General features: G+C 70.9%; 51 protein-coding genes (1 of these 51 running past the window's edge). 20 read left to right on the top strand and 31 right to left on the bottom strand.

The window, feature by feature from the left end:
• A protein-coding gene (locus tag ACIBEI_RS27955) for an FUSC family protein (RefSeq protein WP_398892998.1) crosses the window boundary here: on the top strand, positions 1-906 show its end. 1,092 nt of this gene lie to the left of the window's left edge; the window shows 906 of its 1,998 coding nt (coding positions 1,093-1,998); its start codon lies beyond the left edge, outside the window; the stop codon is at positions 904-906.
• Between the two features lie 178 nt (positions 907-1,084).
• Here the strand turns inward: ACIBEI_RS27955 and ACIBEI_RS27960 are convergent, their stop codons facing one another.
• Entirely contained in the window at positions 1,085-2,035 is a 951-nt protein-coding gene (locus tag ACIBEI_RS27960) for an endonuclease/exonuclease/phosphatase family protein (protein WP_398892999.1), read from the bottom strand.
• A gap of 150 nt (positions 2,036-2,185) precedes the next feature.
• On the opposite strand from ACIBEI_RS27960, the gene ACIBEI_RS27965 reads away from it, so the two are divergent.
• From ACIBEI_RS27965 to ACIBEI_RS27980, 4 genes are all read left to right on the top strand, one after another.
• Positions 2,186-3,640, top strand: coding sequence for an amidohydrolase (locus ACIBEI_RS27965; RefSeq protein WP_398893000.1), 1,455 nt, complete (start codon positions 2,186-2,188; stop codon positions 3,638-3,640).
• Between the two features lie 119 nt (positions 3,641-3,759).
• Positions 3,760-5,037 carry a cytochrome P450 gene (locus ACIBEI_RS27970; protein WP_398893001.1) on the top strand — a complete coding sequence of 426 codons (1,278 nt, stop codon included), beginning with the start codon at positions 3,760-3,762 and terminating at the stop codon, positions 5,035-5,037.
• Between the two features lie 94 nt (positions 5,038-5,131).
• On the top strand, positions 5,132-5,845 hold the full coding sequence (locus tag ACIBEI_RS27975; RefSeq protein WP_398893002.1) for a DUF899 domain-containing protein: 714 nt from the start codon (positions 5,132-5,134) through the stop codon (positions 5,843-5,845).
• A 238-nt stretch (positions 5,846-6,083) separates the two neighbouring features.
• Positions 6,084-6,254: a hypothetical protein gene (locus ACIBEI_RS27980; RefSeq protein ID WP_186001198.1), complete on the top strand. Its 171-nt coding sequence runs from the start codon at positions 6,084-6,086 to the stop codon at positions 6,252-6,254.
• A 97-nt stretch (positions 6,255-6,351) separates the two neighbouring features.
• Here the strand turns inward: ACIBEI_RS27980 and ACIBEI_RS27985 are convergent, their stop codons facing one another.
• The 3 genes from ACIBEI_RS27985 to ACIBEI_RS27995 form a co-directional block, all read right to left on the bottom strand.
• Positions 6,352-8,214, bottom strand: coding sequence for an ABC transporter ATP-binding protein (locus ACIBEI_RS27985; RefSeq protein ID WP_398893068.1), 1,863 nt, complete (start codon positions 8,212-8,214; stop codon positions 6,352-6,354).
• 499 nt (positions 8,215-8,713) lie between these two features.
• Positions 8,714-9,169, bottom strand: coding sequence for a hypothetical protein (locus tag ACIBEI_RS27990; RefSeq protein ID WP_398893003.1), 456 nt, complete (start codon positions 9,167-9,169; stop codon positions 8,714-8,716).
• A 90-nt stretch (positions 9,170-9,259) separates the two neighbouring features.
• Positions 9,260-9,928 carry an ATP-binding protein gene (locus ACIBEI_RS27995; RefSeq protein WP_398893004.1) on the bottom strand — a complete coding sequence of 223 codons (669 nt, stop codon included), beginning with the start codon at positions 9,926-9,928 and terminating at the stop codon, positions 9,260-9,262.
• A gap of 178 nt (positions 9,929-10,106) precedes the next feature.
• On the opposite strand from ACIBEI_RS27995, the gene ACIBEI_RS28000 reads away from it, so the two are divergent.
• Positions 10,107-10,967 carry a helix-turn-helix domain-containing protein gene (locus ACIBEI_RS28000; RefSeq protein WP_383936193.1) on the top strand — a complete coding sequence of 287 codons (861 nt, stop codon included), beginning with the start codon at positions 10,107-10,109 and terminating at the stop codon, positions 10,965-10,967.
• Positions 10,968-11,231, top strand: coding sequence for a DUF397 domain-containing protein (locus tag ACIBEI_RS28005; protein WP_055616070.1), 264 nt, complete (start codon positions 10,968-10,970; stop codon positions 11,229-11,231).
• A 108-nt stretch (positions 11,232-11,339) separates the two neighbouring features.
• Here the strand turns inward: ACIBEI_RS28005 and ACIBEI_RS28010 are convergent, their stop codons facing one another.
• The 4 genes from ACIBEI_RS28010 to ACIBEI_RS28025 all read right to left on the bottom strand — a co-directional run bounded on the left by ACIBEI_RS28010 (position 11,340) and on the right by ACIBEI_RS28025 (position 17,190).
• Positions 11,340-12,056 carry a tyrosine-protein phosphatase gene (locus ACIBEI_RS28010; RefSeq protein ID WP_398893005.1) on the bottom strand — a complete coding sequence of 239 codons (717 nt, stop codon included), beginning with the start codon at positions 12,054-12,056 and terminating at the stop codon, positions 11,340-11,342.
• 194 nt (positions 12,057-12,250) lie between these two features.
• The gene (locus ACIBEI_RS28015; protein ID WP_398893006.1) at positions 12,251-13,186 is read right to left on the bottom strand and encodes a hypothetical protein; all 936 of its coding nucleotides are present in this window, start codon (positions 13,184-13,186) and stop codon (positions 12,251-12,253) included.
• Positions 13,183-15,513, bottom strand: a complete 2,331-nt coding sequence (locus ACIBEI_RS28020; RefSeq protein WP_398893007.1) for a PEP/pyruvate-binding domain-containing protein — start codon at positions 15,511-15,513, stop codon at positions 13,183-13,185. Before ACIBEI_RS28020 ends, ACIBEI_RS28015 begins: the two co-directional genes overlap by 4 nt.
• A 267-nt stretch (positions 15,514-15,780) precedes the next feature.
• Positions 15,781-17,190, bottom strand: coding sequence for a PLP-dependent aminotransferase family protein (locus ACIBEI_RS28025; RefSeq protein ID WP_398893008.1), 1,410 nt, complete (start codon positions 17,188-17,190; stop codon positions 15,781-15,783).
• Between the two features lie 41 nt (positions 17,191-17,231).
• Between ACIBEI_RS28025 and ACIBEI_RS28030 the strand changes: the two genes are divergently transcribed.
• Positions 17,232-17,771, top strand: a complete 540-nt coding sequence (locus ACIBEI_RS28030) for a carboxymuconolactone decarboxylase family protein (protein WP_398893009.1) — start codon at positions 17,232-17,234, stop codon at positions 17,769-17,771.
• A gap of 41 nt (positions 17,772-17,812) precedes the next feature.
• Here ACIBEI_RS28030 and ACIBEI_RS28035 read toward each other — a convergent pair whose 3' ends face one another.
• The 5 genes from ACIBEI_RS28035 to ACIBEI_RS28055 form a co-directional block, all read right to left on the bottom strand.
• Complete coding sequence (locus ACIBEI_RS28035) at positions 17,813-19,300, bottom strand: glutamate synthase subunit beta (RefSeq protein ID WP_398893010.1); 1,488 nt, start codon at positions 19,298-19,300, stop codon at positions 17,813-17,815.
• A 243-nt stretch (positions 19,301-19,543) separates the two neighbouring features.
• Positions 19,544-20,023, bottom strand: a complete 480-nt coding sequence (locus tag ACIBEI_RS28040) for a DUF1772 domain-containing protein (RefSeq protein WP_398893011.1) — start codon at positions 20,021-20,023, stop codon at positions 19,544-19,546.
• Between the two features lie 420 nt (positions 20,024-20,443).
• Complete coding sequence (locus ACIBEI_RS28045; RefSeq protein ID WP_398893012.1) at positions 20,444-21,145, bottom strand: DUF2293 domain-containing protein; 702 nt, start codon at positions 21,143-21,145, stop codon at positions 20,444-20,446.
• 38 nt (positions 21,146-21,183) lie between these two features.
• Positions 21,184-21,579: a PPOX class F420-dependent oxidoreductase gene (locus tag ACIBEI_RS28050; RefSeq protein WP_398893013.1), complete on the bottom strand. Its 396-nt coding sequence runs from the start codon at positions 21,577-21,579 to the stop codon at positions 21,184-21,186.
• A 78-nt stretch (positions 21,580-21,657) separates the two neighbouring features.
• Complete coding sequence (locus ACIBEI_RS28055) at positions 21,658-22,299, bottom strand: uridine kinase (protein WP_398893014.1); 642 nt, start codon at positions 22,297-22,299, stop codon at positions 21,658-21,660.
• 359 nt (positions 22,300-22,658) lie between these two features.
• On the opposite strand from ACIBEI_RS28055, the gene ACIBEI_RS28060 reads away from it, so the two are divergent.
• Positions 22,659-23,087, top strand: coding sequence for a CBS domain-containing protein (locus ACIBEI_RS28060; RefSeq protein WP_269654330.1), 429 nt, complete (start codon positions 22,659-22,661; stop codon positions 23,085-23,087).
• A 67-nt stretch (positions 23,088-23,154) separates the two neighbouring features.
• Here ACIBEI_RS28060 and ACIBEI_RS28065 read toward each other — a convergent pair whose 3' ends face one another.
• Entirely contained in the window at positions 23,155-24,282 is a 1,128-nt protein-coding gene (locus ACIBEI_RS28065) for a magnesium and cobalt transport protein CorA (RefSeq protein ID WP_398893015.1), read from the bottom strand.
• Between the two features lie 246 nt (positions 24,283-24,528).
• On the opposite strand from ACIBEI_RS28065, the gene ACIBEI_RS28070 reads away from it, so the two are divergent.
• On the top strand, positions 24,529-25,323 hold the full coding sequence (locus ACIBEI_RS28070) for a methyltransferase domain-containing protein (RefSeq protein WP_398893016.1): 795 nt from the start codon (positions 24,529-24,531) through the stop codon (positions 25,321-25,323).
• Positions 25,324-25,514: 191 nt separating this feature from the next.
• Here ACIBEI_RS28070 and ACIBEI_RS28075 read toward each other — a convergent pair whose 3' ends face one another.
• Both ACIBEI_RS28075 and ACIBEI_RS28080 read right to left on the bottom strand, forming a co-directional pair.
• The gene (locus ACIBEI_RS28075; RefSeq protein ID WP_398893017.1) at positions 25,515-26,459 is read right to left on the bottom strand and encodes a carbohydrate kinase family protein; all 945 of its coding nucleotides are present in this window, start codon (positions 26,457-26,459) and stop codon (positions 25,515-25,517) included.
• Entirely contained in the window at positions 26,456-27,361 is a 906-nt protein-coding gene (locus tag ACIBEI_RS28080; protein ID WP_398893018.1) for a pseudouridine-5'-phosphate glycosidase, read from the bottom strand. Before ACIBEI_RS28080 ends, ACIBEI_RS28075 begins: the two co-directional genes overlap by 4 nt.
• Positions 27,362-27,460: 99 nt before the next feature.
• Between ACIBEI_RS28080 and ACIBEI_RS28085 the strand changes: the two genes are divergently transcribed.
• Positions 27,461-27,889 (top strand): VOC family protein, encoded by a 429-nt coding sequence (locus ACIBEI_RS28085; protein ID WP_398893019.1) that lies wholly within the window; start codon positions 27,461-27,463, stop codon positions 27,887-27,889.
• 57 nt (positions 27,890-27,946) lie between these two features.
• On the opposite strand, the gene fdhA is transcribed toward ACIBEI_RS28085, so the two are convergent.
• The 4 genes from fdhA to ACIBEI_RS28105 all read right to left on the bottom strand — a co-directional run bounded on the left by fdhA (position 27,947) and on the right by ACIBEI_RS28105 (position 32,349).
• Positions 27,947-29,173, bottom strand: a complete 1,227-nt coding sequence (gene fdhA / locus ACIBEI_RS28090) for a formaldehyde dehydrogenase, glutathione-independent (RefSeq protein WP_398893020.1) — start codon at positions 29,171-29,173, stop codon at positions 27,947-27,949.
• 116 nt (positions 29,174-29,289) lie between these two features.
• A complete protein-coding gene (locus ACIBEI_RS28095) occupies positions 29,290-30,597 on the bottom strand; it encodes an MFS transporter (RefSeq protein ID WP_398893021.1) in 1,308 nt (435 codons plus the stop codon).
• A 207-nt stretch (positions 30,598-30,804) separates the two neighbouring features.
• A complete protein-coding gene (locus tag ACIBEI_RS28100; RefSeq protein WP_398893022.1) occupies positions 30,805-31,359 on the bottom strand; it encodes a methylated-DNA--[protein]-cysteine S-methyltransferase in 555 nt (184 codons plus the stop codon).
• Between the two features lie 114 nt (positions 31,360-31,473).
• Entirely contained in the window at positions 31,474-32,349 is an 876-nt protein-coding gene (locus ACIBEI_RS28105; RefSeq protein ID WP_398893023.1) for a glycerophosphodiester phosphodiesterase, read from the bottom strand.
• Between the two features lie 277 nt (positions 32,350-32,626).
• Between ACIBEI_RS28105 and ACIBEI_RS28110 the strand changes: the two genes are divergently transcribed.
• The 7 genes from ACIBEI_RS28110 (at position 32,627) to ACIBEI_RS28140 (ending at position 41,371) form a co-directional block, all read left to right on the top strand.
• On the top strand, positions 32,627-33,490 hold the full coding sequence (locus tag ACIBEI_RS28110; RefSeq protein ID WP_398893024.1) for an MHYT domain-containing protein: 864 nt from the start codon (positions 32,627-32,629) through the stop codon (positions 33,488-33,490).
• A gap of 40 nt (positions 33,491-33,530) precedes the next feature.
• Positions 33,531-35,669 carry an excinuclease ABC subunit UvrB gene (gene uvrB, locus ACIBEI_RS28115; RefSeq protein ID WP_398893025.1) on the top strand — a complete coding sequence of 713 codons (2,139 nt, stop codon included), beginning with the start codon at positions 33,531-33,533 and terminating at the stop codon, positions 35,667-35,669.
• Positions 35,670-35,809: 140 nt separating this feature from the next.
• Positions 35,810-36,388: a TerD family protein gene (locus ACIBEI_RS28120; RefSeq protein WP_055615261.1), complete on the top strand. Its 579-nt coding sequence runs from the start codon at positions 35,810-35,812 to the stop codon at positions 36,386-36,388.
• Positions 36,389-36,433: 45 nt separating this feature from the next.
• Positions 36,434-38,476 (top strand): TerD family protein, encoded by a 2,043-nt coding sequence (locus ACIBEI_RS28125; protein WP_398893026.1) that lies wholly within the window; start codon positions 36,434-36,436, stop codon positions 38,474-38,476.
• A 287-nt stretch (positions 38,477-38,763) separates the two neighbouring features.
• Entirely contained in the window at positions 38,764-39,765 is a 1,002-nt protein-coding gene (locus tag ACIBEI_RS28130; RefSeq protein ID WP_398893027.1) for a TerC/Alx family metal homeostasis membrane protein, read from the top strand.
• 131 nt (positions 39,766-39,896) lie between these two features.
• Entirely contained in the window at positions 39,897-40,199 is a 303-nt protein-coding gene (locus ACIBEI_RS28135) for a hypothetical protein (RefSeq protein ID WP_398893028.1), read from the top strand.
• Positions 40,200-40,270: 71 nt separating this feature from the next.
• The gene (locus tag ACIBEI_RS28140) at positions 40,271-41,371 is read left to right on the top strand and encodes a calcium:proton antiporter (protein ID WP_398893029.1); all 1,101 of its coding nucleotides are present in this window, start codon (positions 40,271-40,273) and stop codon (positions 41,369-41,371) included.
• 213 nt (positions 41,372-41,584) lie between these two features.
• Here the strand turns inward: ACIBEI_RS28140 and ACIBEI_RS28145 are convergent, their stop codons facing one another.
• On the bottom strand, positions 41,585-42,856 hold the full coding sequence (locus tag ACIBEI_RS28145; RefSeq protein WP_398893030.1) for an MFS transporter: 1,272 nt from the start codon (positions 42,854-42,856) through the stop codon (positions 41,585-41,587).
• 92 nt (positions 42,857-42,948) lie between these two features.
• Positions 42,949-43,995 (bottom strand): S66 peptidase family protein, encoded by a 1,047-nt coding sequence (locus tag ACIBEI_RS28150; RefSeq protein ID WP_398893031.1) that lies wholly within the window; start codon positions 43,993-43,995, stop codon positions 42,949-42,951.
• A gap of 103 nt (positions 43,996-44,098) precedes the next feature.
• Between ACIBEI_RS28150 and aroQ the strand changes: the two genes are divergently transcribed.
• Positions 44,099-44,572 (top strand): type II 3-dehydroquinate dehydratase, encoded by a 474-nt coding sequence (gene aroQ, locus ACIBEI_RS28155; RefSeq protein ID WP_398893032.1) that lies wholly within the window; start codon positions 44,099-44,101, stop codon positions 44,570-44,572.
• A gap of 165 nt (positions 44,573-44,737) precedes the next feature.
• Here the strand turns inward: aroQ and ACIBEI_RS28160 are convergent, their stop codons facing one another.
• From ACIBEI_RS28160 to ACIBEI_RS28180, 5 genes are all read right to left on the bottom strand, one after another.
• Positions 44,738-45,508: an amino acid ABC transporter ATP-binding protein gene (locus ACIBEI_RS28160; protein ID WP_398893033.1), complete on the bottom strand. Its 771-nt coding sequence runs from the start codon at positions 45,506-45,508 to the stop codon at positions 44,738-44,740.
• The gene (locus ACIBEI_RS28165; RefSeq protein ID WP_398893034.1) at positions 45,505-46,419 is read right to left on the bottom strand and encodes an amino acid ABC transporter permease; all 915 of its coding nucleotides are present in this window, start codon (positions 46,417-46,419) and stop codon (positions 45,505-45,507) included. The genes ACIBEI_RS28160 and ACIBEI_RS28165 overlap by 4 nt, the downstream gene beginning before the upstream one ends.
• Positions 46,416-47,300, bottom strand: a complete 885-nt coding sequence (locus ACIBEI_RS28170) for an ABC transporter substrate-binding protein (protein ID WP_398893035.1) — start codon at positions 47,298-47,300, stop codon at positions 46,416-46,418. The genes ACIBEI_RS28165 and ACIBEI_RS28170 overlap by 4 nt, the downstream gene beginning before the upstream one ends.
• Positions 47,301-47,715: 415 nt before the next feature.
• Positions 47,716-48,372, bottom strand: coding sequence for an MBL fold metallo-hydrolase (locus ACIBEI_RS28175; protein WP_398893036.1), 657 nt, complete (start codon positions 48,370-48,372; stop codon positions 47,716-47,718).
• Positions 48,373-48,382: 10 nt separating this feature from the next.
• Positions 48,383-49,105, bottom strand: coding sequence for a maleylpyruvate isomerase family mycothiol-dependent enzyme (locus tag ACIBEI_RS28180; protein ID WP_398893037.1), 723 nt, complete (start codon positions 49,103-49,105; stop codon positions 48,383-48,385).
• Between the two features lie 247 nt (positions 49,106-49,352).
• Here ACIBEI_RS28180 and uvrA point away from each other — a divergent pair, with 247 nt between their 5' ends.
• Complete coding sequence (gene uvrA, locus ACIBEI_RS28185; protein ID WP_398893038.1) at positions 49,353-52,439, top strand: excinuclease ABC subunit UvrA; 3,087 nt, start codon at positions 49,353-49,355, stop codon at positions 52,437-52,439.
• 179 nt (positions 52,440-52,618) lie between these two features.
• Here uvrA and ACIBEI_RS28190 read toward each other — a convergent pair whose 3' ends face one another.
• The 4 genes from ACIBEI_RS28190 to ACIBEI_RS28205 form a co-directional block, all read right to left on the bottom strand.
• Positions 52,619-53,530 carry a carbohydrate kinase gene (locus tag ACIBEI_RS28190; RefSeq protein WP_398893039.1) on the bottom strand — a complete coding sequence of 304 codons (912 nt, stop codon included), beginning with the start codon at positions 53,528-53,530 and terminating at the stop codon, positions 52,619-52,621.
• Positions 53,527-54,561 carry a LacI family DNA-binding transcriptional regulator gene (locus tag ACIBEI_RS28195; RefSeq protein WP_398893040.1) on the bottom strand — a complete coding sequence of 345 codons (1,035 nt, stop codon included), beginning with the start codon at positions 54,559-54,561 and terminating at the stop codon, positions 53,527-53,529. The genes ACIBEI_RS28190 and ACIBEI_RS28195 overlap by 4 nt, the downstream gene beginning before the upstream one ends.
• Positions 54,562-54,689: 128 nt before the next feature.
• Positions 54,690-55,637, bottom strand: a complete 948-nt coding sequence (locus ACIBEI_RS28200; RefSeq protein WP_398893041.1) for a hypothetical protein — start codon at positions 55,635-55,637, stop codon at positions 54,690-54,692.
• A gap of 242 nt (positions 55,638-55,879) precedes the next feature.
• Positions 55,880-56,230 (bottom strand): response regulator transcription factor, encoded by a 351-nt coding sequence (locus ACIBEI_RS28205; protein WP_398893042.1) that lies wholly within the window; start codon positions 56,228-56,230, stop codon positions 55,880-55,882.
• Positions 56,231-56,301: the final 71 nt, after the last annotated feature.

The raw sequence follows: 56,301 nt of genomic DNA on the forward strand, positions 1-56,301 counted from the left end.
CGCGGCGCCCGCCAGACCGCGCACAAGGGCCTGCGTCTACGTCCCCTCCGCACCAAGGCCCTGCTCCGCATGGTCACCGGCCCGGGCGGCCGGGAGTACGGCTTCCGCGTCGCCCTCTGCTACGGAGCCAGCGCGGCCGTCGCGCAGGCCCTGCACCACGTGCACTGGTACTGGCTGCCGGCCACCGCCGTCTTCCTCGTGAAGCCGGACCTCGGGCCGCTCGTCTCGCGCGTGCTCAACCGGGCGGCCGGCACCGTCCTGGGCGCCCTCGTCTTCGCGGGGTTCGCGGCCGTGCTGCCCCGACCGGAGGGACTCGTGGCGCTCGTGGCGATCAGCGGGGCCCTGATACCCGTCGCCACCAGGCACTTCGCCGCGCAGACCGCAGTCGTCACCGTCCTCGTACTCGCCCTCGTCATGGTCGGCGGGGAGCCGGAAGCCTCCTGGAGCCGTATCGGCGAGACGCTGCTGGCCTGCGCGATCGTCCTGATCGTCGGGCATCTGCCGGCTCCGGGACAGCGCGGCGGGAACGTGAGGGCGCGGTTGGACGCGGCCACCGATGCCGCCCACGCGTATCTCACCCACGTACTGAGCGGCGCCGACGACCGGGCCGCCCGCTGGGCGCTGCGCCGCGAGGCCTACCGGAAGCTGGCCGAGGCCCGGGCCGCGATCGACCGTGCCGCCGCCGAACTGCCCACCCTGGCCCGGCACACGGAGGGCACCGACGAGGTCGCCGCCACCCTCGAACGCCTCGTCGACACCACCACCGCCTGTGCCGTGCACCTCGACGACACGGGCCGGCTCACCCCGCGGCACACCGAGCGTCTCGCCACCCTCCTCGACGAACTCGTGGAGCAGCGCGAGCGCGCCGGCCTCGCGGACCCTCCGGCCAACCTCATCAGCGCCTGAGCGGCGAACCCGCCAGGGCTCCCCTCGGCGCCTGACCGACGAGCCCGCCAAGGCCCACCCCAGCGCCAGCCCGATCAGCCCGATCAGCCCGCCAAGGCTCACCTCAGCGCCCGACCGACCAGCCCGCCAGGCTCACCTCAGAGCCCGACCGACGAGCGGGCTTCGCAGAGGGCTCCCGTCAAGGCTCGACCCGTACCCACACCGGCGCATGGTCCGATCCCGCCGCGTCCCGCCGTGCCCCCGGATTCCCGTCGACCGACGGCAGCGGGGTCTCCCGGACTGGCGTCCCCGTCCCCGCCCCGGTCACATGGTCGAGCAGCAGTCGGCTGACCAGTATGTGGTCGATGAGTTCAGGGCGGCCGGAGTGGACGCGGGAGAAGCGCTGTTCCTCCGGGATGAGGGGCGCGATGTTCCAGAGCCGGGCCGCGTCGCCCTTGTCGGGCCGTTCGAAGCCCGGCGTGCCGATCTCCGAACCCGGCGGGCCCTGGAGGATCTGGGTCGTGGCGGCCGCGACCTCGTCGTTGAGATCGCCGAGCACGGCCACGCTCCGCTCCTTGCCCTTGCCGTCGAGGAGGCCGTCGGCGACGGCACGCAGCGTCGTGGCCTCGGCGGCCCGCCGGTACAGGGCGTACGCGCCGTAGCGGGCCCGCTCGCCCTCGTTGCGCGGCTGGAACCGGCCGCCCGGGAACGTCAGCAGCTTCGACTTGAGATGGCAGACCGCCACGGTCAGCGTCGTCCCTTGGGTGGTGATTTCCGTGGCCAGGAAGCCGCGGCCCGTCCTGGACACCGGTTCGCCGTCGTCGTCACCCTGAACCGGTCGCAGCGGTGCGGGGAAGGCGTTCGTGTCGATGATCGTCCGCGGTTCCGGGCGGCTGAGGAAGCCGACCCTGATGCCGCGGCTGTCCGGATGCTCCGAGAGCGCGATGTGCCAGTCGCGGTCCAGCATCCCCGCCAGGTCCGCCAGCGCCTCCGGATCGCCGACCTCCTGCACGCCGAGCAGCGTGGGGTCGAGTTCCGTGACGACCGAGGCCAGAGCGGTGAGCTTCGCCTTGTACGCGGCCTCGGTGCGCGGTCCGAACGCGCCGCCGGGCCGGTACAGGTTCTCCAGGTTCCAGGTGCCGAGGAGCATGCCGGGCTCCTTCCCGGACGCGCCGTCCAAGGGGCGCCGCCCGTCGAATGGTGAGGCCAGCGTGCGCGGGAAACCGCCGGGGCGACAGGGCCCCGACGGGATGCGCGGTTCACGTCACCCGACGGCACGATCCCGTCGTACCGTGGCGTGATGACCTCGCCCGAGCCCACGCCCGACGCGACGACCAACAGCTCTGCCGGCGATCGGGCCCGGCCGCCCGGTACGAAGACCACGGCCGATGTCCCGACCGGTCTCCCGGCTGATCTCATCATCACCCGCTGCACCGCCCTCGTGCACGACGATCACGAGCAGATCGGCTTCGTCGAGGACGCCACCATCGTCGTACGGGGTGGTCGCATCGAGAGCGTCAGCACCGGGCCGATCGACGTCGACGTCCCGGCCGCGGAGCACACCGTGCGTATCGACGCCGGTGGCCAGATCGCCATGCCCGGTCTCGTCAACTGCCATACGCACGCCCCGATGGTCACCCTGCGCGGTATCGCGGAGGACCTGCCCATCGAGGAGTGGTTCAACGACTTCGTCTGGCCCATCGAGTCCAACCTCCAGGAGAAGGACGTGGAGTTGGGCGCGCGGCTCGCCTGCGCCGAGATGATCCGGGGCGGTGTCACCTGCTTCGCGGACCACTACTTCTCGATGGACACGGTCGCCGCCGTGACCGCCGAGAGCGGGATGCGCGCCAACCTCGGACAGGCCTTCTTCTCCTCCCAGGGCGCCGAGGGGCGCGAGCGGTCGCTGGACTTCGCCCTCCGCTACCGCGACACCGCCGACGGCCGCATCACCACGTCACTCGCTCCGCACGCCCCGTACACCGTCGAGGACGCCGACCTCGCCGCCACCGCGCAACTCGCCCGCGAGCACGGCCTGTTGGTGCACATCCACGCTTCCGAGAACCGCGACCAGGCCGACACCAGCATCGCCCGCCACGGCCGCACACCCATCGAGGTGCTGGCCGACGCAGGACTCCTCGACACCGACCTGCTCATCGCGCACGGCACCGGCATCATGGAGCGCGACCTGCCCGTACTCGGCCGCGCGACCGGCCGGATCGCCGTGGCCAGTGCGCCCCGGGGCTACCTCAAGTTCGCCTGGCCCACGACGACTCCGGTACGCGCACTCCGCGAGCTCGGCATCCCCGTGGGCCTCGCCACGGACGGGGCCGCGTCCAACAGCTCCCTGGACGTGTGGGAGTCCATGGCCCTCACGGCGCTGGTGCAGAAGTTCACCGAGAGCGACCCGCGATGGCTGACCTCCCGACAGGCCCTGCATCACGCGACGTTGCAGAGTGCCCGGGCGGTCGGCCTCGGCGAGGAGATCGGCAGTCTCGCGCCGGGCCGCCGGGCCGACATCATCCTCGTCGACGTGAGCGGCCCGCACACCCAGCCCGTGCACGACCTCGCGGCCACCCTCGTACACAGCGCCCGCTCCGGCGACGTACGCACGACGATCGTCGACGGGCGGGTGATCATGCGCGACCGAGAGCTGCTCACGCTCGATGTGCCCGCGATCGTGCGGGAGATGAACGAACGGATGCCCGCGTTGATCGACCGGAGCCATGGGAAGCGGATCCAGGACTACGACACGTGAGCGCTCCGCTGGGTGTGGGGGTGTGCGGGTGGAGGGATGCGCGGGTCGTTTTGCTGCGGGCCGGTGGGGGCTTGGCGCGCAGTTCCCCGCGCCCCTTACGGGGCGCCTAGGGTTAGCCCATGTCCACTGACCAGGACCTCCACACCGATGGCCTTCCCACCGATGGCCTTCTCACCCACCCGTACGCCGTCTACGAGCGGCTGCGCGACACCGCCCCTGTGCATCGCATCACCGGTCCCGACGGCAGCCCCGCCTGGCTGGTCACGCGTTACGACGATGTACGCGAGGCCCTGGCGAACCCGCGCCTCTCGCTGGACAAGAGGCATGCGCTGCCCGGCGGTTACAAGGGCTTTGCTCTGCCGCCCGCCCTGGACGCGAACCTCCTCAACATGGATCCGCCCGACCACACCCGCGTCCGCCGCCTGGTCGGCCGGGCCTTCACCACGCGCCGGGTCGAGCAACTGCGCGCCCCCATCAGGCAGACCGCCGACCGGCTTCTGGACGCACTGGGCGCGCACGGTGGCACGGACCTGATCGCCGCGTACGCCGCCCCGCTCCCCATCACCGTCATCTGCGACCTGCTCGGCGTACCGGACGGGCACCGCCGCGACTTCCGGGCCTGGACCGATGTGCTCGTCGCGCCCGACCCGGCCAGGCCGCAGGCCGCCAAAGAGGCCATCGTGGCAATGCTCGGCTTCTTCACCCAACTCATCGCCGACAAGCGGAAAGAGCCCGCCGACGACCTGCTCTCCGACCTCATCGCGGTCAGGGACGAGAGCGGCAGTACGGGGAACGACCGGGCGGGAAGCGGTGGTTCGGGAAGCGACCGGGCGGGAAGCGACCGTGCGGGGAACGACCGGCTCACCGAGGACGAGTTGATGTCGCTCGCCTTCCTCATCCTCTTCGCGGGCTACGAGAACACGGTCCAGCTCATCGGCACCGCGGTCCTCGCGCTGCTCCAGCACCCCGACCAACTGGCCGCTCTCCGCGCGGACCCCACCCGGCTCCCGGCCGCCGTCGAGGAGTTCGTCCGCTACGACGGACCGGCCCTGCTGGCCATCCGCCGCTTCCCGCGGGAGGACGTGGCGATCGGTGACGTCACCGTCCCGGCGGGCGAGACGGTCCTGCTGTCCTTGGCCGCCGCCAACCGCGACCCCCGCCGCTTCCCGGACGCCGACCGGTTCGACCTCGGGCGCGACGCCGGCGGACATCTCGCGCTCGGCCACGGCATCCACTACTGCCTGGGCGCCCCACTGGCCCGGCTGGAGACGGAGATCGCCCTGGCCGCCCTCCTGGAACGCCTCCCCGACCTGGGACTCGACGGCGACCCGGACGACCTCCGGTGGCGGCCGTCCCTCCGCGCCCGCGGCCTGCTCGCGCTTCCGGTGACGTACTGACTGACTGAAGAAAAGAAACTCCGCGCTCCACCGATGAGTTCCGCTCCTCCCTCCGGTCCACCCCAGGGAAAGCACCGCACCGGAGGAGGGGCAAATGACGCTTCCGCGGATCGTGTCGCGCGACGAGTGGCGCGGCGCACGCGAGGAACTGCTGGTCAGGGAGAAGGCAGCGACCCGCGCGCGTGACGCGCTGAACGCCGAGCGGCGACGACTGCCGATGGTCGAGATCGACAAGGAGTACGTCTTCGAGGGCGGGGACGGCAAGGCGACGCTCTTCGACCTCTTCGAAGGGCGGCCTCAACTCGTCGTCTACCACTTCATGTTCGCGCCGGAGTGGGAGGCGGGCTGCCGCAGCTGCTCGGGCTTCGTCGACCAGATCGGGCACCTGGCGCATCTGCACGCGCGGGGCACCGAGTTCGCGGTGGTCTCCAGGGCGCCGTACACGAAGATCCTGCCCTTCAAGGCGCGGATGGGATGGACCGTGCCCTGGTACTCGTCGTACGGCAACGACTTCAACCACGACTTCCAGGTGTCGTTCGAGGGCCACGACAGCAGCGCCGGTGGCCAGAGCCACGAACCCTATGAACGGCCCGGGCTGAGCTGTTTCCTCCGCGACCGTGAGCGGATCTTCCACACGTACTCGACGTACGAGCGCGGACTCGACGGACTGGGCTCCACCACGAGTCTCCTGGACCTCACCGCCCTCGGCCGGCAGGAGGAGTGGGAGCAGCCGGAGGGGCGCGCGTCGGCGCTGGGCGCGCCCGCCGGGAGCGAGCGCATCCGTTACCACGACGAGTACGAGGACTGAGTCCGGCCGGGACACGAAAGGCCACGCGAAGGGTCACGCGACGGGCCTGCGAAAGGCCACGCGAAGGGCCGTACAGAGGGTCGGTACGGCCTGAGAGGTGTTTCACACGGTGTGATGAGCGCGTGTCAGCTACGTCTCAGTAACGTCACTTCGCGAGACGTCCACCCCATGTTTGGCGTTTAACTCTTCAAAGGCTCTCAAGAGTTCTCAGGAGAGCAGCGCTACATGGAGGTGCAACGTGGTGAACGGGCGAACGGTGCTGGAGCGCTTTCCCGCCGGTGGGCCGCGTGGTTCGTGGCCGGCCGAGGAGTTCGCGCAGGCGCGCCGCCTGGAGGGGCAGCACGTCGAGGTCGTGATGGACCTGTCGACGGACGCCTTCCTGGTGGTCGTGCGGGAACTCGCCGAGTGAGCCGATCGGGCCGAGTGAGCCGGGCGGGCCGCCGCGGGCCTCACCCGGCGTGAGGTGCGACCCGGCGTGAGGCACACCGACCTTCAGCGTTCAGCCTTCAGCCGGCCTTGGGCGCCGGCACCTTCGCGGTGAACTGCTCCGCCTGGAGCGAGTACAACTCGGCGTAGACCCCGCCCGAGGACAGCAGCTCCTCCGGAGTGCCGGACTCCACGAGCCGGCCCTGGTCCAGGACGTGCACCAGGTCGGCGTGGCGCACCGACGCGAGGCGGTGTGTGATGAGGATGACCGTCTGACCGGTACCCGCGAGGGCCCGGATCTTCTCGAAGACCTCCAGCTCGGCACGGGCGTCGAGAGCCGCCGTCGGCTCGTCGACGACCAGGATCGCGCCCCTCCGGTACGCCGCCCGCGCGATACCGAGCCGCTGCCACTGGCCGCCCGACAACTCGTGGCCGCCGCTGAACATGCGGGCCAGCAGCGTGTCCAGACCGCGCGGCAGATCGTCCACCACGTTCTCGGCGCCCGCCTCGGTGACGGACGTGCGCAGCCGCTCGTCGGTGAGCGGCGCCGACGTCCGGCCGATCGCGACGTTCACCCGGGCCGTGAACGGCCACCTCTTGAAGTCCTGCGCCACCATCGCGATGCGCTCGGCGAGCTGGTGCCGGTCGGCGGTCGCCGCGTCCACGCCGTCCCACAGGATCCGGCCCCGCTGCGGCGCGTACAGGCCAGACAACAGCTTGACGAGGGTGGTCTTCCCGGAGCCGTTCTCGCCGACGAGCGCCACGATCTTGCCGAGCGGCACGGTGAGCGTCAGGTCAGCCAGCGCGGGGCGGGCCGCACTGCCCGGATAGGTGAACGTGACGTTCTCGAAGCGGATCTCGCGCGGCTCCTCGGGCAGCGGCTCGCCGCCGACCGGGATCGCGCGCTCGGCGGCCTCCACGTACAAGCGTTGAAGATCCCCGACGAACAGGGCTTCCTCATGGAGGCTGTTGACCTCCAGGACGAGCGTGTCGAGATTCCCGGAGCCCGTACGGATCGCGATCACCGCCGTGCCCGCCACGGACAGCGCCATCGCACCGGCCAGCAGCAGCCCGCCGAGCGTCGCGTACGTCGCCACGGTCGCGAGGCCCGTCCAGGCGGCCGCGATCAGCCCGGTCCGTGCCCCCAGTCTGGCCAGCCGGGCCTGTTCCGCCTCGGCGGACTCCGACATCGCGCGGAAGTGCCGCAGCAGGAAGGGACCGACCCCGTGGACGCGGATCTCGGGCGCCGCGGCGGGCTCGGTGAGCAGACCGCTGATCAGCTGGCCGGCCCGGGCATGCTGCACCCAGGCGTGGAACGACGAGTAGCGGTGCCGCGCCATGGTCAGCGCGCTCCACGCGCTCGGCAGCGTCATCGTCACCAGCAGCGGCAGCAGCGCCACGTGCAGCACTGTCAGCACGCCGGCCGCCGCGAGCAGTGAGATCCCCGCGTTCACCACGCGCGTGGCGATTCTGATCATCCGCCGGGCGGACGAGGCGCCGTACTGCGCTGTGTCCAGCAGCTTGTGGAAGGCCTCGTCCTCGATCGCGGACAGCTCGACGGCCGCCGCCCGCTCCAGATACAGCTCCGTCGCGACGCGCTCGACCTTCGGTTCGAGGCGGCCCGTGGCGTATGTCGAGGCGGCTCGCAGCAGTGCGGCGACCAGCATCACGAGGGCGACGACGACGAGCGCGGGCACCGCGTCGTGCAGCCGGTCCTCCACCGGGCCGGTGGCCATCAGGCGCCCGAGGACGCTGTTGACGGCCAGCAGGCTCACCGCCTGGGCCAGGCCGCGGCCCACCTCCGCGCCGACCACGATCCGTGCCGCCCGCCGGTCCGCCTGCCAGGCGAGCCGGAAACTGGACGCCAGCAGCGTGGGCAGCCGCGTCACCATGGCCCGGAAGTTCAGCTCCAGAAACGCGTCGGAGTGCTGCGACCAGCCCATGTCGTAGCGCAACGGACCGCCGAAGAGCAGCCGCTCCGACTCCGACGGTTCGGGCGCGGCCGCACCGGGTTTCCCGTTCACAGATCCAGGCTTCGTAGATCCAGGCCTCTTCGTAGATCCAGGCCTCGCAGATTCCGGCTTCACGGATTCCGGCTTCGCGGATTCCGCCTTCACGGATCCCTTCGGCCCGGTCTTCTTCGTGGTTCTCCGCCCGATTTTCCGCCCGGTCTTCTTCGCAGCTCCCGCAGATTCCGCAGGTCCCACCGGTGACCTCCCCGATCGTGGACGAACGGCCACTATCGCGGCGCGGGACGCCATCGGGCAGGGCGCGCGCCCGGTCCGCCACGGCGTAACCGGAGCACGCCCGGGCGCTTACGGCCGCGCGCTGTGTGGGGGGCGCCCCGAAGGGGCGCGGGGCTGTGACATGAGCGGCTCCGCCGCGGGGCGCGACCAGCCCACGACTACCCGCAGACGAATACAGCGCACCCCAGCGGAGCGCTCACGCGCTGACGGGCCTCGTCCAGGCCGGCGGAGTCCCCGTCAACCGGCACAGCGCCAGATAGAGCGGGATCGGCGGCGTGTACGGAAGCGTGCCGCCGGGTTTGTGGATGAGCCCGGGGAGGCCGGGCGAGGCGGGTACGAGCGCACCCGTGGCGTAGCGCGCGGGCGCCGGCCACTCCAGGGCGACGTCGGAGTCGGAGGGCACGAGCCACCACCAGTGCGTGCTGTCGGCGTACACGCAGCCGACGCGGGGCAGGCGGGGCATCAGCAGCGGGCCGAGTCTCGCGGGCATGGCCACCGCGTCACAGCCCAGCGGCGCCCGCATGCCCTCCGGCACGGTCAGCCGCCGCGACGGTCCGGTCCCGGACGCCGTCCGCAGGCCGCGCTCCAGGCGGACCAGCGTGTCCAGGTTCAGCACCCGTGACGCACCGGCCGACGTTGCCCTCACACCCATTCAGCCCCCGTCCGTTCTCCGATTTTTCCGAACCATCCGGAAACGGCTGTCGCCGCACCAGCCGGGAAGCGGCTGGAACGATTCAGGTCACTACCAGTCGTGCCCGGCCGGGGGCGGCTGCGAGCCGCTCGGCTCCGCATGCACGTGTTCCGTGTGTGCACGTTCCGTGTGCGCGTGTTCCGCGTGCGCGTCTTCCCCGGTCGGCGAGGAGCCGGCTGGGGCCGGCCGGCTCCTCGCACTCCAGCCCAGGTCCGACCGCGGTTCGGCGCCGTTGTTCGCCGAGCGCGGCAGTTCGGCCCAGACCAGAAGTCCGGGACCGGTTTCCTGGGCGCCCCAGGCTGTGCACATCGCCGCGACGAGAAGCAGTCCCCTCCCGTGCTCCTCTTCGGGACGCTGTGGCGACGGGTGGGGCTCACCCGGCGCACACCCCTCGTCACGGACGGCTATCCGCACCAGGTCGTCGCCGTCGTGCAGCTCGCACACCACATGGCGGCTCGCCGTGTGCACGATGGCGTTGGTGACCAGTTCGGAGACGACGAGCTCCGCCGTGTCGCAGGTGTCCTCACAGACCGACCAGCCGGAGAGCCGGGCACGCGTCAGATGCCGGGCCTGTGCTGCGGAGCCCGGATGTGCGGCCAGCTCGAAGCGGAACCGGCGCTCGGCTGCCGCCTCGGGGCGTACCCCGGCGGTGGCATCGAGACGGAACCGGTCCTCGGCTGCGTCTGTTCCTAACGGCGCGGACGGAATCACGCTTGCCACTATCTCCCCGTCGTGAACACTTGGCAAGTGTCACTCTGAAAATTGCAGAGTGCAGTGTTCCGGGTCGTATGGCCATGGCACACTGCTCGCAACAGCACGTGGCGCGGCGTCAGTTGGGTACCCGGTTCGGGGCCCGAACGGGCGCCGCCCGGGCTGTCCGGACAAAGTGGAGGTGGACGTGAGTGAGCCGCGGTCCGCACCGACGGTCGGGCAGGTCGTCCTCGGACGACGCCTGCTTGACCTGCGGGAGCGCGCGGGGCTCAAGCGTGAGGAGGCCGCGCGGATCCTGCGCGTCACCTCCGCCACCGTCCGCCGCATGGAGACGGCCGAGGTAGCGCTCAAAATCCCGTACCTCCAGCTCCTGCTGAAGTCGTACGGCGTCTCCGACGAAGAGGCCGAGGCGTTCGTCGCCCTGGCGGAGGAGGCGAACCTGCCGGGCTGGTGGCAGCGCTTCCACGACATCCTGCCGGGCTGGTTCTCGATGTACGTCAGCCTGGAGGGTGCGGCCGCCCTCATCCGCTCGTACGAACCCCACTTCGTTCCCGGAGTGCTGCAGACCGAGGAGTACGCGCGTGGCGTCATGGAATCCGGCGCCATCGGCCAGACCAGACCCGAGGACATCGAGCGCCATGTGGCGCTGCGCATGCAACGCCAGGAGCTGCTGACGCGCGAGGGCGCGCCCCGGTTCTGGGCCGTGATGGACGAGACCGCCGTGCGCCGCCCCGTCGGCGGCCCCGAGGTCATGCGCGCCCAGATCGACAGGCTGCTCGAGGCCACGAAGCTGCCCAACGTGACACTGCAGATCGCCCCCTTCTCCTCGGGGCCGCACGCGGGCACGTACGGGCCCTTCGTGCTGTTCCGCTTTGCCATGCCCGAACTGCCGGACATGGTCTACAGCGAGTACCTGACCGGCGCCGTCTACCTGGACGGACGTACCGAGGTGGCAACCCATCTCGAGGTCATGGACCGCATGGCGGCGCAGGCCGCCACGGCACATCGCACGAAGGAGATCCTGCTGGATCTCCGCAAGGAGCTGTGAATGGATCGCATCAAGACCCGGATACGCAACGCGCGGATCTACAACGGCATGCCCGCCAGGGAACTGGGCAGCGAGGGCTGGCACAAGCCGTGGAGCGGTGGCAACGGCGGCAACTGCCTGGAGGCGATGAAGCTCTCCGACGGCCGGATCGCGGTCCGTCAGTCGGCGGATCCGGACGGGCCCGCCCTCATCTACACCCCCGGCGAGATGACCGCGTTCATCCAGGGAGCCAAGGCGGGGGAGGCCGACTTCCTGCTCTCCTGAGGCCGCCGACCGGCCGATCCTTGATCCGCATCCGCACCTACTTGTTTCACGTGCTTCCTACCTTGGCATTCAGTTGATCCAGTCGATTGATCCAATGACCCAGTCGATTCACCACCAGGACCACATGCGCCGAGGCGCGTCCACCAGCCGGCTCACCGCCACGATCGGGAAAGGCGGCTGTTCGGCACGGTCCTGGCCGAGGCTCAGCGCGTAATAGATCTGCTCGATCGAAGGCGGTCCGACCGCGAGGTTGCGCCGGACCGCCGCCGACGGGGACTCCTGTCCGGCCTGCACGAGATAGGCCGCGGCCATCGTCCCCGTACGGCCCACACCCGCCCCACAGTGCACGAACACCGGCCCCGGGGCCGCGCCCACGACGCTCAGGAAGCGTCGTACCTGGTGCGGCGTCGGGGTCTGTCCGTCCCGGATCGGCAGCCGTACGGCATCGAGACCCGCCCTGTCCGGCCCGGCCAGCTGGGAGGCACTCAGGTCCTCGGCCCGCAGGTCGACGACCGTGGTGAAGCCGAGCCTGGCCAGCTCGCGGTAGCCCGCGGGGGAGGGGGCGGCGCCCCGCCACAGCGCCCCTTCGGCGTCCACGGGCTGGAAGTGGTGGATGCCCTGGACCGCGTGCGTTCCCTCCGGCGGAGGGGTCTGTTCCCGGGTCCAGTACGACAGCGCGAGGATGCCCAGCGCACCGGTCGCCCAGAGGGCGAGATAGCCGAGACCGAGCCCGGCGAGGACACGCAGCACGGTTCCGCGCAGGGATCTGCGGGGGCGGCCGGTGGGCAGAGTGGTGCGGGGAGGGGACGGGGCGACGACAGCCATGGGCGACCCGGAGGCTCGGGGACGAGGGGCGCGGGCTCGGGGGGAGGGGCGCCTGGGCATCGTAACCCGGGCCGCCGGGGCGCGAGTTGTCCGTGTATGGCGGAAGTTGCCCGTGTGGGGGGAGGGGCGGAAGAGACCGGAGTTCCCGGTTCGAGTCACTGCGCCGGGGCGGGGCGTTGCCTGCGGATGCGTGCTCAGTCGTCGTCCGCGTCCGCGTCGCCGATGCCGACCACCGTGAGGTGCGTACGGTCCAGGCCGGCGTCCTCCAGGCAGCCGCGCAGCCGCATCCGGTCGTGGTCGGTCAGCGCGGGCCGGACCACGCCCGCGAAGAGACCGTCGCCCAGCGTGCCGAGGGTCGCGCGGTTCAGTGGTACGGACGTCGAGTCCCGGCAGCGTTCCCAGAGTTGGTGTGCGGCCAGGGACTCCCGCTCGGCGGTCATGTTCGTACCGCGCATGTCGACCTTCAGCAGCAGGGAGGTCGCCTCGGAGTTCTTCGCGTCCTCCTCGCGGGTCTGGGTGAGGTCGGCGAGCCCCATGACGAGCGCGCCGGCCAGCGCGGCCCCGACCACGCTCACGACGAGCACGCGCGCGGCACGGCCACGCCGTCCTCGCGTGCCGATGGGCGGCAGGTCGTCCATGCCGTCCATGCCATCCAGGTCGTCCATGCCGTTCGGAACGGTGTCCCGGGCCGGATCCGGTGCCGCCAGGACGGCGAGCCGCCCCGCGAGCCGCCGTTCCGCCGTGGGCCGGGCTGTGGCCGACGCGATCCGTTGCACGATCCAGGCGAGCCCGGAGAGCAGCACGCCGGTGACCATCAGGACCGGCACGAAGACGTACGTACGACTCGTCGGCTCGTCCAGCCAGCGGAACCGGTCGCCCGCCGGCCGGGCGTCCTTCTCCCGCAGCCGCGCCAGCACGTCCTCCTGCCGACGGTCCGCGTCACGCATCCGCTCCTCGATCCGCGCGAGCCGGCCGAGCAGCACGATCCCGAGCAGCATCACCTCGACGACCAGCAGCAACACCCCGCACAGGATGGCCCGTTGCCACTGCCACCGGTACAGATAGATGACGACATACGTCCCCGCTCCCGCGGCCGCCGCGCCCCCGAAGAAATAGGCGACGCGCCTCATCGGGGGTCTCCCTGGGGCTCCTGGCCGATGGCTTGTCGTTCCTGTTGTTCCTGCTCCGGCACGTCGGCGCGGACCTGTTGTTCCTCCTGCTCCCGCACGTGTACGTCGCCGGTGGTGCCGTCGACCGTCAGGCGGGACCCGGGCGGAAAGCGGCGTACGGCGTCCGTGGCGCCGACGACCGTGGGCAGGCCGAACTCCCTGGCCAGCACGGCGAGATGGGACAGCGGACTGCCCGTCTGCGCGACGAGCCCCGCCAGGCCGGGGAGGAGCGGGGCGAGCGCGGGGTCGAGCGTGCGGACGACGAGTACGGGGTCGGCGGGCCTGGTCCCGGTGCCGTCCCAGGCCGTTCCGGCGGCCCGTCCGCCGGACACGCCCTGGCCCGCGCCCTCACTCCCGCCCCTGCCCCTGCCTTTGCCCGTGGGCCGTTCGGCGACGACCGTGCCGCCCTCCGCGAGCCGGAACGCGTCGGGCAGGGGCGCCGACACAGCTCGCGGCAGACGTTCCTCGAAGTCGCCGGGCAGGCGGCCGTGTTCGAGCGCCTCGACGAACTCACGCCACCGCAGCAGCCCGACCTTCGACGCCTCGCCCGTACCGTCCCGTACGACCAGCCGCCGCGCCGCCTCCCGGACGAGCCGCACCTGGAGTTCCTGCACCCAGCGGATACGGAGGCGGAGTGCCTCGCGGGGAGGGAGCGAGGGGAGGGGCGGGGGGAGCGTGTCCAGGGCGGCGAGTGTGTCCGTGAGCGCTGCCGTGGGGGCGGCGCCCTGACGTGTCGTCGGTGCGCCCTCCGTGTGTCCGGGATCCGCCGGAAGCCTCAACTCCCTGCCCAGACCGGGCGCCACCAGCGCCAGCACCACCGGCTGCGCCGCCACCGTCCGGTCGTCCGGTACGCCGAGGGCGCGGGACTCGGCGAGGGCGGCGAGGGCCGTGCCCGCGGCAGTGGTGCGGGGCTCGGGAAGGAGGGCGCCGGCGAGAGCCTCCTGGGCGTGCAAGGAGACCAGGACGGTACGGGTCCAGCGGAGGGTGGAGACGAGGTCCGGGCGGGTGAGCCGGTCCGCGGACGGTGTCTCGGCGAGCCGGCGGTCGACGTCCGCGACGAGGTCCACCGCGAGACCGGGCAGCGCCGCCGTCAGCCGGCCCACCCGCCACGCGGCGGCCAGCCGGCGGGCACCCGGCGCCGGGTTCAGCAGCGCGAGCCACCGGTTCCGGGGCGGCGCGGCGCCCAGCAGCCGCAGATCCGCCGCGGCCCGTCCGCCGACCGCCGTGACGACCGGCAGCGAGCGCAGTTGCCGCCGGGGCGCGGTGCCCCCGATGTCGAGCGCGGCGGCCAGCCCCCGTGCCATCGGCGCCACCCACAAGTCCTCTTCCAGCGGTTCCAGTTGATCGGGCAGCGTCTCCGCGACCGGTCCGGGGCCGAGCAGCCGCGCCCCGCGCGAGGGGCGCGCCGCCATCGCCGTGATCGGCCGGCTCTGGAACAGCCACAACTGCCCGGACGCGTCGAACCCGAACTCGATGTCCTGCGGCCCGCCGAAGACCCCGCGCGCCTGCCGTGCCAGCCGGGCCAGGCGGCGAAGCCCGTCGGCTCCGAGCAGCCGTTCGGGGTCGTCGGGCTCGGTGCGCAGCAGCCGTCCCCAGCGGCTCAACCAGTAGTTCGTGCCCGGCTGTTCGCCGCTGACCAGGGAGTCGGGCCCGCCGCGCACCGCACTCACCAGCATTCGGTCCGTCCGGCCCTCCACGGGGTCGGCGCCGAACATGACCCCGCCGACGCGGGCCACGAGCATCGGCTGCACCAGGACCGCCATCGGAGCCACCGTGCCGTCGGGCCGGTGCGCCGAGTCGAGCACGGTCCGCACGGCCGCACGGAACTCGTGCCAGCCCTGTACGTCCAGCACGGACGCGAACCGGCCCGCCAGGGACGACTCCTGGGTGTCCTCCTGCGGTGAGGAGGACCGTACGACGAGGGGGCGCGTGCCGTCGGCGGAGAGCTCCTGCCAGGCTCGGCGCAGCGCTTCCAGGTCGCCTTCGCCGGCCCACTCGCCTGCCCAGTTGTCGTACGGCACGACGAACCCCGGCAGCACCGGCAGCCCGGCCAGCGCGGCGCGCGCGAGATGTGCCGCCTTGGAACCGGCGAACGGGATGCGTGCCGCCCGTGGATCGCTCAGGGGGACCGCTTCCGCGGTGAGTCGAGGAACGTCGGGGGCGAGTCGGGGAGCTTCAGGGGCGGTCCGGGGAAACCGGGAGGCCAGCGGATCGCGTATGCGGGGGACACCGCCCTGGTCGTCCCCGTCGCGCGCACCGTCTCCATGACGTTCGTCAACCGTCGTCATCGAACACCCTCCAGGACCGACCGCCAACAGGGGGGACGCGCGGGGGTGGCCCTGCGCCTGACGACGGAACGAAGGATGGGGACGAGTTCCTGCCCGACCGGGGTACGGCCGCGGCAACAACGCGCCTCCTACAGCCGAGGATCCCACTCGGTGTTGTGTTTCATGTCATCCGGAAGTCGGATTCCGGTCGACGGCCTGCTCCCCACTCCGCGCTCACCCGTCACCGGTACGTCGCTCCTCACCGGTACTTCACTCCTCACCCGGCACTCACGGTGGCGGCAGCGCCGCGCACAACGCCTCCAGCGCGGCCCCGTACGCGTGCTCCGAAGGCGTCGCGTACCCCACGACCAGACCGTCCGGCGCGGACATCGCCGCTTCCGGGTGCCGGAACTCCGCGAGGCCGTCCAGCGCGAGGCCCTGCCACACGGCGGCCTTCACCGCGGACTGCTCGCTTCCGGGCGGCAGCCGCAGCACCGCGTGGAGCCCGGCCGCGATCCCGGTGACCTCGACGTGCGGCGCGTGCACGGCGAGCGCGTCGACCAGCCGGTCCCGCCGCCTCCGGTACCGCTGGCGCATCCGCCGCACATGACGGTCGTACGACCCCGAGACGACGAAGTCCGCGAGCGTCAACTGGTCCAGGACGCTCGCCCACGCCTCCCGCTCGCCCTTGACCTCCAGGACCCCGTCGACGTAACGCTCCGGAAGGACCATCCAGCCCAGCCGCAACGCGGGCGACAGGCTCTTGCTGACCGAGCCGATGTGGACGACCCGCTCCGGGTCCAGGCCCTGGACGGCCCCCACGGGCTTGCGGTCGTAGCGGAACTCCCCGTCGTAGTCGTCCTCCAGAACCACCCCTCCACGCGCGCGTGCCCAGTCGATCACGGCGGCCCGCCGCGCGGGATGCAGCGGTCCACCCGTCGGGAACTGGTGCGCGGGCGTGAGCAGTACGGCCCGCTCCCTGCCCAGGCCCTCGACCCGGGCGCCGTCCTCGTCGATCGGCAGCGGTACGGTCCGCACGCCCGCCGCCGTCAGCAACTCGCGGTGGAAGGCGAGGCCGTACGACTCGACGGCCAGCGGGCCCCGCAGCACCGTGGGGAACAGCAGCCGCAGGGCGTGCGCGAAGCCGGAGCAGATCACGATCCGCCCCGGCTCCGTACGGACGCCACGCGCGCGTGCCAGGTACTCCGTGAGTGCCGCCCGCAGTTCGATCCGGCCGGCCGGATCACCGGGCCCGAACGCCTCGTTGGGGGCCTGCCGCAGAGCCCGCCGGTACGAGGCCAGCCACGCCGCGCGCGGGAACGACGACGCGTCCGGCGTGCCCTGCCGCAGGTCGTGGCGCGGTCCACGCGCGCGTGGGGGTGCCTTTTTGGGTACGCGCGCGTTCGCGCCCAGCGGCTCGGCCCGCTCGGCGACCAGCGTGCCCGAACCCTGCCGCGCGGTCAGCCAGCCCTCGGCCACGAGCTCGGCGTACGCGTCGGCGACCGTGTTGCGGGCGACCCCCAGGTCGGCGGCGAGCGACCGGTACGGAGGGAGACGGGTGCCCGGGGCGAGGCGCCCACTGCGGACCGCCTCGCGCAGGGCGCGGATCAGAGCGGCGCGGCGGCCACCCGGACCGGACAGTTCCAGATGCAGGTCGGCGCCGATGTGCTCCGCTGAATTGACCCATGAATCTGCCATGGAAATGCACCCTACAGGGGGTCTATCCGGCTCGTAGATTCATGGTCATGACGACGAACACGACACACACGGTGAACGCGACGACCACGATGAGCGCAGAGCAGACCAAGAACGCGGCACACACGACGACGAACGCCCGGATCAACTTCGCGAAGACCGCTCCGAAGGCGTTCCGCGCCCTCGTGGGCTTCGACATCGCGGCCCGTGAGGGGCTCGACCCCGCCCTCGTCGAACTGATCCAGATCCGCGCCTCGCACCTCAACCACTGCGCGTACTGCCTCCACATGCACACCAACGACGCGCGCAAGGCCGGCGAGTCGGAGGACCGGCTGCACATGGTCGCCGTGTGGCGCGAGGCCCCGCACTTCTTCACCGAGAAGGAGCGCGCGGCCCTCGCCCTGACGGAGGCGGTGACCCTGGTCGCCGACGGAGGTGTCCCGGACGACGTCTACGCCGAGGCCGCGGCCCGGTTCGACGACGACCAGGAACTGGCCCAGGTCCTGGCACTGATCCTCGCGATCAACACCTGGAACCGGGTCGCCCTGGCGACGGCGAAGAGGGCGGGGACGGACGAACGCTGAAACGCTGGAGGCGAGCTGGAGGCGTCGGCGTCGGCGAGGGGCTACGCGGTCATGGGGCGGTCGTACGGCCCGATCGGCGCCGGCAGCCGAGAGGTGCCCGTCAGCCGGCGGTCCACCGCCGCCGCGACCGCCCGTCCCTCGGCGATCGCCCACACGATCAGGGACTGGCCGCGCGCGGCATCCCCGGCGGCGTACACGCCGGGCACGTTCGTCGCGAAGTCCGCGTCGCGGGTGATCGTGCCACGGGGATCCAGGGCGAGTCCGAGCTGGTCGACGAGGCCGTCGGAGCGGTCGGGGCCGGAGAAACCGAGCGCGAGCAGCACGAGGTCGGCGGGGAGCACCCGCCCGGTCCCGGGGCGTGGGCGGCGCTCCGCGTCGACCTCGATCAGATGCAGCGAACGCACCCGCCCGGCCGCGTCACCGGTGAAACGGAGCGTCGACGCCGCGAAGAGCCGCGCGTCGGCGTCCGCCGCGGGCGCCGTCTCCAGATCCCGGGCCTCCTCGTGTGCTGCCGACAGCCGGTAGATCTTCGGGTACACCGGCCACGGGTCGGCGTCCTCGTCGCGCTCCGCGCCCGGCTGCGTGTAGATGTCCAGCTGCGTCACGGACTTCGCGCCCTCGCGCACCGCCGTACCCAGACAGTCGGCACCCGTGTCACCACCGCCGACGATCACGACATGCTTGCCCGCCGCCGACAGCGGTGACGTCTCCAGATCCCCCTCGCACACCCGGTTGGCCAGCGGCAGATACTCCATCGCCTGATGGATCCCGCTCAACTCCCGCCCCGGGACCGGAAGTTCACGCCAGGCCGTGGCACCCACGGCGAGGACGACCGCGTCGTACCTGGCCCGCAGCTCGGCCGCCCCGACGTCCCGGCCGACGGCGGTCGACGTACGGAACTTCGTTCCCTCCGCCCGCATCTGGGCGACCCGCCGCTCCAAGTGCCGCTTCTCCATCTTGAACTCGGGGATCCCGTACCGCATCAGCCCGCCGATCCGGTCGTCCCGCTCGTACACGGCGACGGTGTGCCCGGCCCGGGTCAGCTGCTGCGCGGCGGCGAGCCCGGTGGGCCCCGAGCCGATCACCGCGACGGTCCTGTCGGACAGCCGGTCCGGCGGCCGCGGCGGCGCGAACCCGTCCTCCCAGGCCCGGTCGGCGATGGCGACCTCGACGTTCTTGATGGTGACCGCCGGCTGGTTGATCGCCAGGACGCAGCCCGCCTCGCACGGCGCGGGGCACAACCGGCCGGTGAACTCGGGAAAGTTGTTCGTCGCGTGCAGCCGGTCGCTCGCCGCCCGCCAGTCGTCGCGCGAGACCAGGTCGTTCCATTCGGGGATCAGATTGCCCAGCGGACAGGCCTCGTGGCAGAACGGGACACCGCAGTCCATGCACCGGTCCGCCTGCGTGCGGATGATCGGCAGCAGCGCCCCCGGGACGTACACCTCGTCCCAGTCATGGACCCGCTCCCCGACGGGGCGCCGAGGCCACTCCTCGCGGGAGGCATTGAGGAAACCCTTGGGATCGGCCACGGCCGTCTCCCTCACGTACGTGAACGGTGCCCCTGCGGTCTCCGTCTCCGACGCCATCGTCCGGGCGGCGTGCCGAGGGCCTATCGGCAGACTCTTCCCGCCACGATACGACGCCGTGGCCGCGCCCGCCTCGGACGTGCGCGGGTACATCCACCGCGGGCACGTCCACAAGGGGCATGTCCACCGTGGGCACATCCACCGGGGGCGCGGCCACGTGGGCCGACGAGCGCGACCCGGTGCGCCTCAGGTCAGCGCCAGTACGTACGAGATCGACGCGGCGGCCGACGCGACCGTGCGGACGTGGTTCCACATCGACCACTCACTCACATACGTGGGCCAGTACGCGACGGCCTCCGGCGTACCGGCCTCCATCGTGGCCAGCTTGTTGTTGCGCGGGACGTTCGCCGCGATCGTGACCCCGAAACAGCCGAACAGATACAGCGCGCTGCCCAGCAGCATCTCCACCGTGCCCTCGTCGGGCCACAGCACGAAGGTGACCACCGCGAGCACGGCGCACATCACCGCCGAACCGATGAACACGAACATGAACGCCGGCATCAGCGCGGTCACGTTGATCGCCTGCATGGCGGCGACTCCCTGCGCCGGCGGCAGCGCGGCGAGCCCCTTCATCACGAACGTCGAGAACCCGCAGAAAACACCGGCCACCAGTCCGGTGCCGAGCACCCCCACCACAGTGATGACGAAGAACGGTCCCTCGATCATGGCAACTCCCGCGTAAGTAAAACCCTTGGGCAACAACTCGCGCACCGCTCCCAGAACCGCCGGTCCGGACGACCCCGAACCCAAAGATCCTGCCCGGCACTCCCTGTCACCACAAGTGAAATGCCGTACGGGAAGGGTGACCATGGCCGAGGGACTCGGGGGCATGTCCGGTCGTCTCGGGCGAGGTCCGGGGCCCAGGCCGGGGCCGGGCCGGGGTGGCCCCGGAAGTGGGGGCGGCCGGAGAGCCAGGGTGTGGTTGAGGGCTGTTCGGGTGAGTGGCCGGGGGCGGGTTCGCAGACACTCGGTGCGGGGTGCGGGGTGCGGGGTGCGGGGTGCGGGGTGCGGGGTGCCAGTGTGCAGGGGTGCCTGGTGTCCGGTGCTCGGTGCTCGGAAGAGGCAGCGGCTCCAGGCACTGCTCGCTCACCCCCGCTCCGCGCCGCCCGCCCCCGCGCGCCACGTCGCGAGCGTCGTCTCGACCGTGGGCGCGATCCGACGCTGGGCCTCATGCCGCGGAACGCCGCTCATCAACAGCTGGTCGTACGGGGTGTCCGTGTGCCGGACCGCGGCGCGCACCGCCGACGTCACCGCACCCTCGGACAGGGCCCGCCCGGCGGCACTACGGCCCACCCGCCCGCTGCCCCGCACCGAGGCGTGCCCGGCGATCGCGTAGGCCCGATCGTCCGGACAACCGGGAAACAGCCGCCGGATCTCCTTCGCGAACGCGGCCGTGAACCGCAGATCCTCCGCGGCCCGCCGCCGCGCGTCCCGGGCCCGGCGCCGCCGCCGCGCCTCCGCGTCCGCGAGACAGCGCTCCTCGGCCCGCGCGAGCGCCGCCTCCTCGACGAGCACACCCTGCCGTTCGTACCGGCCCCGTCGCCGGTTGAACCGTACGACCACCGCCGACAGCGCGCTCCCCTCCCGCGACCTCCGCGTCAACGCCGTGTCCCCGCGCGGCAGAAACACCAGATGCCCGAGGTCGGCGCAGTCGAGACACTGAGGTGCCCCCTCCTCCAGCACCAGGAACGAGAGGGGCCCGCCCCGGCACTCGGCACAGTGCCGCCGCTTGACCGGCTGGACGACGAGAAGCCCGGCGCGGGGCGGGGGAGTTGCCGTGGTCGTCATGGGTGGGTCATTCCCGCCGGCGAGATGGTCCGTCCGGTTCACGCCGAGAAGCCGACGATCCGTTCGGGCACGACACGGACGATCACGCGCACCTCGTCGTCCTTCTCCGCGGGCGGGTCGATCCCGAGGTACTTGTGCGAGAGCTCGTGCGGGAGGCGCTTGTCCTCGTCGGGGAGGATCTCGGCGGTGCCGCGGATCTCCACCGAGGTGTAGGGGTTGGCGAGGTCGTAGACGGAGACGCTGATCCGGGGGTCACGCCGGAGGTTACGGACCTTCTGCCGACCGTCGGTCGAGGAGAAGAGGACGGTGTCCCCCTCCCGCTTGAACCAGACCACCGAGTTCTGGGGAGCACCCCCGGGACCGAGAGTGGCGACGCTGGCGAAGTTCTTGCCGTCGAGGAGCGCACGGACCGAGTCGTCGAAGGAGATCGTCATGCTGCCAGAGTAACTATATGCGCGTGCATATAAAAGTCCTTTCGAGTGGGAATCGCGAGACGGAAGCCCGGCCTGGGGTCAGCCGTTCCACGCCGGGTGGCGCGGGTCGTCCGCGCGCACCAGCACGTCGGCCGCGTCGCCCGGCGCCGTCTCGCTCTCGTAGCGCTCGTACGCGGGAAGCGTCCAGTGCTCGCTTTCGGGAGTACGCCGTCGAAGCGCGGCCGGTGAGAGGCGTACGTGGACAGTGAGGTCGAACGGGAACCAGTGATGCAGCAGTAGTGGTCCGTGCAGCAACAGCACGGCCCCGGGCGGCAGTTGGACGTACGCGCTCCGGGTTGCCCGGTCGGTGGCCGGGTCCCAGAGGTCGGGCAGTACACGGCCGTCGCCGCCGGCCTCCAGCGGGCCGAAGACCTCCCGCCACAGGGCACCCGTGTCGAACCAGCCCTCGTAGTACGCCTCGACGTCCTGGTGGCCGTACTCGAACCGGAGCGAGGCGGGCCGCAGGAAGTCCCCCGTGCCGACGACCAGTGCGGACCGGCCGCGCAGACGCAGGGCCTCGGCGACGAGTTCGGCGAGGTCACCGGGCCGGGCGGCCGGAGCCCCGTCGAAGGCGATACGCGGCCAGGGGCTGCCGTCGGCCGGCTTCAGATCGAGCAGCCGCTTGGCGAGGAGGTCGCCGAGCCGTTCCCAGGTGATCGCTTCGAGTCGCACCCGGCCCATGATGCCGCGCGGATGGATGGGTGAGGACGGGCGGTCCGGGTGGGCGAATGCATGGGGAACCCGGGCGGGCGATGGGAAGGGGAGAGCCCGGGCGGACGGATGGGCGAGGAGGGACCGGCCGGACAGGTGGGCGAGGAGGGACCGGCCGGACAGGTGGGCGAGGAGGGACCGGCCGGACAGGTGGATGGGGAGGGACCGGCCGGACGGGTGGGCGGGGAGTGGTGGGGCGGGCCGGGATGTCAGGCCGAAGCGGCGGACTTCCGGGTGCGTATCTCCTCGTACCCGGCGAGAATGTAGGGCGCCGGGACTAGCGGTGCCTCCCCGCGCCGCGCCGGCCGTCCGGCACCGGGAGGTACTACATGACCACCGCCGGAGACATCATGCACCGCGGCGCCCAGTGGATCCCCGCTCACGAGACGCTGGACCGTGCCGCCCAGCTGATGCGTGAGCTCAACGTGGGCGCGCTGCCCATCAGTGACGAGAACGAACGGCTCTGCGGCATTCTCACCGACCGGGACATCGTGGTCGGCTGCGTGGCCATGGGTCATGACCCGGCACGCATCACCGCGGGGGAGATGGCCAAGGGCACACCGCGCTGGATCGACTCGAGCGCCGATGTGAGCGACGTACTCGGTGAAATGCAGGGGCACCAGATCCGCCGCCTTCCTGTGATCGAGAACAAGCGCCTGGTCGGGATGATCAGCGAGGCCGACCTGGCCGCGCATCTGACGGACGAGCAACTCGCGGGCTGGGCCGAGAGCGTCTACGCGAAGAGCGCGGCACGCTGACCCCGAGGTCCCCACGGCACGACCGGGACACGCGCTCGTCCGGTCACGCGCGCCGGACGAGCGCGTGTCACAGCCAGCCGTTGCGCTTGAACCCCCGGTAGAGCGTGGAGCACACGACGGCGATCACGCCGACGGCCATGCCGTAGCCGAACTTCCAGTGCAGCTCCGGCATGTAGTCGAAGTTCATGCCATAGACCCCGCAGACCATGGTCGGCACGGCGATCAGCGCCGCCCAGGCCGTGATCTTCCGCATGTCCTCGTTCTGCGCGACGCTGACCTGCGCGAGATGCGCCTGCAGAATCGAGTTGAGCAGTTCGTCGAACGCGGCTATCTGCTCGGCGGCCCGCAGCTGGTGGTCGGAGACATCGCGGAAGTACGCCTGTATCTCCGGGTCGATCACCCGGATCGGCCGGGTGGCGAGATCCATGATGGGGCGGCCCAGCGGGACCACCGCCCGCTTCAGCTCAAGGAGTTCACGCTTCAGCTGGTAGATGCGCCCGGGATCGGCCCGCGCGCCGTTCGCGGCGAACACATCCGTCTCGACCTGGTCGATGTCCTCCTGCACCGAGTCCGTGACGTTCAGATAGTCGTCCACCACATGGTCCGCGATCGCGTGCAGCACCGCGGCCGGGCCCTTGGCGAGCTGCTCGGGACGGGCCTCCAGCTCCTCGCGCAGCGGGCCCAGCGAACCGTGCCTGCCGTGCCGCACGGTGACCACGAAGTCCTGGCCGACGAACACCATGATCTCGCCGGTGTTCACCACCTCGCTGGTCGCGGTCAGTTCCGTGTGCTCGACGTAGCAGACCGTCTTGAACACCGCGAACAGCGTGTCGCCGTACCGCTCCAGCTTCGGGCGCTGATGGGCGTCCACCGCGTCCTCGACGGCCAGCGGGTGGAGGTCGAACAGCTCGGCGATGCCCGCGAACTCCACTTCCGTCGGTTCGTGCAGTCCCAGCCAGACGAATCCGCCGTCGGCCTTGCGGATCCGCTGCACCGTCTCGACCAGATCGCGGCCGGCCGGGACCCTCGACCCCTCTTCGTACGCCACGCAGTTCACCACCGCGGTGCCCAGCGGAGACCGGGCGGGATGACTCAGGTCGACACGGGCGCGCCGTCGTGTCAGCCGTGCCACCCTGCGGAGGCCGCCGACCTTGCTCAGGCCCGTGACCTTTCGCAGATTCCCTGCCATGGACATCTGGATCTCCTTGCGTGGATCTCCTCGCGCCGCACTCTGCGCCTTGCCGCGGCCAGTCTGCCAGGATGTTTTGACGGCCGGGTAAGCCTGTGGGAACGGAGCATTCCGCTCCGGACCCATCATCTCGACCAGTACTCGACCAGTACTGGCGAGGCGTCGACGGCTGTTGGCGGGCCGAGCGCGACGCGCTTGACATCGGGAGCGTCAACCATCATGGACAAGCGGGACAACTGGGATGATCGGTGCATGACGCGAACCGACGGGTACCTCCTCGACAACCGGCAGACCGAGGCGGGGCAGCGTTTCGACGCCCTCGCCGCTCTCTTCGACCCCACGACGTTCCGGCACATCGAACGGTTCGGCATCGGATCCGGCTGGCGGTGCTGGGAGGTCGGCGCGGGCGGCACGTCCGTGGTGTCCTGGCTCGCCAAGAAGGTCGGCCCCACCGGCAAGGTGGTCGCGACCGACGTCGACACCTCCTGGGCCACCTCGGCGTTCCGTCCTCCCGTCGAGCTGCGCGTCCATGACGTGGGCGTGGACGAGCCGCCGGGGGAGGGCTTCGACCTCGTGCACGCCCGACTCGTCCTGGTCCATGTGGCGGACAGGGAGCGGGCGTTGCGCTCGATGATCAGATCGCTGCGGCCCGGCGGCCGGCTCCTGGTCGAGGACGCCGACCCGGCGCTCCAGCCGCTGGCCTGTCCCGACGAGCGTGGCCCCGAACAGCAGTTGGCCAACCGGCTGCGCCACGGGTTCCGTGACCTGCTCACCGAGCACGGCGCCGACCTCGCGTACGGGCGTCGGCTTCCGCGTCTGCTCCGCGAGGCCGGGCTGCGACAGGTCGAGGCCGACGCGTACTTCCCGATCACCTCGCCGGCGTGCGGCGCGCTGGAGTCCGCGACGATCCGTCAGGTCCGCGACCAGCTCGTCGCAGCGGGCCTCGCCACGGACGAGGACATCGACCGGCACCTCGCGAACGTGGCCGCGGGCGGGATGGACCTGGCCACGGCGCCGCTGATCTCGGCGTGGGGGCGCAAGGTGTAGCAGGGCATGGCGAGGGCGCGGTGCCCGGCGTGCAGTGCACGGTGAGGGCGCAGTGCACTGTGAGGGGCGAAGGGTGTGCGCCTCGCCACCGCGGGCCTTGGACGCTCACGCCTCCATGGCCTGGCCGGGGCCGGTCATGGAGGCGTGACCAGGGCCGAATGGTGCCGGGCCGGTCCACGGGTCCGGGAGGCCTACGCGTTCGTCGTCGGCCTCCCGCCCACCTGTTCCACCGCCCGTGCCCCGGCCCGGCACCCCTCCTCGGCGGCTTCCTCCGGCCGGGTGCCCGCGAGGAGCGCGGCCAGGAAGGCTCCGGTGAAGGCGTCCCCGGCACCCGTGGTGTCAACCGGGGTCGCGGGCACCGACGGCACCTGGGCCCGGACCTTCCCCGACCGGGCGACCAGCGCTCCGGCCCCGCCCTGTTTGACGACCACCAGCGGGACGTGGCGGCTCAACTTGGCCGCCGCGTCCGCCGGATCGGGCAGACCCGTGAGCAGGCAGGCCTCGTCCCGGCTGGGCAGCAGGACGTCGATGCCCTCGGTGAGCGCGAGGAAGCGGGCCACCCCCAGCTCCGCGAGGAATCCCGCCGACGCGGGATCCACGCTCACCGGCACCCCACGCGCGCGTGCCGACTCCACAGCCACCGCCACCAGCGCACGGCTCGGCTCGGAGAAGAACAGATAGCCCGACAGATGCAGCCGGGCGACACCGTCCAGCAGCGACTCCGACCAGTCGCCGGGCGCGAGCCGCATGGACGCGCCGCTGTCCGTGAGGAAGGTGCGCTCCGCCGAGGCGCCCGTGTCCACCAGACAGATCACCGTCCCGGTCGGCGCCTCCGGGTCGATGACCAGGAGGGGACGCACCCCTGAAGCGGCCAGCTCGCGCTCGTGCCACGCGGCGGAGTCCATGCCCACCTTGCCGAGCAGCCGTACCTCCGTGCCGTCCCGGCGGGCCGCCCAGCACGCGACGTTGGCACCCGCGCCGCCCGGCACGGTCCGGACGACGGCCGCCGTGTCGGTGCCGGACGCGAGCGGCCCATGGTGCCGGGCGACGACATCCGTGACGACGTCGCCGACGACCAGGAGGGCACCGCCGGGAGCCCCACCCGGAGCCCCGCCGGGGCCGCTCGCCCCGCTCACGCGCCGACCCAGGCCGCCGCGATCCGCCCCGCGAGCCGTACGTTGCCGCGTACCGCCGCCAGATTGGCGCTCAGCGACGCCCCTTCGGTGTGGCGCACCAGGTGGCTGAGGAGGAACGGTGTCACCGCCTGGCCGCTCACGCCCGCCGCCTCGCACGCGTTCAGCGCGTCGGCGAGCACGCGCGCGTGGAGCTCGGGATCGAGCTGTTCCGCCTCCGGCACCGGGTTGGCGACGATCAGCGCCGACTCGGGCCCGTCGAGCGCGTCCTGCGCCCGCATGACGGCCGCGACCTCGCCGGGCGACTCCAGGGTCCAGTCCACCGGGTGACCCGAGTCGGACAGATAGAAGCCGGGGAAGCGCGTTGTCCCGTATCCGGCGACCGAGACCCCCAGCGTCTCCAGCCGCTGCAGGGTGGCCGGCACATCCAGGATCGACTTCACCCCCGCGCACACCACCGTGATCCGGGTGCGGGCCAGGAGCCCCAGATCGGCGGACTCGTCCTGCGTCACCGTCCACTCCCGGTGCACACCGCCGAGCCCGCCCGTCGCGAACACCCGTACGCCCGCCTGTGCGGCCAGTAGCGCGGTCGCGGACACCGTGGTCGCCCCGCTGACACCGGCCGCGACCGCGAGCGGCAGATCGCGATGCCCGAGCTTGCGGATACCGTCCTCGTTGGCGACCCGCTCCAGCTGCTCCTTGTCGAGACCCACGTGGGGCTGCCCGTCGAGCACGGCGATCGTCGCGGGAACGGCACCTTCCTGGCGTACGACGTCCTCCAGCTCCAGCGCCACCTGGAGATTGCGCGGACGCGGCAGCCCGTGCGCGATGATCGTGGACTCCAGTGCCACCACGGGTCGCCCCGCGGCGAGCGCCTCCCGTACCTCTTCGGAAACCACCAGCACGCGCGTGCCTCCTGTCTGTCGGTTCTTCCCTCATCCCTGGCGGGCGACGCGCTCGGCCAAACCCTTGCGACCAGCACAACGGGGCAGCAGCCTGAGGCCATGACGGACAACTCGACACGTCTCGACCATGTCGTCCTCTGGGTGCGCGACCCGGTGGCCTCGGCCGACTTCTACGAGAAGGCGCTGGGCCTTGAGCCCATCAGGGTCACCGAGTTCGCCGCGGGGAAGGTGGCCTTCCCCTCCGTGCGCCTCAACGAGGAGACCATCTTCGACCTCGCGCCCCTGACGATGGCACCCCGTATGGACGTCGTCCCCGAAGCGGCCGCCAGCGCGGGCCACCCGGTGAACCACGTCTGTCTGTCCCTCCCGGGCGAGGACCTCGACGCGCTCCGGGCCCGCCTGGAGGAGCGTGCCGTCCCCCTCTCGGACTTCACCCATGACGCGTACGGCGCGCGCGGAAAAGCCAAGCGGAGCTTCTACTTCCGCGACCCGGACGGGAACGTCTTCGAAGCGCGGCACTACGACTAGCTCGGCACGAGAAAAGGGTGTCCACGCGCGCGTGGACACCCTTTTGGCCTCCGGGGCTCAGACAGGCCTCGCTCCGTTCAGTGCCCCATGCGGGTCGAGGACGTACTTGCGGCTGGCGCCCTGATCGAACTCGGCGTAGCCGCGCGGAGCGTCCTCCAGGCCGATCACCGTCGCGTTGACGGCCTTGGCGATGTGCACCCGCTCGTGCAGGATCGCCTTCATCAGTCCTCGGTGGTACTTCATCACCGGACACTGACCGGTCGTGAAGCGGTGGCTCTTCGCCCACCCCAGACCGAGCCGCACCTTCAGCGTCCCGGTCCGCGCGTCCTGGTCGATCCCGCCGGGATCGTCCGTCACGTACAGGCCCGGAATGCCGAGCGCGCCACCCGCGCGCGTGATGCCCATCAGCGAGTTGAGGACCGTGGCGGGTGCCTCCGGGGCATCGGGACCGTGGGCCCGCGCCTCGAAACCGACCGCGTCGACGGCCACGTCCACCTCCGGCTCACCCAGGAGCTGATCGATCTGCTCGCCCACGTCGCCCCGGCTGACGTCGACCGTCTCGCAGCCGAAACTCCTGGCCTGCGCGAGACGTTCGGCGTTCAGGTCGCCGACGATGACGACGGCGGCGCCCAGCAGCTGCGCCGACGCCGCGGCCGCGAGACCGACCGGCCCCGCCCCCGCGACGTACACCGTCGAGCCGACCCCGGCGCCCGCGGTCACCGCGCCGTGGAACCCGGTCGGGAAGATGTCCGACAGCATGGTCAGATCGAGGAGCTTCTCGCGCGCCTGGTCCCGGTCCGGGAACCGCAGCAGGTTGAAGTCCGCGTACGGGACCATGGCGTACTCCGCCTGGCCGCCGACCCAGCCGCCCATGTCGACATAGCCGTAGGCCGCCCCGGGGCGGGCCGGGTTGACGTTCAGGCAGATGCCGGTCTTGCGTTCCTTGCAGTTGCGGCACCGTCCGCATGCGATGTTGAACGGCACCGAGACGATGTCCCCGACCTCGACGAACTCGACGTCCGGGCCTCGCTCCACGACCTCCCCGGTGATTTCGTGCCCGAGGACGAGCCCCTCGGGCGCTGTCGTCCGGCCGCGCACCATGTGCTGGTCGCTGCCGCAGATGTTGCTGGCGAGCACTTTGAGGATGACTCCGTGCCGGCACTTGCGGCCGATGTTCGCGGACGCCACCCCTGGCCCGTCCTGCAGTTCGAGCGTCGGGTAGTCGATGGTCCTGACTTCCACCGCGCCCGGCTTGAGATACGCGACTGCCCTGTTCCCGCTCATACGTGATCGCCGTCCCTTCGGCCCCGTGATTTCGGATGCCAGTGGCTGTGCGCATGGCGGAGTCTGCTACCGCCCCGCCGTTCCGGCCAGCCTTCGCGCGGGTCTCTCCGGGTACGTCACGACGTGGCGGGCCGGCCCCGGGTGAACAGCGCCAGGGCGCCGAGCGGCAGCAGCAGACAGGCGGCGACGAGATTCAGCCAGCCGTAGCTCGCCTGGGCGACGACGAGGCCTGCCGCCGCGCCGCCGAGACCCGCAGCGGTGTTCATGGTCAGGTCGGACAAGCCCTGTGCGGCGGCGCGCGCGGGTTGCGGCACGGAGTCCGTCAGGAGCGCGGAGCCGGAGACGAGACCGGCCGACCAGCCGAGACCCAGCACGAAGAGCCCGACGGCGGTCTGCGTGTGACTGCTGCCCGCGGTGCCCGCGAGCAACGCCGCGCAGGCCAGCAGCCCCACAGCAAGACCGATCACCGCCAGCCGCCCGAACCGGTCGGACAACCGGCCCATGACGGGCGAGAACGCGAACATGCCCGCGATGTGGATGCTGATGACCAGCCCGATCAGATCGATGCTCGCACCGTGGTGACCGAGATCGACCGGTGTCATCGACATGACCGACACCATCGCCGTGTGCGAGACGGCCACGGTCACGAGGGCCAGCCGGGCCCGCGGCGAGGCCCGGACGGCGGCCGCCCCGGCCCGTATGGAACGGGCGGCGGGGGACTGCTCCTCGACCGGCGCCAGAGCACGCGCGGTGAGCAGCGGATCGGGCCGCAGCAGCACCGCGACCAGGAGCGCCGATATGAGGAAGACTCCGGCCGCCCAGAGGAAGGGGCCCGCCGCCTCCGGTATGCCGAGCCCGGCGACGCTGCGGCCGGCGGGCGCGGCGATGTTGGGCCCCAGGACCGCGCCGATCGTCGTGGCCCACACGACGTTCGAGATGGCCCGTGCCCGCCGCTGCGGCTCGGCGAGGTCCGCGGCCGCGAAGCGCGCCTGCAGATTCGCGGACGAGGCCGCGCCGAACCCCGCCATGCCGAGCAGCAGCAGCGGAAAGTTGTTCATCGCCGCGGCGACCACGACGATCCCCGCGCCCAACGCGCCGATGAGGTACGCCAGCACGAGCCCCGGCCGACGGCCGCGCGCGGTCATCAGCGCGGCGAGTGGCACGGAGAGCACGGCCGTCCCCGTGACCGTCGCGGTGGGTGCCAGCCCGGCCAACGACTCGGTGCCGGCGACCTCCTGGGCCAGTACGACCGCGAGCGCGATGCCCGTGGCCACACCGAGCCCGCCGAGGATCTGGCTGGCGACGAGCACTGCGGATATCCGGCGCCGCAGGGCCGGCAGTGCCTCCGTGTCGACAGGCCCGGCGGCCGCCCGCTCGACGGCGGTCACCGAGACCGGCCCGGGGCGCCGCGGCCGAGCGCGCATACAGCGACTGGTCCTGCGGGCCGCACCATTTCGGACACATGGCCGCGCGTGATCGATGTGGTCACCGGTGCATCCTCCCCCTGGTCCTGACCTCAGGACACCTTCATGACAACAGCGGCCCGCGCCCCCACGGCCGAGCGCTTCGAGGCACCCCTCATCACGGAGGCACCCCTCATCACGGAGGCACCCTCAGCACCGAGGCACCGCTCAGAACAGCGGCTCCGGCAGCACCCCTTCCAGCGCCAGCAGCTTCCGCTTGGTCTCCAGGCCGCCCCCGAACCCGCCGATCCCGCCGTCACTCTCCACCACGCGGTGGCACGGCACGACGACAGGCAGCGGATTGGCGCCCATGGCCATGCCCACGGCCTGGGCCGCCCCCGGCTGGCCGACCCGCCGGGCCAGGTCGCCGTACCCCACCACGGACCCGTACGGAACCCCGGACGCCAGCTCGCGCAGCACCTGACGGTTGAACCCGGAGATCAGGGACCAGTCCAGCGGCAGCTCGAAGTCCCTGCGCTCGCCCGCGAAGTACGCCGCGATCTGCCGTATCGCCTCGGCCAGGAGCGGGGACTCCGGTGCCGCGACGGGCTCGGTGCCGAACCGGGATCCGAGCCGGTCGAGGGTCTTGTCGCGCACCGCGTCCGTGGCGTGGAAACCGACGCTGACCAGGCCTTCGCCGGTCGCGGCCAGCAGCAGCGGACCGATGTCGCTGTCGACGACGGTCCACACCACTCGCTGCTCGTTCTGCCCATGGCTGTCCATGCGCTCCACGGTACGGCGCACCACTGACAACGCCGGTGGCACGGACGCCTGCGAGCGTCCGTGCCACCGGCGGGAGCTGGTGAAGGGCCACCGGCGGGAGCCGGTGAAGGCGGTTCAGCGCCCGTTCAGCGCCTCCCGCACCACGTCCGGCTTGTTCGTGATGACGCCGTCCACGCCGAAGCCCGCGACGCGCCGCGTGTCCTCGGCGGTGTCGACGGTCCAGGTGGAGATCTCCAGCGGCTTGCCGTGCGGTCCTTCGAGCGCGTGGATCGCGGTGACGTAGTCGAGGGAGATCGTCGTGTGCGACGAGTTGATCTGGTCGGCGAACCGCGCGTACGCGGGCAGCTCCGCGACCGACGGCGTACCCAGGAAGCCCGTCTTGATGTCGGGCCGCAGCGCGCGCACGGCCCGAAGACTGTCCGCGCTGAAACTCTGTACGACCAGCTTGCTCCGAACGTGGGCCGGACCCAGCCAGCCCTCGTTGCTGAGGACCTTGAGGGTCTCCCGCTCGATGCCCGGGTAGAGCGCGGGATTCTTGATCTCCAGGACGAGCTTCTGGTGATTGCGTGAAACCCGGTTCATGTACTGCGTCAGGGTCGGTACGCGCGCGCCCGCGAACCGGGGGCTGAACCAGCTGCCCGCGTCGAGGCGCGCGATCTCCACTGCGGTGAAGTCCTTGACCTTCCAGGGTGCCCGCCCGGGGAAGACCTGCTCGACGTCGGTCGTGCGGGTCAGGCTGTCGTCGTGGATCACCACGAGCTCGCCGTCCTTGGTGCGCTGGACGTCGTTCTCGACCCAGCGGAACCCGAGGTCATCGGCCTTGTCGATGGCGGCCAGGGTGTTCTCGGGGGCGTAGGCCGAGGCGCCGCGGTGGGCGATCACCTGAGCCCGGTCGGTGTCCGGCGCGGCGTGGGCGGTGGGTGCGGGGAGAACAACGACAGCGGCTCCCAGGAGCGCGGTGGTCGTGGCGGCGGCAGCGCGCGCGTGCATGCGTACTCCTTGCGTCTGTGTTCACGGACCGTCCTAGAGTGACAGCAGAGGGTCAACAGTAGGGGGGTGCAGGATGGCCACAGATTGAATGGAGTTGCCCATGTCCGATCACGCGTGCCGCACAAGTGCGGCAAGGCCGTGATTCTTTGCCGGAAAATCGTTCGAGCGTTCCGGGGCGAGTCATACTCTCTGCGTCAACCCTGACCGCCGTGGCGGTCCTGGGACGGGGGCATCTCACGAATTTCCGGGACTCAACAGGGCGGAAGGGCAACCGCGCATGCAGGGCACGATCGACGGATTCAGCTACGGACTCGTCACGCCGCTGGTGGCGTACCTGATGGCCTGCCTCGGTGGAGCGCTGGGTCTGCGCTGCACCACGAGATCGATGCTCGTCACCCGCTCCTGGCGGCCGGGCTGGCTGGCCCTCGGCTCGGCGGCGATCGGTTCCGGCATCTGGACCATGCACTTCATCGCGATGATGGGTTTCTCCGTCCAGGAAACCCCGATCCGCTACGACAAACTGACGACGTTCGCGAGCCTCGGCGTCGCGATCGTCATGGTCGGCATCGGGATCTTCATCGTCGGCTACAAGGGAGCCTCCGGAACGGCCCTGTTCACAGGGGGCACCATCACCGGCCTGGGCATCGCCTCGATGCACTACCTGGGTATGGCCGGAATGCGACTCAACGGAAAGCTCGAGTACAACACCTTCACCGTTTCCGCCTCGGTCGTCATAGCCGTCGTCGCCGCGATCGCGGCCCTGTGGGCGGCGGGTCAGATCCGCGGCTTCATGTGGAGCGTGGGCGCGAGCCTCGTCATGGGTCTCGCCGTCAGCGGCATGCACTACACCGGCATGGCCGCCCTCAACGTCCATCTGCACGGTGCCGCCAGCACCCCGGCCGGGGACTCGCCCGCGTCCCTGCTGGCCCCCCTGATGGTCGGCCCGCTGGCCTTCCTGCTGCTGGCCGGTGTCGTCGTGATGTTCGACCCGCTGATGGTCATGGGCAAGCCCGACTGGAGCCCCGCCGAGCAGAAGCCCGGCATCCCGGCCCACACCGTCCGCCACACCGGCCGCCGGCCCGTGCCCGGCCAGCGTCGGAGCTCCAGGCGCCCCGGCTCCCGCACCCCGCAGAACTGGTGACGCGACCCCGTTGTCAGTGCGGGGTCGTACGGTGGAACCCATGCGGCCCGTATCAAAGATCGAACGCACGGTGGCGCCCTTCGAGGTCGTCAGCCCCTACCAGCCCAGCGGCGACCAGCCCGCTGCCATCGCCGACCTCGAGCGGCGTATCCGCGCAGGTGAGAAGGACGTGGTCCTGCTCGGCGCGACCGGCACCGGCAAGTCCGCCACCACCGCGTGGATGATCGAGAAGCTCCAGCGCCCCACTCTTGTGATGGCACCGAACAAGACGCTGGCCGCCCAGCTGGCCAACGAGTTCCGCGAGCTGCTGCCGAACAACGCCGTCGAGTACTTCGTCTCGTACTACGACTACTACCAGCCCGAGGCGTACGTCCCGCAGTCGGACACCTACATCGAGAAGGACTCCTCGATCAACGAGGAGGTGGAGCGGCTGCGCCACTCCGCGACCAACTCGCTGCTCACCCGCCGGGACGTCGTCGTGGTCGCCTCGGTCTCCTGCATCTACGGCCTGGGTACGCCGCAGGAGTACGTGGACCGCATGGTCAACCTCAAGATCGGCGACGAGATCGACCGTGACGACCTCCTGCGCCGCTTCGTCGACATCCAGTACACGCGCAACGACCTGGCCTTCACCCGCGGCACGTTCCGCGTCCGCGGCGACACCATCGAGATCTTCCCGGTCTACGAGGAGCTGGCCGTCCGCATCGAGATGTTCGGCGACGAGATCGAGGCCCTCTCCACGCTGCACCCCCTCACCGGCGAGATCATCAGCGACGACCAGCAGCTGTACGTCTTTCCGGCCTCCCACTATGTCGCGGGGCCCGAGCGCCTGGAGCGCGCCGCCAACGACATCGAGAAGGAACTGGGCGAGCGCCTCTCGGAGCTGGAGAAGCAGGGCAAGCTCCTGGAGGCCCAGCGGCTGAGGATGCGCACGACGTACGACCTCGAAATGCTCCGCCAGATCGGCTCCTGCTCGGGCGTCGAGAACTACTCGATGCACTTCGACGGCCGCGAGCCGGGCTCCCCGCCGAACACGCTGATCGACTACTTCCCGGACGACTTCCTGCTCGTCATCGACGAGTCGCACGTCACGGTCCCGCAGATCGGCGCGATGTACGAGGGTGACGCCTCCCGCAAGCGCACCCTCGTCGACCACGGCTTCCGGCTGCCGTCCGCCCTGGACAACCGCCCCCTGAAGTGGGAGGAGTTCCAGGAGCGCATCGGCCAGGCCGTCTATCTCTCGGCGACACCGGGCAAGTACGAGCTCTCGCGCGGCGACGGCTTCGTCGAGCAGATCATCCGCCCCACCGGCCTCATCGACCCCGAGGTCGTCGTCAAGCCCACCGAGGGGCAGATCGACGACCTGGTGCACGAGATCCGCAAGCGCACCGAGAAGGACGAGCGCGTCCTGGTCACCACCCTCACCAAGAAGATGGCCGAGGACCTCACCGACTACTTCCTCGAACTGGGCATCCAGGTCCGCTATCTGCACAGCGACGTCGACACCCTGCGCCGCGTCGAGCTGCTGCGCGAGCTGCGGGCCGGCGAGTTCGACGTCCTCGTCGGCATCAACCTCCTCAGGGAGGGCCTCGACCTGCCCGAGGTCTCCCTGGTGTCGATCCTCGACGCCGACAAGGAGGGCTTCCTGCGCTCCGGCACCTCCCTGATCCAGACCATCGGCCGCGCCGCCCGTAACGTGTCCGGTCAGGTCCACATGTACGCCGACAAGATCACCCCGGCGATGGAGAAGGCCATCGAGGAGACCAACCGCCGCCGGGAGAAGCAGGTCGCGTACAACACGGAGCGGGGCATCGACCCGCAGCCCCTCCGTAAGAAGATCAACGACATCGTGGCGCAGATCGCCCGCGAGGACGTCGACACGGAACAGCTGCTCGGCTCGGGCTACCGCAAGTCCAAGGACGGCAAGAGCGCCAAGGCCCCCGTGCCCGCGCTCGGCGGGAAGGCCGCCAAGGGAGCCAAGTCCGCCAAGGGCAAGGCCAAGGAGACCGTCCCGACGGACCGGCCCGCGGCGGAACTCGCCGGGCAGATCGAGGAGATGACGGAGCGGATGCGCGCGGCCGCCGCGAACCTGCAGTTCGAGATCGCCGCGAGGTTGCGTGACGAGGTCTCGGAGATGAAGAAGGAACTGCGACAGATGAAGGAAGCCGGCATCGCCTGACACCCGGAGTGGCGCGCTGTGTTGCAAGACCGACACAAAGTGTGCACCAGGGTTCGGCGCTGTCAGTGGCTCTGCGTAGGGTTGCTGGTCAACCGCAGGACTCTGCGGCAACAGGGGACAGTTCGAGAGGGGAACAGCGCGTGACGGTCAACATGACCAAGGGTCAGGCCATCAGTCTGCAGAAGAACGACGGAGGCACGCTGACCGCGGTCCGCATGGGGCTCGGCTGGCAGGCCGCCCCGCGACGTGGCCTGTTCGGCTCTCGCACCCGTGAGATCGACCTCGACGCGTCGGCCGTGCTGTTCGCGGACAAGCAGCCGGTCGACGTGGTGTTCTTCCGCCACCTCGTCAGCGACGACGGCTCCGTGCGCCACACCGGTGACAACCTCGTCGGCGGCGTGGGCCAGGGCGGCGACGACGAGGCGATCCTCGTCGACCTCGCGCGCATCCCGGTCCACATCGACCAGATCGTCTTCACCGTGAACTCGTTCACGGGCCAGACCTTCCAGGAGGTGCAGGACGCGTTCTGCCGCCTGGTCGACGAGACCAACGGCCAGGAGCTGGCCCGCTACACGCTGGCCGGCGGCGGCCAGTACACGGCGCAGATCATGGCGAAGGTCCACCGCGCGGGCGCGGGCTGGCAGATGACCGCTCTCGGTACGCCGGCCAACGGCCGCACCTTCCAGGACCTGATGCCGGCGATCCTGCCGCACCTGTAGGCAGCCCGGCACCCGGCGCACGAGTACATAGGGGGAACGAAGGCGATGACGGCTGAGCTGGTCCGGGGGCAGAACCACCCGCTGCCCCAGGCCCGACTTGAGATCCGGGTGTCGGCCGGAAAACCGATCGTGGCCGGGGCCACGCTCAGCGACGAACAGGGCACGGTGCACGGTGTCGAGTGGGTGGCCCACCCGGGCTCACCCACTCTGCCCGGCCTCGAGGTCTCCAAGCAGGCGGCGGCCGACCACCGCCTCGCGTGCGACCTGGACGCCCTGCCCGAATCCGTGCACCGGGTCAGCGTGCTGCTCGCGCTGCCGTCCGGAGGCAGCGGACCGGTCAGGTTCGGCTCCGTCGCCGCGCCCTTCGTCGCGGTCACCGGACTCGACGGCTCCGAGGTCGCCAGCTACACGATCACGGGGCTCGACGCGGAGTCGGCCGTCGTCGCACTGGAGCTCTACCGCAGGCAGGGTGCCTGGAAGGTCCGCGCCGTGGGCCAGGGATACGCGGGCGGCCTCGCCGAACTCCTCGCCGACCAGGGCCTGCCCCAGGCTCACCAACTCGCGGGCAGCATCAACGAAGCGGTCGCCCAGGGCCTCGCCCGTTCGGTGGCCGCACCCCCGCCGCGGACGTCGGAGGGCGACCGCTCGCGGCACGCCGCGACCCCGGCGCTCGGCCAGAACCAGGGCGGAGCCACGCCCCAGGGAGCCCCCGGCCACGTATCACCGCAGCACGGACACCCGGGCGGGCCGGGACACACGGCGCCCGGCACCCCAGGGCACGCCACGCCGCAGGGTGGCCACCCCGCAGGGCCGGGACAGCCGGACCCGTCCGCCGTCACCCAGCCCACCGGTGCCGGAGCCGGCGGACCCGTCAACTACAGCCACCCGGGACGGCAGGCCGCCGCGCCTCCGCCGCCCCCGCCGACAGCGCCCCCGGCCCAACCGGGACAGCCCGCGCAGCCCGTCGCGGGCGACGCGACCGGCTGGTCCATGGAGGAGCGCCTGTACAACCAGGTGTGGGGCATGTTCGAGGACCTGGCCCGCGCCACCGCCGCGTACCGCAGCGCGGTCGACTTCGCCGAGTCGCGGATGGAGCAGGAGCTCGACAAGGTCCTGTCCGACCCGCGCAGCCGCATCGGCGGCCAGGGCGACGCGGCGCGTGAGGCCGCCCGCGCCAAGCACTCCCAGCTGATCGACCGGGCCAGGGAGGCCCTCGACCGCGACCTCGCCCAGCTCACCGCCGAGGCGGGGGTCGTCGAGCCCGCGCTGCCGCCCGCCTTCGCGCGCTGGGACAACCCCGTCTGGCACGGCTACCGGGTCCCGATGGAGATCCCCATGGCCCTGCGCCTGGGCGACCTCCATCTGCCCGAGAGCGCGGGCCTGAGCATTCCGATGCTGGTGCGGCTGCCGCTTGAGCGCGGACTGTGGATCGACAGCGGACGCTCCGGATCCTTCGACGGTTCGATCGCGGACTCCGACGACCTGCGCCGCCTCGGCATGGACACGGCTGTGGCGATAGCGGCCCGGCTCCTCGCCGTCTATCCGGCAGGCGAGTACACGCTGCACGTCATCGACCCGGCGGGCTCCGGTGCCTCGTCCCTCGCGCCCCTCGTGCAGACCGGCGTGCTCAACGGCCCGCCGGCCGCCGGTGCCGCCGGGGTGACGGACGTACTCGCCCGGCTCACACAGCGCGTCGATCTCGTACAGATGGCGATCCGCGGCGGCGCGGCCGACTCCCTGCCGCCCGACCTCGACACGGCCGAGCAACTGCTGATCGTCAACGACTTCCCGCACGGTTTCGACGACCGTGCCGTGACCCAGCTGCGCTATCTCGCGGACGAGGGCCCGGCCGTCGGCGTCCACCTCATGCTGGTCGCCGACCGGGAGGACGCCACCGCCTACGGACCGCTGCTGGACCCGCTGTGGCGCTCGCTGCTCCGGCTCACGCCCACGCCCGACGACCACCTCGCCGACCCGTGGGTCGGACACGCGTGGACCTACGATCCCTCGCGCGTCCCCGCGGGCAGCCAGGTGCTCCAGCACGTCCTCACCCAGGTCGCGGCGGCCCGCCGATCCTGGAACCGCTGAGCCCTCGCGCACCCTTTACCAAGAGTTCTTCAAGCCATCTGACCAGCACATTTGGTCCTTCTTTTACTAATCTCTTTACCTTTCCTTGGTGATTGGGGTACTGTCGTCCGTGCGGAGGGGAGTACTCCCTACCTACTGCGGCGTACCCGTCAATACGGATCTGGTTCAGATCCCGGGGCGTCGGCCCGAGTGCACCGGGCGCATCGCGCGCCCCACCTGCATCGGGTGGAAGAGACCTCCGGCAGCGACGACGCTGACACTTGCCGTTACGTACTGCCGGAGGCGCAGTGGATGTTTCCGTGACCCTTTGGGTCCTGACGATCGTGGGCCTCGCCGCCCTCATCGCGGTCGATTTCTTCATCGGCCGCAAGCCGCACGACGTATCCATCAAGGAAGCCGGAATCTGGACGATCGTCTGGATCGTCCTGGCCGCGCTGTTCGGCCTCGGACTTCTGGTCTTCTCCGGAGGCCAGACCTCCGGAGAGTTCTTCGCCGGCTTCATCACCGAGAAGTCGCTGAGCGTCGACAACCTCTTCGTCTTCGTCCTGATCATGGCGAAGTTCTCCGTGCCCACGCAGTACCAGCAGCGGGTGCTGCTGGTCGGTGTGCTCATAGCGCTCGTCCTGCGCGCGATATTCATCGCCGCGGGCGCCGCCATCCTGGCGAGCTTCGCGTGGGTGTTCTACATCTTCGGCGCGTTCCTCATCTACACCGCCTGGAAGCTGATCCAGGAGGCCCGGGCCGACGACGAGGACGAGGAGTTCGAGGAGAACCGACTGCTCAAGGCGGCCGAGCGCCGCTTCGGAGTCGCCGACCGCTACCACGGCACCAAGCTGTGGATCCAGCAGAACGGCAAGCGGGTCATGACGCCGATGCTGGTCGTCATGCTGGCGATCGGCACCACCGACGTGCTCTTCGCACTCGACTCGATCCCTGCGATCTTCGGCCTGACGCAGGACCCGTACATCGTCTTCACGGCCAACGCGTTCGCGCTGATGGGTCTGCGGCAGCTGTACTTCCTGATCGGCGGACTCCTCAGGAAGCTGGTCCACCTCAGCTACGGCCTGTCGGTGATCCTCGGCTTCATCGGCGTCAAGCTCGTGCTGCACGCGCTGCACGAGTCCGGCGTCCACGTCCCGGAGATCTCCATCCCGGTCTCCCTCGGCGTGATCTGTGCGGTCCTGGTGGTCACCACGATCACCAGCCTGATGGCCTCCAAGAAGCAGGCGGCGGCCGAGGCGGCGCAGAGCGACGACGAAGGCGCTCCGAAGGACAGCATCGAGGCCTGACCACGTCGGACGTAGAAACAACCAGCACCGGGAGCGGCCCGCGGCGAATTGCCGACCACCGCTCCCGGTGCTTGCTTGTTTACTGAGCGCGTTTCCCGGCCCGGGGACGCCGTGGCCGGATGGAGACACCGATGAAGTTCGTGCAGATCATCGACTTCGAGACCGAGCGCCTGGACGAGATGCAGCAGCTGCTCCAGGAAGCCGGGGAGCGCAACGCCGGCAGGCCGGGTGGACCCACGCACCACACACTTCTACAGGACCGCGACAACCCGCGCCGCTATCTGGCCCTCATCGAATTCGATTCGTACGAGGAGGCCATGCGCAACAGCGACGCCCCTGAGACGGCCAAGCTGGCTGGGCAACTGGGCGCGCTGTGCATCGGCGAGCGCGTCTACACCAACTGCGACGTACGGGAATCGGGCGAGGTCAAGTAGCCCGTGCGGTACGTGAACGGGGCCCGCGCGACCGGAGTGCGGGGCCCGTTCACCTCTGCGACGATCGCTGCATGATCGCTCGGCTCCGGTCACTCGTGACACAGTGGACGGCCGTCGTGCCCGCGCTGGCGGTCGTTCTGCTGGTCTTCACCTGGGGCCGCGATCTGCCCGGCGCCGTCGTCGCCGTGGTGACACTGGTACTGGCCGGAGCCGTGCTGGCAGCCGTCCACCACGCCGAGGTCGTCGCGCACCGGGTCGGCGAACCCTTCGGTTCACTGGTCCTCGCCGTAGCCGTCACGATCATCGAGGTCGCGCTGATCGTCACCCTGATGGCGGACGGCGGCGACAAGAGCTCAACACTCGCCCGCGACACCGTCTTCGCGGCCGTGATGATCACCTGCAACGGCATCGTCGGACTGAGCCTGCTCGTCGCCTCACTGCGGCACGGGCTCGCCGTCTTCAACGCGGAGGGCACCGGCGCCGCCCTCGCGACCGTCGCGACGCTGGCCACGCTCAGCCTGGTGCTGCCGACCTTCACCACCAGCAAGCCGGGCCCCGAGTTCTCCACCACCCAGCTGACCTTCGCCGCCCTCTCCTCGCTCGTCCTCTACGGGCTGTTCGTGGCGACCCAGACCGTGCGGCACCGCGACTACTTCCTGCCGATCACCCGGCAGGGCGTGGTCGTCGACGCGGACGACCACGCCGACGCCCCGTCCTCCAGAAGCGCAGGCATCAGCCTGGGCCTCCTGGGCCTCGCCCTCGTCGGCGTGGTCGGTCTCGCGAAGGGCGTGTCGCCCACCATCGAGTCCGGGGTGGAGGCGGCCGGGATGCCGCACTCCGTGGTCGGCGTGATCATCGCCCTGCTGGTCCTGCTCCCCGAGACGATCGCCGCACTGCGTTCCGCCCGCCGCGACCGGGTGCAGACCAGCCTGAACCTCGCCCTCGGCTCGGCGATGGCCAGCATCGGCCTCACCATCCCGGCCGTGGCCGTCGCCTCCATCTGGCTCTCCGGCCCGCTGGTCCTCGGCCTTGGCGCCACCCACATGGTCCTGCTCGCCCTGACCGTGGTGGTCAGCTCCCTCACCGTGGTGCCTGGCCGCGCCACCCCACTCCAGGGCGGTGTCCACCTGGTCCTGTTCGCGGCGTACTTGGAACTGGCGATCAACCCGTAGGCCAGCATCTCCGTGGGCGCCGGGCCAGGGCCCCGAAGGGGCGCGGGGAACTGCGCGACCAGCCACGAACATCCCGCACTCGCCACCGAACCTGCCCTCCGAGCTCGTGGGCGTATCAGCGGAACCCAGCGCGCTCCGAAGAGCCGCGTAAACGCTTACGCAAGCGTTTACGCCGAGCCGCGCCACGCTCACGTGAGGTGAGCCGCGCCCGGCTCAGCCCGTCGCCGGCTCCGTAGCCACAACAGCCACCGGCCGAGTCTCCGGCAGCAACGCGAAGCACCCCAGACTGAGCAGCGCGATGCCCGTCAGATAGGCGGCCACACCCCACGGAACCCGGCCGCTCTGCTCGGCGACCGCCGTGGCCACGATCGGCGTGAGCGCACCCCCGAGCACACCGCCCAGGTTGTAGCCCACGGCCGCACCGGTGCACCGCACCCGCGGCTCGTACAGCTCCGGCAGATACGCGGCGATCACGCCGAACATCGTCACGAACGCGATCAGCGCGACCAGGAATCCGAGGAACATCAGCAGCGGCTCGCCCGTCGACAGCAGCGCGATCATCGGGAACATCCACAGGGCGCTGGCCGCACAGCCCGCCAGGCACAGCGGCCGCCGTCCGTAGCGGTCGCCGAGCATCGCGACCAACGGAGTCAGCGCACCCTTCACCACGACGGCCGCCATGATGCAGGTCAGCATGACCGTACGGCTCACCCCGAGCCGCTCGGTCGCGTAGGCGAGGGACCAGGTCGTCACGGCGTAGAACACCGCGTATCCGATGGCGAGCGCTCCCGCCGTCAGCAGGACGAGCCGCCAGTGCTCGCGTACGACCTCGGCGAGCGGCACGCGCGCGTGCTCGCGCAGTTCCAGGAACTGGGGGCTCTCCGTCAGGGAGGAGCGCAGCCACAGCCCCGCCGCCGCGAGAACGCCCGCCGCCCAGAACGGCACCCGCCATCCCCAGCTCGCGAACTGTGCGTCGGAGAGCGTCGCCGACAGCACCAGCATCACCCCGTTGGCGAGGACGAACCCCACCGCGGGCCCGATCTGCGGGAAACTCGACCACAGCCCGCGCCGGTCGGCCGGAGCGTGCTCCGCGGTCAGCAGCACCGCCCCGCCCCACTCCCCGCCGAGCCCCAGCCCCTGCAGAAAACGCAGCACAAGGAGCAGCACGGGAGCGGCCGTCCCGATGGAGTCGTACGTCGGTACGCAGCCGACCGCGACCGTCGCGGCGCCGGTCAGCAACAAGGAGATGACGAGAACGGGCCGTCGTCCGTGCCGGTCCCCGATGTGCCCGAACAGGACCGAGCCCAACGGCCGCGCCACGAACCCGACTCCGAACGTCCCGAAGGCCGCCAGCGTCCCCGCCACCGGCGAGAACGTGGGGAAGAAGAGCGGGCCCAGGACGAGCGCGGCCGCCGTCCCGTAGACGAAGAAGTCGTAGAACTCGATGGCCGTCCCGGCGAGCGAGGCCGCCGCGAGCCGCGGCATGGAAGGGGGCTTTACTGTGCGTGCACGGTACATGCCGCGTCAACTACCCACGGTCACCAAGGGTTACGGGGGCGCACGGGGGCCCGGTGGCCTCAGTAGGTCACCGTGATGCGCCGGGCGGGACCGTCCACGCGGATCACTCCCCCGTAGGGGATGACGATCTGGGGGTCGGTGTGCCCGAGATCCACATCGAAAACGACCATGGTGTCGGGGGCGTACGCCTCCATGGCGCGCAGCACGGCCTCGCGCTGTTCCGCCGCGTAACGGGCGCCCTCCTCAGGGCTGTTGGGGCGTTCGAAGGACCACGTCTTGGGCCGGCCCATCAGGAGCGCGGAGAAGCGCCGGAGCAGTCCGCGCTCGCCCATGCTCCGCAGGACGCGGAACACCTCCTCAGCGCTGGGCAGTTCCTCAGTGGTCTCCAGGAAGAGCACGCCGCCGTCGTGGACGGAGAGGTCGCGCGGGATCTCCCGGTCGGCCATCAGCAGCCAGGCCAGGATCTCCAGACAGCCGCCCCAACTGCGGCCCTCCACCACCCGGTCGGCGTTGACCCAGGTCCATCCGGCGCCGGGCCGGGTCTCCGGTTCCGACGCGAAGGTCGCCGGATCCGCCCAGTCGCGGTCGACGTCGCGCCACCGCTCGGCCGGACGCAGCTCGTACTCACCCGAGGTGAACAGCGCCGCCCGCAGGGATTCGGCGGTCAGCGGGTCCATGGCACCGGGCCGGCCCAGCTCACACATCACGCTCGCGCCGTGGTAGCCGACGATTCCCGTGTTCCACAGGTGGGCGAGCAGGTTCGTGTTGTCGCTGTACCCGAAGAACGGCTTCGGGTTGGCGCGGATCAACTCCCGGTCCAGCAGCGGCAGCACGGTGATCTGGTCGTCACCGCCGATCGACGCCATGACCGCCTTGACGTCCGGATCGGCGAACGCCGCGTGGATGTCGTCGGCCCGCTCCCGAGGCGTGGAACCCATCCTCCGGGTCGCCGGATACTCGACCGGTTCGAGGCCGTACTCCTTGCGCAGCCGCTCCAGGCCCAACTCGTACGGGAGTGGAAGGATCCCCGGCAGTCCGGCGGACGGGGAGATCACGGCCACCCGGTCGCCGGGCACGGGCTTGGGCGGATACGCGGGAGTCGTCATGCGAGGGAGGGTAGGGGCCGTCCCGGTGTCGGCGCACCGTGATAAACCGGGTCTGAGCAGCGGTCCTGAACGGGCCGAGCCATCCGACCGGACCGGAGGAACCGTGCCCCGCACCCTCGCCAACGCCCCGATCATGATTCTCAACGGCCCCAACCTGAACCTCCTCGGGCAGCGCCAGCCGGAGATCTACGGCTCCGACACCCTCGCCGACATCGAGGCGATGTGCGCCAAGGCGGCGGCAGCACACGGCGGCACGGTGGACTTCCGCCAGTCCAACCACGAGGGCGAGCTGGTCGACTGGATCCACGAGGCACGCCTCGGCCACTCCGGGATCGTGATCAACCCGGGCGCCTACTCGCACACCTCCGTCGCGATCCTGGACGCCCTCAACGCCTGTGACGGACTGCCGGTGCTGGAGGTCCACATCTCCAACATCCACAAGCGCGAGGAGTTCCGCCACCACTCGTACGTCTCGCTCCGCGCCGACGGCGTGATCGCGGGCTGCGGAGTGCAGGGTTACGTGTTCGGGGTGGAGCGGGTCGCGGCGCTGGCGGGAGCGGCTCGGGCGGAGGCCTGACGGGAGGGGAAGATCGGCGGCCTGACGGGAGGCGCCGGGCGGACGGCGGTCGATTGTCAGTGGCGGGTGCCACCATCGACGCATGACCTTGATCCAGGATTTCCGAACGCCGTCCACGTCCGCCCCGGGCCGCGAGTCCCGCCCCGCCCCGTGCCAGGCCGTCGACTACAGCCGCCCCGCCTCCACGATCCGGCGCAGGAAACGCCGCGTGCGTTCCTCCCGCGGGTCGCCGAACACCTCCTCGGCCGTGCCGCGTTCCAGTACGACGCCGCCGTCGAGGAAGCAGACCTGGTCCGCGACATCGCGGGCGAAGCCCATCTCGTGCGTGGCCAGCACCATGGTCATGCCGTCGTCCTTCAAGTCCCGCACGACGGCGAGGACTTCACCCACCAGCTCCGGGTCGAGGGCCGCGGTGATCTCGTCGAGGAGCAGCAGCCTGGGGCGTACGGCCAGGGCGCGGACGATCGCGGCCCGCTGTTGCTGGCCGCCGCTCAGCCGGTCCGGGTACTCGCCCGCCTTGGCGCCGAGCCCGAGCCGGTCGAGCAGCTCACGGGCGTGCGCCTCCGCCTCCGCGCGGTCCACGCCGTGCACGCGGCGCGGGGCCAGCGTGATGTTCTGCAGGACGGTCATGTGCGGAAAGAGGTTGTACGCCTGGAAGACCACGCCGATCCGGCGGCGCACCGCGTCCTGGTCGGCCCGGGGGTCGGTGATCTCCTCGTCGTCCAGCCAGATGGCGCCGTCGTCGATCTCCTCCAGAAGGTTCGCGCAGCGCAGCAGCGTCGACTTGCCCGAGCCGGAGGCCCCGATCAGCGCCGTCACCGTGTGCGGGGCGACCTCCAGATCGACGTCCCGAAGGACGACCGAGTCGCCGAAGGTCTTGCGGACGGCCTCCATCCGCAGCACGGGCACGCCGGAGTCCTTGGGTGTCCCGCTCATATGCTCCCTCCCTGCGCCTGCCGCCGGTCCATCCGTGCCGTCACCCAGTCGGTGAAGCGGGTCATCGGGATGGTCAGCGCGACGAAGACGAGTCCCGCGACGATGTACGGCGTGTAGTTGAGGCTGCGGCCCACGATGATGTCCGCGGCGCGCACGGCGTCGACGGCTCCGCCGATCGAGACGAGCCCGGTGTCCTTCTGCAGGGACACCAGGTCGTTGAGCAGCGGCGGTACCTGACGGCGTACGGCCTGGGGGAGTACCACGTATCGCAGCGCCTGACGGTTGCTCAGCCCCAGCGAGCGGGCTGCGGCGCGCTGCGAGGGGTGGACCGACTCGATGCCGGCGCGGAACACCTCGGCGACGTACGCCGAGTAGGTGAGGGTGAGCGCCGTCCCGCCGAGCAGCACCGGATCGACCGTGATGCCCTGCAGCCGCAGCGCCGGCACGCCCAGGACCACGATCATCAGGTTGATGATCAGCGGCAGCCCGCGGAAGAAGTCGGTGTACGCGGCGGCCAGCGCCCTCAGCGGGAAGAACACCGGGCCGCGCAGGGTGCGGGCGACGGCGATCAGCATGCCGAGGACGAGGACCGCGGCGCCGCACACCAGCAGGAGCCGGACGTTCAGCCACAGCCCTTCCAGGACCTTGGGGAACGCCTCGCGCGCGTACTGCGCGCTGAAGAACGTCTCCTTGGTGCGCGGCCAGCCGGGCGCGTTGACGACGACGAGGTAGAGGGCGATGCCGGTCACGAGGGTGGACAGCGCGGCGATCGCCGTCGCGCGGCGGGCACGGGAGCGCTTGTACCGCTCCCGCTCGATCCGCCGCCGCGACGGGACGTACGCCTCGCGCGCCCCTCCTTCGCCGGAGTCTCCCTCCGGCTCCCCGGCCGACTCCTCCTTCACGAGCGTCACTTGAGGACCGGTGCGTCGACGGCGTCGGACAGCCACTGCTTCTCGACGGCGGCGAGGGTGCCGTCCTCGCGCAGGGCGTCCACGGCGTCCGTCACGCACGAGGTGAGCGCGCTGCCCTTGTCCAGGACGAGCCCGAACTGCTCGGGCGTACCGCCCTGGTTCTCGAACTGCCCGACGATCCTCGCGTCCGTCACCTCGGCCGCGGTGATGTAGAACGCGGTCGGCAGATCGACCACGATGGCGTCCACCTGGCCGTTCTTCAGCGCGGACTTGGCCTGGTCGTTCTTCGCGTACGCGGCCGGCTGCTCGGTCGGCTTCACCACGTCGTTGATGTAGTTGAGGCTGGTGGTGCCGACCTGGGCGCCCAGCTTCACGCCCTTGAGGTCGGCGATGCTCTTCGCCTTGGCGGCCTTGGAGTCCTTCAGCGCGATGACGGCCTGGCGCACGTCGTAGTAGCCGGACGAGAAGTCGACGGCCTTCTTGCGTTCGTCGCTGATCGACACCTGGTTGATGTCGAAGTCGAAGGTCTTCTCGCCGGGCGCGAAGGCCTTGTTGAAGGGCACGCTCTGCCAGACGACATCACTCTTGTCGTAGCCGAGCTGCTTCGCCACGGCGTAGGCGACGGCCGACTCGAAGCCCTCGCCGTTGGCCGGCTTGTCGTCCTTGAACCACGGCTCGTACGCGGGTTCGTCGGTCGCGATGGTCAGCTTCCCGGAGACTTCCGTGTCCAGCTTGCCCTTGGCGCACGATTCGGCGCCGGTACCGGAGGGCTTGTCGGAGGCCTTCTCCTCGGGCTGCGGGGCGCAGCCGACGGCGACGGCGAGCAGAGCGACGGTGGCGGTGGACGCGGCGCGGCGCAAGGCGCGTTGGGCAAGATGCATGGCGGGAGAGTGACAGTGGGCAGGCCTGTCTGTCGAGGTCACAGGGGCAACTGTCTGCATAATGGGAACGGGTGTTGCAATGTTGTGAACTCGTGGGGCGCCGGGGTGTCACGGGGTCCTGGGCGGTGGCCGCCGGACGTCGGCCACCGCTGCCAGGGCGGGGCCGCCGGCCGAGGGCGGGGATCGACAGGCCGGCGACCCGTCCGCGCAGGAGCCGTCATCCTGTGCGGGACCAGCTACCAGTGGACCGCGCGCTCCCCGTGCGCCGGGAGCGCGTGCGGGGCACCGGAGTGTGCGCTCCGTTCACACGGGGCGCACACCGGCGCGCACGGCCGGGGACCGCACCCCCGACATCGGACGCCTCATCAACTCCGGCCCGGGGCCCGATGGTTCGCCGTTGCCTGTGCCTGGAGGTTCACCAACCCCGCGCGTGCCACTCCGGCAGGTGCGGACGTTCGGCGCCCAGCGTCGTGTCGTCGCCGTGCCCCGGGTAGACCCAGGTCTCGTCCGGCAGTACGTCGAAGATCTTCGTCTCGACGTCGTGGATCAGACTGGCGAACGCCTTCGCGTCCTTACGTGTGTTGCCCACACCACCCGGGAAGAGACAGTCCCCCGTGAACACATGCGGGTGGCCGTGCGGGTCGTCGTAGACCAGGGCGATCGAGCCGGGCGTGTGCCCCACCAGGTGGCGTGCGGTCAGCTCCACGTGTCCCACCCGGATCGTGTCGCCGTCCTGGACCGGCACGTCCGTCGGTACGGGGATGCCGTCGGCGTCGTCCCGTCCCGCGTACGTGCGCGCGCCCGTGGCCGTCACGACCTCCGCGAGCGCCTGCCAGTGGTCGCCGTGCTGATGCGTGGTGACGACGGACGCGATGCCGTCGTCACCGATCAGCGTGAGCAGCGTCCCGGCGTCGTTGGCCGCGTCGATCAGCAACTGCTCGTCCGTGGCCCGGCAGCGCAGCAGATAGGCGTTGTTGTTCATCGGGCCGACCGCGACCTTGGAGATCATCACGTCCCGCAACTCGTGCACATCCGCAGGGCCGCCGACCGTCACCGCTCCGCTGTACGTCATGACGCCCAGCCTATAGCGGGGGGAGTGCGGGCAGCGGACCGCCGTCGACGCCCAGCGCGGACCCGTCGCGGCGGCCCGCGAGCCAGCCGAGGAGAGCGGGTGCGGAGCCGGTCACGGTCACTTCCGCGCCGCCCTCGGTGCCCACCGCTCGTTCCGGGGCGCCGTCTCCGGAGACGTGTCCCGTGCTCCACGCGCGCGTGCCGTCGGTGACGCGGGTGTGCGGCACCTCGGGGTGTCCGGCGAAGCGGTCCGTGAGGAAGGCGATCTCGCGCTCCACGAACTCCTCCGGGAGGTCCTCCAGGTCGTATCCGATCCCCAGATCGACGTGGTGCAGCTCGACCTCGATCCACCGCCGGAACGGCACCCCGGACGCCGAGTCGGTGACGCCGTTGCGCAGCTCCACCGTGCGGGACCAGTCCGCGGGCGCGGCTCCCGTCTCCTGGAAGCGGGCCGTGCTCTCGCGGAGGTCGGTGAGCTGTGTCTCCAGGGGACGCGGGGCGTCCCGCCCGATGTCGGCGTCCCGGGCCTCCCCGGAGACGTACATCGGCCGGCCTTCGAGGACGTTCACGAGGGCGTCCGCGTTGCGGGCCAGGTGGGCCAGGACGTGGCCGCGGCTCCAGCCGGGCAGCCGTGACGGCTCGGCCACGGAGGCGTTGTCCAGTTTGCCGACTGCGGTGAGGAGCCGCTCGGTCGCGTCACGTACAGACGCCAGGTCGCGCACATGATCGTTCATGGGCCCGACGATAGTCCCGCCACACGTTTGGGTGAAGGTTGCGGACGGCCGCCGTAAATCGAATGCGCGTGCTATATGGTCGGGTGCGGCGTCGGGCATGCTGGAGGGCCCGGGATTGTTGTGAAGCAGGGAAACCAGACCGGCGCTGTCAGTGGCTCCCTCTAGTCTGAAAAAGACGGGGGCCCCGTCGTCTGAAAAGCCGGGGGCCTCGCCCCTGTCACTTCTCTCAAGAAAGGTGCGGACCGGCGTGGCCGACCGTCTCATCGTCCGTGGAGCGCGCGAGCACAATCTGAAGAATGTCTCGCTCGACCTCCCGCGCGACTCGCTCATCGTCTTCACGGGCCTGTCGGGGTCGGGCAAGTCCTCGCTGGCCTTCGACACGATCTTCGCCGAGGGTCAGCGGCGCTATGTGGAGTCGCTCTCCTCGTACGCCCGGCAGTTCCTCGGCCAGATGGACAAGCCGGATGTCGACTTCATCGAAGGCCTCTCCCCGGCGGTCTCCATCGACCAGAAGTCGACCTCGCGCAACCCGCGCTCGACGGTCGGCACCATCACCGAGGTCTACGACTATCTGCGTCTGCTCTTCGCGCGCATCGGCAAGCCGCACTGCCCCGAGTGCGGCCGCCCCATCACGCGCCAGTCGCCGCAGGCCATCGTCGACAAGGTCCTGGAGCTGCCGGAGGGGAGCCGCTTCCAGGTCCTGTCGCCGCTGGTGCGCGAGCGCAAGGGCGAGTTCGTCGACCTCTTCTCCGATCTCCAGACCAAGGGGTACAGCCGCGCCCGGGTCGACGGCGAGACGATCCAGCTCACCGAGCCGCCCACGCTGAAGAAGCAGGAGAAGCACACCATCGAGGTGGTCATCGACCGCCTCACGGTCAAGGAGGGCGCCAAGCGTCGGCTGACCGACTCCGTGGAGACCGCCCTCGGTCTCTCCGGCGGCATGGTGGTGCTGGACTTCGTCGACCTCCCCGCCGACGATCCCGAGCGCGAGCGCATGTACTCGGAGCACCTGTACTGCGCGTACGACGACCTGTCCTTCGAGGAGCTGGAGCCCCGCTCCTTCTCCTTCAACTCGCCCTTCGGCGCCTGCCCGGACTGCACGGGCATCGGCACGCGCATGGAGGTCGACCCGGAGCTGATCGTCCCGGACGAGGACAAGTCCCTCGACGAGGGCGCCATCCACCCCTGGTCGCACGGACACACCAAGGACTACTTCGGACGCCTCATCGGAGCCCTCGCGGACGCGTTGGGATTCCGGACCGACATCCCCTTCGCCGGTCTTCCGCAGCGCGCCAAGAAGGCACTGATCCACGGACACAAGACACAGATCGAGGTCCGCTACCGGAACCGGTACGGCAGAGAGCGTGTCTACACCACGCCCTTCGAAGGCGCCGTCCCCTTCGTGAAGCGGCGGCACAGCGAGGCCGAGAGCGACGCGAGCCGCGAGCGCTTCGAGGGCTACATGCGCGAGGTGCCCTGCCCCACCTGTCAGGGCACGCGCCTCAAGCCGGTCGTCCTCGCGGTCACGGTCATGGAGAAGTCGATCGCCGAGGTCTCCGCCATGTCCATCAGCGACTGCGCGGACTTCCTGGGCGAGCTGAGGCTCGACGCCCGCGACAAGAAGATCGCCGAGCGCGTCCTGAAGGAGGTCAACGAACGACTGCGGTTCCTGGTCGACGTAGGCCTCGACTACCTGTCGCTCAACCGCGCCGCGGGCACCCTCTCCGGCGGCGAGGCCCAGCGCATCCGCCTGGCGACCCAGATCGGCTCGGGCCTCGTCGGCGTCCTGTACGTGCTGGACGAGCCCTCCATCGGCCTGCACCAGCGCGACAACCACCGGCTCATCGAGACGCTGGTCCGGCTGCGCGACATGGGCAACACACTCATCGTCGTCGAGCACGACGAGGACACCATCAAGGTCGCCGACTGGATCGTCGACATCGGCCCCGGCGCGGGCGAGCACGGCGGCAAGGTCGTGCACAGCGGCTCCCTGAAGGAACTGCTCGCCAACGAGGAGTCGCAGACCGGTCAGTACCTGTCCGGCAAGAAGGCCATCCCGCTGCCCGACATCCGGCGCCCCCACGATCCGTCCCGGCAGCTCACGGTGCACGGCGCCCGTGAGAACAACCTCCAGGACATCGACGTGTCGTTCCCGCTCGGCGTCCTCACGGCCGTCACGGGAGTCTCCGGATCCGGCAAGTCCACGCTGGTCAACGACATCCTGTACACGCACCTGGCCCGCGAGCTGAACGGCGCCAGAAGTGTTCCCGGGCGGCACACGCGCGTGGACGGCGACGACCTCGTCGACAAGGTCGTGCACGTCGACCAGTCGCCCATCGGCCGCACCCCCCGGTCGAACCCGGCGACGTACACCGGAGTCTTCGACCACGTCCGCAAGCTGTTCGCCGAGACGACCGAGGCGAAGGTCCGCGGCTACCTGCCCGGCCGCTTCTCCTTCAACGTCAAGGGCGGCCGCTGCGAGAACTGCTCGGGCGACGGCACGATCAAGATCGAGATGAACTTCCTCCCGGACGTGTACGTCCCGTGCGAGGTCTGCCACGGAGCCCGCTACAACCGGGAGACCCTGGACGTCCACTACAAGGGCAAGTCCATCGCCGACATCCTGAACATGCCGATCGAGGAAGGCATGCACTTCTTCGAGGCGGTCCCGGCGATCTCCCGCCACCTCAGGACGCTGAACGACGTCGGTCTCGGCTATGTCCGCCTCGGTCAGTCCGCGACCACCCTGTCCGGTGGTGAGGCCCAGCGCGTGAAGCTCGCCAGCGAGCTCCAGAAGCGCTCCACCGGACGCACGGTGTACGTCCTGGACGAGCCGACCACCGGTCTGCACTTCGAGGACATCAGCAAGCTGCTCACCGTGCTGTCCGGCCTGGTCGACAAGGGCAACACGGTCATCGTCATCGAGCACAACCTCGACGTCATCAAGACCGCCGACTGGGTCGTCGACATGGGCCCCGAGGGCGGTGGCGGCGGTGGCCTCGTCATCGCGGAGGGCACACCCGAGGAGGTCGCCGGGGTTCCGGCCAGCCACACGGGCAAGTTCCTGCGAGAGGTCCTGGGCGCCGAGCGCGTCAGCGACGCCTCGGAGGTGAAGGCCCCGCGCAAGGCGGCCGCCAAGAAGGCGGTGGCCGCCAGGTCGACGGCGAAGAGGACGGCGACGGCCAAGACCGCCACCGCCAAGACCGCCACCACCAGGACCACCCCCAAGGCCACCACCGAAAAGGCCGCCAACAACACGGCGACCAAGAAGGCGGCCGCGGTCACGAAGAAGGCGACCCCGGCGAAGAAGACGACGAGGGCCCGCAAGGCCTGAGACGGCTCCGCGGCCCACGCACAACGCGCCGCGCTCCATGGGAACTCACCCCGGGGCGTGGCGCGTTGCCGCTCGGCCCGTCACACCCGGACCGACCTCGTCGCCCGCCCCGAAGCCGACCGGCTGCCCGTGTCTCGCCGAGCCTCGGCTCCTCCGGCGCTCTGCCCCTCCGGCCTTCTCTAGAAGGCACCCAACTCATGCGCGTACGGCGGCTCAGCGCCCGCCCGTGAGCAGGTGATCGCCGCGGCCCGGGCGGCGAACCGCAGCAGCTCGGTCCAGCCGTCGGCGCCCAGACCCGCCAGCGCCGGCCCGGAGAGCGCGTCACGGGCGGCGAGGCCGTGCAGCAGCGCCGCGTTCACTGTGTCGCCCGCGCCGATCGTGTCCACCACGTCGACGGGTTCGCCCGGCACGGCGTACTCCGCGCCGTCACGGGTGAAGGCGGTCAGCCCGTCGCCGCCCCGCGTGACGACCACGGCGGAGGGGCCCGAGGCCAGCCACTCGCGCGGAGTGCTGCCGAGCCACTCCGCGTCCTCCTCGGAGAGCTTGAGCAGCGACACCGACGGCAGCCAGCTCTTGAACCGGGCCCGGTAGGCGTCCGCGTCCGGGATCAGCACCGAGCGGATATTGGGGTCGAGCGCGGTGAACACACCCTGCGCGGACGCGATCCGCATCAGCTCCTCGTACGCGGTCGCGCCCGGCTCCAGCACGAGCGAACAGGTGCCGAACGACACCGCCCTTGTCCCGTCCGGGAGTTGGGAGGGCGCCGAGAACAGCCGGTCCGCGGTGCCCTCGACGTAGAAGGAGTAACGGGCCGAACCGCCCGCGCCGATCGACGCGACGGCGAGGGTCGTCGGCTCGGCACCCCGCTGCACGGACGAGACCCCGACGCCGGCCTCGCGCAGTCCGCCGACCAGGGCCTCGCCGAAGGCGTCCTCGGAGACCCGCGAGCAGAAGGCCGCGGGGGAGCCGAGCCGCCCCAGCGCCACCGCCGTGTTGTAGGGGCCGCCGCCGCGCCGCGGGTCGAGCCCCGCGAGCGCGCCCGCCTCACGCGGCACCAGATCGATCAGGGCCTCACCGGCGACGACGATCACGAGTCGGATCCTTTCTCGGGGCAGCCGCACGAGGTGCGGTGCACGAACGCGGAGGGCAGCCGGACCGTACGGGCCTCGCGGCCGGGGGAGTCCAGCCGGTCGAGCAGCAGCCGTACGGCCTGGGCACCGATCTCCTTGCTGGGCTGGGAGATCGCGGTCAGCCGGGGCGAGAAGAGGTCCGCCCAGGAGAAGTCGTCGAAGCAGCACAGGGCCAGGTCGCCGGGCACGGACAGGCCCCTCTCGCGCACGGCCCGCAGCGCGCCGATGGTCATCGCGTTGTTGGCGGTGACCAGTGCCGTCGGCGGCGCCGGGAGGGACAGCAGGGCGTCGGTCGCGCGCTCGGCGCCCGCCGCCTCGGAGTTGCCGGGGACCACGAGCCGCTCGTCGTACGGGAGTCCCGCGTACGCCAGGCCGTGCCGGTAACCGGAGATCCGCTCACTCGTCGTGCTGAGCCCGGGCAGGCCCGCGACCAGGCCGATCCTCTTGTGACCGAGCTCGGCGAGATGCCTGACCAGGAGCGTGACGGGTTCGGCGTTCTCCGCGCAGACCTGGTCGAAGGCGAAACCGGGTGGCGTCCGGTCACCGACGACCAGCCGGTCCAGGAACACCGTCGGTACGTCGTGCCGCCCGAGATAGCCGAGCAACTCCTCCGGACGCGCGGACGGCGCGACGAGCATGCCGTCCACGCGCCGCTCGTGCAGCAGCTGGACGACCTTGCGCTCATGCACCGGATCGTCGTGCGGGTCCGCGATGAGCAGGCTGTAGCCGCGCTCCAGGGCGCCGGCCTCCACGCCTTGCAGGATCTCCGTGAAGTACGGGTTGCTGATCGCCGACACCGCGAGCCCGATCGACCGGGTGCGCGAGGTGACGAGGGATCTGGCCAGGGTGTTGGGCGTGTAGCCGAGTTCGTCGATGGCGTCGAGCACGGCCTGACGGGTGGCCGGCCGCACCGGGCGGGTGTCGTTGAGTACGTGCGAGACCGTCGCGACGGACACGCCCGCGCTCCGGGCCACGTCGACCATGGTCGCCATGGATGAGCCCTCCCTCGCCCTCGCCGACGCCCACGTCGGACGCCGTCCCGGATCGGACCGTACCCGATGCCGAGGGAGACGTAAACGCTTACGTAAGCGTTTACGTCAAGAGCTCCGGGGGCCGCCCCTCACTCCCAGTCCCACCCGATCCCCACGATCCCCGACCGCACCCGCTGCTCCACCACGTGGACCGACCGGTGGGGGTCGCTCAGTGCCAGCTCCTGGCGGCCGCTCCGTGGTGCCGCGGCAGAGTGCTGAGTGAACCGGTGACAGCGCACGGGCAGCGTGTTCTCGGCGAAGCGCACCTGGAGGGCGTACTGCCCGCCGGAGAAGCCGAACCCGCGGACGTACTCACCGCACGCGCCGGCCGTGCCGTCCTCGACGCCGTAGCGGAACAGGAAGGTGTCGCCCGCGCGCAGCCGCGTGTCGAAGAGCAGCTCGGCGACGAGGACACCGGTGTCGTGGTGCCAGCGGACGCGTCCCGTGCGGCAGTTCTCCAGGGCGTGCACCGCCATGCGCTCCGGGTCGCATCCCGGGTCGCCGTGGTGGATGGCGACGAAGCGGTCGATGCCCTCCTTGTGGGCGCGCACGATGTGCTGGGAGTCGCGGCCCAGCAGTTCGCGCCGGGTCCCGATCCGTACGCGCTCGTGGTGGCCGATGGTGTGCAGTCCGCCGTCGAGCGGTGAGTCCAGCTCGGCCAGCAGCTTCTCCAGGGCGCCGGAGGCCTCCACCAGGGAGCGGTATGAGCGGGCTGCGGCGCGCTCCGCCTCGGGGCGCTCGTCGGCCTTCGCGAGCAGCCGGATCAGTGACTCGTCCGGCAGCTGGAGTATCTCCTCCAGGGCGCGCACGGCCCGCAGCGACTCGGGACGCTGTGGACGCCGGGCGCCCTGCTGCCAGTAACTCAGGCTCGTCACGCCGACCTTGACCCCGTACCGCGTCAGATGGTGCTGGACGCGTTGCAGCGGCAGCCCACGGGTGGCGATCGCGGCGCGCAGGGCGACATGGAAGGGGCCGCCCCGCAGGGCCGTCTCCAGCTCCGCCGTGGCATCGTCCGCGTGTTGTGTGCCGTCCCGCATTCAGGGGCCTTTCTGTGAGTGCTCGCAACGGCTGGTCGGGCCGTTCGTGCTGGTCGGAGGGGCCACACGGTCGGCGTGCGGGGGACGTTCGCGTCCCTGTGCGGCGGCGCCCGCCCCAAGTCACCCCGCATTGAAGCGTGTTGATCAGGCCCGGACAACACCTGGTGCGCAACCTCGCTGTCCGTACGCGCTCCCCGCCACCTCGGTCAGGGCGTCCGGCCGCCTCGGTCAGGGAGTAGGCCTCAGGGCTCCAGCAGGTCCCGGATCGTCCGTGCCGACAGCGCCGACTTGGGCAGGAAGCCGCGGGCGGGGCTGTCCGCCACCAACTCCTGGAAGTCCTCCAGGGAGTGCGTCGAGATGAGGATCACGGCGGGCACGGCGTCCGCGAGGAGCCCCGCCACGTCGAGGCCGTTCTCGCCGTCCAGGTCGAGATCGACGAGGGCGACGTCCGGGGCGAGGTCCCGCGCGCGCGTGAGCGCCTCCGCGCCCGTCGAGGCGACGCCGACGACCCGGACCCCGCCGCGCTCCAGCAGGGCGCGCGCGGCCTCCAGGAACCGGGCGCTGTCATCGACGATGAGACAGCGCATGGACATGCGGACAGCTTCCCAACGGGCTGCCGGGTTGGCTTTCCGGCTAGCCGGAAAGTGCTGAAGTCCCATGCCGG

The organism is Streptomyces sp. NPDC050988 (assembly GCF_044456225.1).
Lineage (GTDB): Bacteria > Actinomycetota > Actinomycetes > Streptomycetales > Streptomycetaceae > Streptomyces.

Excerpts from the sequence above, each read along its gene's own strand:
- ACIBEI_RS27960 (WP_398892999.1), bottom strand. The coding sequence starts at position 2,035 with ATGCTCCTCGGCACCTGGAACCTGGAGAACCTGTACCGGCCCGGCGGC.
- ACIBEI_RS27965 (WP_398893000.1), top strand. The coding sequence starts at position 2,186 with ATGACCTCGCCCGAGCCCACGCCCGACGCGACGACCAACAGCTCTGCC.
- ACIBEI_RS27970 (WP_398893001.1), top strand. The coding sequence starts at position 3,760 with ATGTCCACTGACCAGGACCTCCACACCGATGGCCTTCCCACCGATGGC.
- ACIBEI_RS27975 (WP_398893002.1), top strand. The coding sequence starts at position 5,132 with ATGACGCTTCCGCGGATCGTGTCGCGCGACGAGTGGCGCGGCGCACGC.
- ACIBEI_RS27985 (WP_398893068.1), bottom strand. The coding sequence starts at position 8,214 with ATGGGCTGGTCGCAGCACTCCGACGCGTTTCTGGAGCTGAACTTCCGG.
- ACIBEI_RS27990 (WP_398893003.1), bottom strand. The coding sequence starts at position 9,169 with ATGGGTGTGAGGGCAACGTCGGCCGGTGCGTCACGGGTGCTGAACCTG.
- ACIBEI_RS28005 (WP_055616070.1), top strand. The coding sequence starts at position 10,968 with ATGGATCGCATCAAGACCCGGATACGCAACGCGCGGATCTACAACGGC.
- ACIBEI_RS28010 (WP_398893005.1), bottom strand. The coding sequence starts at position 12,056 with ATGGCTGTCGTCGCCCCGTCCCCTCCCCGCACCACTCTGCCCACCGGC.
- ACIBEI_RS28015 (WP_398893006.1), bottom strand. The coding sequence starts at position 13,186 with ATGAGGCGCGTCGCCTATTTCTTCGGGGGCGCGGCGGCCGCGGGAGCG.
- ACIBEI_RS28020 (WP_398893007.1), bottom strand. The coding sequence starts at position 15,513 with ATGACGACGGTTGACGAACGTCATGGAGACGGTGCGCGCGACGGGGAC.
- ACIBEI_RS28025 (WP_398893008.1), bottom strand. The coding sequence starts at position 17,190 with ATGGCAGATTCATGGGTCAATTCAGCGGAGCACATCGGCGCCGACCTG.
- ACIBEI_RS28030 (WP_398893009.1), top strand. The coding sequence starts at position 17,232 with ATGGTCATGACGACGAACACGACACACACGGTGAACGCGACGACCACG.
- ACIBEI_RS28040 (WP_398893011.1), bottom strand. The coding sequence starts at position 20,023 with ATGATCGAGGGACCGTTCTTCGTCATCACTGTGGTGGGGGTGCTCGGC.
- ACIBEI_RS28045 (WP_398893012.1), bottom strand. The coding sequence starts at position 21,145 with ATGACGACCACGGCAACTCCCCCGCCCCGCGCCGGGCTTCTCGTCGTC.
- ACIBEI_RS28050 (WP_398893013.1), bottom strand. The coding sequence starts at position 21,579 with ATGACGATCTCCTTCGACGACTCGGTCCGTGCGCTCCTCGACGGCAAG.
- ACIBEI_RS28055 (WP_398893014.1), bottom strand. The coding sequence starts at position 22,299 with ATGGGCCGGGTGCGACTCGAAGCGATCACCTGGGAACGGCTCGGCGAC.
- ACIBEI_RS28060 (WP_269654330.1), top strand. The coding sequence starts at position 22,659 with ATGACCACCGCCGGAGACATCATGCACCGCGGCGCCCAGTGGATCCCC.
- ACIBEI_RS28065 (WP_398893015.1), bottom strand. The coding sequence starts at position 24,282 with ATGTCCATGGCAGGGAATCTGCGAAAGGTCACGGGCCTGAGCAAGGTC.
- ACIBEI_RS28070 (WP_398893016.1), top strand. The coding sequence starts at position 24,529 with ATGACGCGAACCGACGGGTACCTCCTCGACAACCGGCAGACCGAGGCG.
- ACIBEI_RS28085 (WP_398893019.1), top strand. The coding sequence starts at position 27,461 with ATGACGGACAACTCGACACGTCTCGACCATGTCGTCCTCTGGGTGCGC.
- fdhA (WP_398893020.1), bottom strand. The coding sequence starts at position 29,173 with ATGAGCGGGAACAGGGCAGTCGCGTATCTCAAGCCGGGCGCGGTGGAA.
- ACIBEI_RS28095 (WP_398893021.1), bottom strand. The coding sequence starts at position 30,597 with ATGCGCGCTCGGCCGCGGCGCCCCGGGCCGGTCTCGGTGACCGCCGTC.
- ACIBEI_RS28100 (WP_398893022.1), bottom strand. The coding sequence starts at position 31,359 with ATGGACAGCCATGGGCAGAACGAGCAGCGAGTGGTGTGGACCGTCGTC.
- ACIBEI_RS28105 (WP_398893023.1), bottom strand. The coding sequence starts at position 32,349 with ATGCACGCGCGCGCTGCCGCCGCCACGACCACCGCGCTCCTGGGAGCC.
- ACIBEI_RS28110 (WP_398893024.1), top strand. The coding sequence starts at position 32,627 with ATGCAGGGCACGATCGACGGATTCAGCTACGGACTCGTCACGCCGCTG.
- uvrB (WP_398893025.1), top strand. The coding sequence starts at position 33,531 with ATGCGGCCCGTATCAAAGATCGAACGCACGGTGGCGCCCTTCGAGGTC.
- ACIBEI_RS28125 (WP_398893026.1), top strand. The coding sequence starts at position 36,434 with ATGACGGCTGAGCTGGTCCGGGGGCAGAACCACCCGCTGCCCCAGGCC.
- ACIBEI_RS28135 (WP_398893028.1), top strand. The coding sequence starts at position 39,897 with ATGAAGTTCGTGCAGATCATCGACTTCGAGACCGAGCGCCTGGACGAG.
- ACIBEI_RS28140 (WP_398893029.1), top strand. The coding sequence starts at position 40,271 with ATGATCGCTCGGCTCCGGTCACTCGTGACACAGTGGACGGCCGTCGTG.
- ACIBEI_RS28145 (WP_398893030.1), bottom strand. The coding sequence starts at position 42,856 with ATGCCGCGGCTCGCGGCGGCCTCGCTCGCCGGGACGGCCATCGAGTTC.
- ACIBEI_RS28150 (WP_398893031.1), bottom strand. The coding sequence starts at position 43,995 with ATGACGACTCCCGCGTATCCGCCCAAGCCCGTGCCCGGCGACCGGGTG.
- ACIBEI_RS28160 (WP_398893033.1), bottom strand. The coding sequence starts at position 45,508 with ATGAGCGGGACACCCAAGGACTCCGGCGTGCCCGTGCTGCGGATGGAG.
- ACIBEI_RS28170 (WP_398893035.1), bottom strand. The coding sequence starts at position 47,300 with ATGCATCTTGCCCAACGCGCCTTGCGCCGCGCCGCGTCCACCGCCACC.
- ACIBEI_RS28175 (WP_398893036.1), bottom strand. The coding sequence starts at position 48,372 with ATGACGTACAGCGGAGCGGTGACGGTCGGCGGCCCTGCGGATGTGCAC.
- ACIBEI_RS28180 (WP_398893037.1), bottom strand. The coding sequence starts at position 49,105 with ATGAACGATCATGTGCGCGACCTGGCGTCTGTACGTGACGCGACCGAG.
- ACIBEI_RS28195 (WP_398893040.1), bottom strand. The coding sequence starts at position 54,561 with ATGGCGACCATGGTCGACGTGGCCCGGAGCGCGGGCGTGTCCGTCGCG.
- ACIBEI_RS28200 (WP_398893041.1), bottom strand. The coding sequence starts at position 55,637 with ATGCGGGACGGCACACAACACGCGGACGATGCCACGGCGGAGCTGGAG.
- ACIBEI_RS28205 (WP_398893042.1), bottom strand. The coding sequence starts at position 56,230 with ATGTCCATGCGCTGTCTCATCGTCGATGACAGCGCCCGGTTCCTGGAG.